The organism is Streptomyces sp. NPDC094147 (genome assembly GCF_044764265.1).
Classification (GTDB): Bacteria; Actinomycetota; Actinomycetes; order Streptomycetales; family Streptomycetaceae; genus Streptomyces.
The window spans coordinates 392273-448929 of the sequence record NZ_JBIWHT010000001.1; the positions used below are offsets into that span (position 1 = coordinate 392273).

General features: G+C 70.4%; 52 protein-coding genes and 1 riboswitch (2 of these 53 running past the window's edge). Of the genes, 24 read left to right on the forward strand and 28 right to left on the reverse strand.

Annotated features, from left to right (window positions below; all coding sequences use genetic code 11):
* On the reverse strand, positions 1-381 hold the beginning of the coding sequence (locus tag ACIQ8J_RS01810) for an NYN domain-containing protein (protein WP_403263782.1). The gene continues 981 nt to the left of window position 1, outside the view; only the first 381 of its 1362 coding nucleotides appear in the window; it begins with the start codon at positions 379-381; the stop codon falls past the left edge of the window.
* 45 nt (positions 382-426) lie between these two features.
* Positions 427-681, reverse strand: a complete 255-nt coding sequence (locus ACIQ8J_RS01815) for a hypothetical protein (RefSeq protein WP_403263784.1) — start codon at positions 679-681, stop codon at positions 427-429.
* Between the two features lie 154 nt (positions 682-835).
* Between ACIQ8J_RS01815 and ACIQ8J_RS01820 the strand changes: the two genes are divergently transcribed.
* Together ACIQ8J_RS01820 and ACIQ8J_RS01825 are read left to right on the forward strand one after the other, a co-directional pair.
* Positions 836-1585: a rhomboid family intramembrane serine protease gene (locus ACIQ8J_RS01820; protein WP_403263786.1), complete on the forward strand. Its 750-nt coding sequence runs from the start codon at positions 836-838 to the stop codon at positions 1583-1585.
* Positions 1582-1863 carry an Lrp/AsnC family transcriptional regulator gene (locus tag ACIQ8J_RS01825; RefSeq protein ID WP_399049890.1) on the forward strand — a complete coding sequence of 94 codons (282 nt, stop codon included), beginning with the start codon at positions 1582-1584 and terminating at the stop codon, positions 1861-1863. Before ACIQ8J_RS01820 ends, ACIQ8J_RS01825 begins: the two co-directional genes overlap by 4 nt.
* Positions 1864-1956: 93 nt before the next feature.
* On the opposite strand, the gene ACIQ8J_RS01830 is transcribed toward ACIQ8J_RS01825, so the two are convergent.
* From ACIQ8J_RS01830 to ACIQ8J_RS01855, 6 genes are all read right to left on the reverse strand, one after another.
* A complete protein-coding gene (locus tag ACIQ8J_RS01830; RefSeq protein WP_403263788.1) occupies positions 1957-3354 on the reverse strand; it encodes an aminotransferase class V-fold PLP-dependent enzyme in 1398 nt (465 codons plus the stop codon).
* 250 nt (positions 3355-3604) lie between these two features.
* Positions 3605-3722, reverse strand: a riboswitch (SAM riboswitch).
* Positions 3723-3807: 85 nt separating this feature from the next.
* A complete protein-coding gene (gene trpD, locus ACIQ8J_RS01835) occupies positions 3808-4872 on the reverse strand; it encodes an anthranilate phosphoribosyltransferase (protein ID WP_403263790.1) in 1065 nt (354 codons plus the stop codon).
* A 170-nt stretch (positions 4873-5042) separates the two neighbouring features.
* Positions 5043-6668, reverse strand: a complete 1626-nt coding sequence (locus ACIQ8J_RS01840; RefSeq protein WP_403263792.1) for a cytochrome bc complex cytochrome b subunit — start codon at positions 6666-6668, stop codon at positions 5043-5045.
* Positions 6665-7714 carry a Rieske 2Fe-2S domain-containing protein gene (locus tag ACIQ8J_RS01845; protein ID WP_403263794.1) on the reverse strand — a complete coding sequence of 350 codons (1050 nt, stop codon included), beginning with the start codon at positions 7712-7714 and terminating at the stop codon, positions 6665-6667. Before ACIQ8J_RS01845 ends, ACIQ8J_RS01840 begins: the two co-directional genes overlap by 4 nt.
* The gene (locus tag ACIQ8J_RS01850) at positions 7711-8520 is read right to left on the reverse strand and encodes a c-type cytochrome (RefSeq protein WP_403263796.1); all 810 of its coding nucleotides are present in this window, start codon (positions 8518-8520) and stop codon (positions 7711-7713) included. Before ACIQ8J_RS01850 ends, ACIQ8J_RS01845 begins: the two co-directional genes overlap by 4 nt.
* A gap of 67 nt (positions 8521-8587) precedes the next feature.
* Positions 8588-9208, reverse strand: a complete 621-nt coding sequence (locus tag ACIQ8J_RS01855; RefSeq protein ID WP_399049900.1) for a heme-copper oxidase subunit III — start codon at positions 9206-9208, stop codon at positions 8588-8590.
* Between the two features lie 187 nt (positions 9209-9395).
* On the opposite strand from ACIQ8J_RS01855, the gene ACIQ8J_RS01860 reads away from it, so the two are divergent.
* Entirely contained in the window at positions 9396-9797 is a 402-nt protein-coding gene (locus ACIQ8J_RS01860; RefSeq protein ID WP_403263798.1) for a hypothetical protein, read from the forward strand.
* A 2-nt stretch (positions 9798-9799) separates the two neighbouring features.
* On the opposite strand, the gene ACIQ8J_RS01865 is transcribed toward ACIQ8J_RS01860, so the two are convergent.
* The 4 genes from ACIQ8J_RS01865 to coxB form a co-directional block, all read right to left on the reverse strand.
* Positions 9800-11053, reverse strand: coding sequence for an Ig-like domain-containing protein (locus ACIQ8J_RS01865; protein ID WP_403263800.1), 1254 nt, complete (start codon positions 11051-11053; stop codon positions 9800-9802).
* A 117-nt stretch (positions 11054-11170) separates the two neighbouring features.
* Entirely contained in the window at positions 11171-11569 is a 399-nt protein-coding gene (locus ACIQ8J_RS01870) for a cytochrome c oxidase subunit 4 (RefSeq protein WP_403263802.1), read from the reverse strand.
* Positions 11566-13308: a cytochrome c oxidase subunit I gene (ctaD, locus tag ACIQ8J_RS01875; protein WP_403263804.1), complete on the reverse strand. Its 1743-nt coding sequence runs from the start codon at positions 13306-13308 to the stop codon at positions 11566-11568. Before ctaD ends, ACIQ8J_RS01870 begins: the two co-directional genes overlap by 4 nt.
* A complete protein-coding gene (coxB, locus tag ACIQ8J_RS01880; protein WP_403263806.1) occupies positions 13305-14270 on the reverse strand; it encodes a cytochrome c oxidase subunit II in 966 nt (321 codons plus the stop codon). Before coxB ends, ctaD begins: the two co-directional genes overlap by 4 nt.
* Before the next feature lie 273 nt (positions 14271-14543).
* Here coxB and ACIQ8J_RS01885 point away from each other — a divergent pair, with 273 nt between their 5' ends.
* Positions 14544-15923 (forward strand): cysteine desulfurase/sulfurtransferase TusA family protein, encoded by a 1380-nt coding sequence (locus tag ACIQ8J_RS01885; protein ID WP_403263807.1) that lies wholly within the window; start codon positions 14544-14546, stop codon positions 15921-15923.
* Positions 15924-15926: 3 nt separating this feature from the next.
* Here ACIQ8J_RS01885 and ACIQ8J_RS01890 read toward each other — a convergent pair whose 3' ends face one another.
* The gene (locus tag ACIQ8J_RS01890) at positions 15927-16901 is read right to left on the reverse strand and encodes a carbohydrate kinase family protein (RefSeq protein WP_403263808.1); all 975 of its coding nucleotides are present in this window, start codon (positions 16899-16901) and stop codon (positions 15927-15929) included.
* A 132-nt stretch (positions 16902-17033) separates the two neighbouring features.
* Between ACIQ8J_RS01890 and ACIQ8J_RS01895 the strand changes: the two genes are divergently transcribed.
* Positions 17034-17240: a hypothetical protein gene (locus ACIQ8J_RS01895; RefSeq protein ID WP_403263810.1), complete on the forward strand. Its 207-nt coding sequence runs from the start codon at positions 17034-17036 to the stop codon at positions 17238-17240.
* Between the two features lie 114 nt (positions 17241-17354).
* Positions 17355-18788: a hypothetical protein gene (locus tag ACIQ8J_RS01900; protein ID WP_403263812.1), complete on the forward strand. Its 1434-nt coding sequence runs from the start codon at positions 17355-17357 to the stop codon at positions 18786-18788.
* A gap of 89 nt (positions 18789-18877) precedes the next feature.
* On the opposite strand, the gene ACIQ8J_RS01905 is transcribed toward ACIQ8J_RS01900, so the two are convergent.
* The gene (locus ACIQ8J_RS01905; RefSeq protein WP_030933606.1) at positions 18878-19234 is read right to left on the reverse strand and encodes an iron-sulfur cluster assembly accessory protein; all 357 of its coding nucleotides are present in this window, start codon (positions 19232-19234) and stop codon (positions 18878-18880) included.
* Between the two features lie 290 nt (positions 19235-19524).
* On the opposite strand from ACIQ8J_RS01905, the gene nadA reads away from it, so the two are divergent.
* Complete coding sequence (nadA, locus tag ACIQ8J_RS01910) at positions 19525-20721, forward strand: quinolinate synthase NadA (RefSeq protein ID WP_403263814.1); 1197 nt, start codon at positions 19525-19527, stop codon at positions 20719-20721.
* Positions 20722-20782: 61 nt separating this feature from the next.
* Here nadA and ACIQ8J_RS01915 read toward each other — a convergent pair whose 3' ends face one another.
* From ACIQ8J_RS01915 to ACIQ8J_RS01935, 5 genes are all read right to left on the reverse strand, one after another.
* Positions 20783-23902: an efflux RND transporter permease subunit gene (locus tag ACIQ8J_RS01915; protein ID WP_403263816.1), complete on the reverse strand. Its 3120-nt coding sequence runs from the start codon at positions 23900-23902 to the stop codon at positions 20783-20785.
* A gap of 204 nt (positions 23903-24106) precedes the next feature.
* Positions 24107-24793: a response regulator gene (locus tag ACIQ8J_RS01920; protein WP_403263818.1), complete on the reverse strand. Its 687-nt coding sequence runs from the start codon at positions 24791-24793 to the stop codon at positions 24107-24109.
* Positions 24790-26007 carry a sensor histidine kinase gene (locus tag ACIQ8J_RS01925; RefSeq protein ID WP_403263820.1) on the reverse strand — a complete coding sequence of 406 codons (1218 nt, stop codon included), beginning with the start codon at positions 26005-26007 and terminating at the stop codon, positions 24790-24792. The genes ACIQ8J_RS01920 and ACIQ8J_RS01925 overlap by 4 nt, the downstream gene beginning before the upstream one ends.
* A gap of 96 nt (positions 26008-26103) precedes the next feature.
* On the reverse strand, positions 26104-26382 hold the full coding sequence (locus tag ACIQ8J_RS01930; protein WP_403263822.1) for a hypothetical protein: 279 nt from the start codon (positions 26380-26382) through the stop codon (positions 26104-26106).
* Between the two features lie 19 nt (positions 26383-26401).
* Positions 26402-27196: a PspA/IM30 family protein gene (locus ACIQ8J_RS01935; RefSeq protein ID WP_403263823.1), complete on the reverse strand. Its 795-nt coding sequence runs from the start codon at positions 27194-27196 to the stop codon at positions 26402-26404.
* Between the two features lie 273 nt (positions 27197-27469).
* Here ACIQ8J_RS01935 and ACIQ8J_RS01940 point away from each other — a divergent pair, with 273 nt between their 5' ends.
* From ACIQ8J_RS01940 to ACIQ8J_RS01950, 3 genes are all read left to right on the forward strand, one after another.
* Complete coding sequence (locus ACIQ8J_RS01940) at positions 27470-28066, forward strand: DUF3043 domain-containing protein (protein ID WP_403263825.1); 597 nt, start codon at positions 27470-27472, stop codon at positions 28064-28066.
* Positions 28067-28152: 86 nt separating this feature from the next.
* Complete coding sequence (locus tag ACIQ8J_RS01945; protein ID WP_403265158.1) at positions 28153-28860, forward strand: class I SAM-dependent methyltransferase; 708 nt, start codon at positions 28153-28155, stop codon at positions 28858-28860.
* 96 nt (positions 28861-28956) lie between these two features.
* Positions 28957-30045 carry a S1C family serine protease gene (locus ACIQ8J_RS01950; RefSeq protein ID WP_403263827.1) on the forward strand — a complete coding sequence of 363 codons (1089 nt, stop codon included), beginning with the start codon at positions 28957-28959 and terminating at the stop codon, positions 30043-30045.
* Positions 30046-30084: 39 nt separating this feature from the next.
* On the opposite strand, the gene ACIQ8J_RS01955 is transcribed toward ACIQ8J_RS01950, so the two are convergent.
* Positions 30085-30294 (reverse strand): hypothetical protein, encoded by a 210-nt coding sequence (locus tag ACIQ8J_RS01955; RefSeq protein ID WP_403263829.1) that lies wholly within the window; start codon positions 30292-30294, stop codon positions 30085-30087.
* A gap of 79 nt (positions 30295-30373) precedes the next feature.
* Here ACIQ8J_RS01955 and ACIQ8J_RS01960 point away from each other — a divergent pair, with 79 nt between their 5' ends.
* The 4 genes from ACIQ8J_RS01960 (at position 30374) to ACIQ8J_RS01975 (ending at position 35265) form a co-directional block, all read left to right on the forward strand.
* Complete coding sequence (locus ACIQ8J_RS01960; RefSeq protein ID WP_403263830.1) at positions 30374-31570, forward strand: bifunctional adenosylcobinamide kinase/adenosylcobinamide-phosphate guanylyltransferase; 1197 nt, start codon at positions 30374-30376, stop codon at positions 31568-31570.
* A 30-nt stretch (positions 31571-31600) separates the two neighbouring features.
* Positions 31601-32686 carry a nicotinate-nucleotide--dimethylbenzimidazole phosphoribosyltransferase gene (gene cobT, locus ACIQ8J_RS01965; protein ID WP_403263832.1) on the forward strand — a complete coding sequence of 362 codons (1086 nt, stop codon included), beginning with the start codon at positions 31601-31603 and terminating at the stop codon, positions 32684-32686.
* A gap of 81 nt (positions 32687-32767) precedes the next feature.
* On the forward strand, positions 32768-34537 hold the full coding sequence (locus tag ACIQ8J_RS01970) for a phosphatidylglycerol lysyltransferase domain-containing protein (protein WP_403263834.1): 1770 nt from the start codon (positions 32768-32770) through the stop codon (positions 34535-34537).
* Positions 34534-35265, forward strand: coding sequence for a hypothetical protein (locus tag ACIQ8J_RS01975; protein ID WP_403263836.1), 732 nt, complete (start codon positions 34534-34536; stop codon positions 35263-35265). Before ACIQ8J_RS01970 ends, ACIQ8J_RS01975 begins: the two co-directional genes overlap by 4 nt.
* On the opposite strand, the gene ACIQ8J_RS01980 is transcribed toward ACIQ8J_RS01975, so the two are convergent.
* Entirely contained in the window at positions 35214-35969 is a 756-nt protein-coding gene (locus ACIQ8J_RS01980) for a hypothetical protein (RefSeq protein WP_403263837.1), read from the reverse strand. The genes ACIQ8J_RS01975 and ACIQ8J_RS01980 overlap by 52 nt on opposite strands.
* A 69-nt stretch (positions 35970-36038) precedes the next feature.
* Between ACIQ8J_RS01980 and cobS the strand changes: the two genes are divergently transcribed.
* Complete coding sequence (gene cobS / locus ACIQ8J_RS01985; RefSeq protein ID WP_403265161.1) at positions 36039-36830, forward strand: adenosylcobinamide-GDP ribazoletransferase; 792 nt, start codon at positions 36039-36041, stop codon at positions 36828-36830.
* A gap of 3 nt (positions 36831-36833) precedes the next feature.
* Here cobS and ACIQ8J_RS01990 read toward each other — a convergent pair whose 3' ends face one another.
* From ACIQ8J_RS01990 to ACIQ8J_RS02010, 5 genes are read right to left on the reverse strand one after another with little or no spacing between them, the layout of a single operon-like run.
* On the reverse strand, positions 36834-37652 hold the full coding sequence (locus tag ACIQ8J_RS01990; protein ID WP_403263839.1) for an endo alpha-1,4 polygalactosaminidase: 819 nt from the start codon (positions 37650-37652) through the stop codon (positions 36834-36836).
* The gene (locus tag ACIQ8J_RS01995; RefSeq protein WP_403263841.1) at positions 37649-38266 is read right to left on the reverse strand and encodes a spherulation-specific family 4 protein; all 618 of its coding nucleotides are present in this window, start codon (positions 38264-38266) and stop codon (positions 37649-37651) included. The genes ACIQ8J_RS01990 and ACIQ8J_RS01995 overlap by 4 nt, the downstream gene beginning before the upstream one ends.
* 37 nt (positions 38267-38303) lie before the next feature.
* Positions 38304-39743, reverse strand: coding sequence for a hypothetical protein (locus tag ACIQ8J_RS02000; protein WP_403263843.1), 1440 nt, complete (start codon positions 39741-39743; stop codon positions 38304-38306).
* A complete protein-coding gene (gene pelF / locus ACIQ8J_RS02005; RefSeq protein ID WP_403263844.1) occupies positions 39740-41290 on the reverse strand; it encodes a GT4 family glycosyltransferase PelF in 1551 nt (516 codons plus the stop codon). The genes ACIQ8J_RS02000 and pelF overlap by 4 nt, the downstream gene beginning before the upstream one ends.
* A gap of 52 nt (positions 41291-41342) precedes the next feature.
* Complete coding sequence (locus ACIQ8J_RS02010) at positions 41343-43355, reverse strand: hypothetical protein (RefSeq protein ID WP_403265164.1); 2013 nt, start codon at positions 43353-43355, stop codon at positions 41343-41345.
* A 334-nt stretch (positions 43356-43689) separates the two neighbouring features.
* Here ACIQ8J_RS02010 and ACIQ8J_RS02015 point away from each other — a divergent pair, with 334 nt between their 5' ends.
* The 7 genes from ACIQ8J_RS02015 to ACIQ8J_RS02045 all read left to right on the forward strand — a co-directional run bounded on the left by ACIQ8J_RS02015 (position 43690) and on the right by ACIQ8J_RS02045 (position 54518).
* Positions 43690-45210, forward strand: coding sequence for a leucyl aminopeptidase (locus tag ACIQ8J_RS02015; protein WP_403263846.1), 1521 nt, complete (start codon positions 43690-43692; stop codon positions 45208-45210).
* A gap of 329 nt (positions 45211-45539) precedes the next feature.
* On the forward strand, positions 45540-46928 hold the full coding sequence (gene lpdA, locus ACIQ8J_RS02020; RefSeq protein ID WP_403263848.1) for a dihydrolipoyl dehydrogenase: 1389 nt from the start codon (positions 45540-45542) through the stop codon (positions 46926-46928).
* Positions 46929-47019: 91 nt separating this feature from the next.
* Positions 47020-48744 carry a 2-oxoglutarate dehydrogenase, E2 component, dihydrolipoamide succinyltransferase gene (sucB, locus tag ACIQ8J_RS02025; RefSeq protein ID WP_403263850.1) on the forward strand — a complete coding sequence of 575 codons (1725 nt, stop codon included), beginning with the start codon at positions 47020-47022 and terminating at the stop codon, positions 48742-48744.
* 149 nt (positions 48745-48893) lie between these two features.
* Complete coding sequence (locus ACIQ8J_RS02030; RefSeq protein ID WP_403263852.1) at positions 48894-49520, forward strand: GntR family transcriptional regulator; 627 nt, start codon at positions 48894-48896, stop codon at positions 49518-49520.
* Between the two features lie 227 nt (positions 49521-49747).
* Positions 49748-52483: a pyruvate dehydrogenase (acetyl-transferring), homodimeric type gene (gene aceE, locus ACIQ8J_RS02035; protein ID WP_403263853.1), complete on the forward strand. Its 2736-nt coding sequence runs from the start codon at positions 49748-49750 to the stop codon at positions 52481-52483.
* A gap of 99 nt (positions 52484-52582) precedes the next feature.
* Positions 52583-53350 (forward strand): VOC family protein, encoded by a 768-nt coding sequence (locus ACIQ8J_RS02040; RefSeq protein WP_403263855.1) that lies wholly within the window; start codon positions 52583-52585, stop codon positions 53348-53350.
* 256 nt (positions 53351-53606) lie between these two features.
* The gene (locus ACIQ8J_RS02045) at positions 53607-54518 is read left to right on the forward strand and encodes a winged helix-turn-helix domain-containing protein (RefSeq protein ID WP_403263857.1); all 912 of its coding nucleotides are present in this window, start codon (positions 53607-53609) and stop codon (positions 54516-54518) included.
* Between the two features lie 32 nt (positions 54519-54550).
* Here the strand turns inward: ACIQ8J_RS02045 and ACIQ8J_RS02050 are convergent, their stop codons facing one another.
* Complete coding sequence (locus ACIQ8J_RS02050) at positions 54551-54781, reverse strand: hypothetical protein (RefSeq protein ID WP_403263858.1); 231 nt, start codon at positions 54779-54781, stop codon at positions 54551-54553.
* Between the two features lie 260 nt (positions 54782-55041).
* Between ACIQ8J_RS02050 and ACIQ8J_RS02055 the strand changes: the two genes are divergently transcribed.
* Both ACIQ8J_RS02055 and ACIQ8J_RS02060 read left to right on the forward strand, forming a co-directional pair.
* Entirely contained in the window at positions 55042-55914 is an 873-nt protein-coding gene (locus ACIQ8J_RS02055; RefSeq protein WP_403263860.1) for a winged helix-turn-helix domain-containing protein, read from the forward strand.
* 98 nt (positions 55915-56012) lie between these two features.
* Entirely contained in the window at positions 56013-56534 is a 522-nt protein-coding gene (locus ACIQ8J_RS02060) for a DUF4240 domain-containing protein (protein WP_403265167.1), read from the forward strand.
* Between the two features lie 45 nt (positions 56535-56579).
* Here the strand turns inward: ACIQ8J_RS02060 and ACIQ8J_RS02065 are convergent, their stop codons facing one another.
* Positions 56580-56657: the 3' portion of an SDR family NAD(P)-dependent oxidoreductase gene (locus tag ACIQ8J_RS02065; protein ID WP_403263862.1), read on the reverse strand. The gene runs 726 nt beyond the window's last position; only the last 78 of its 804 coding nucleotides appear in the window; its start codon lies off the right edge, out of view; its stop codon occupies positions 56580-56582.

Sequence of the window (56657 nt, forward strand, 5' to 3'; positions counted from 1 at the left end):
CCAGCCGGTGGGGCGCAGCACATAGGCGGCGGCCGCCACGTCCACGGGGTCGGCGGCCGCGGGCGGCGAGCCCGCCTCGACGGCCCCCGCGAGCTCCGGCTGGGACTCCTTGAGCCGCTCGCCGATCCGCTGCCGGAACACCGGGTCGCTCTCCAGGGCGGCGGCCATCGCGTTGCCGGCGAACTTGGCGCGCCGGGTCGGGGTGAAACGGGCGTACTGCCGCAATTGTCCGGGCAGTTCGGCGACGGTCAGGCCGCCGAACGCCTCCGAGACGAAGGCGACGACCCGGCGCCGCACGCCCTCGGGCAGCGGGCGGTCGAGCACCTCGGCGGGGCCGTCACCGGCCGAAGCGGCCGGTTCAGCACCGCTTGCACGCTCCACAATCCGTCACCCCAACTGTCATCCGTACCGCTTCCGGAGCACTCCTCAGGAAGCGCTCGCCGAGTCGGTGCCCGGCCGGTCCACCAGCTCGATCCGGTCCACCGCGTTGCACCACCGGCAGCGAACCGACTCGATGGTCTCACTGACCACCTCGCGTTCCTCCACCTTGGGCTCTCCGGCAAGGTCCAGATGGACGTACTCGACCACTTTCGACGAGCGGGTGACATCGAAACGGGTGAGGTTTCCGCAGAGCGTGCAGCGCCACCGGGTGTCGGCGGTCGGCTGGGGAACGGTGGTCATGTGGTGCCGTCCTCTTTCCACTTCCATGGTCCAGGATCTCGCGGTGCGCCGTCGAACTGCGGGAGTATTGCCCGTAACCCTACGGCCTACCCGTCGACCGCCGACACGGCGAGGCGGTCTGTACCGATAGCCCCTTTTGGGCCATTCTCTCCCCATGGTCAAGTGGCGGGGAGCGGTGATCCTCAGGGGTGCGGTGCGGGGACCGACCGTGACGTACGGGCTGATCACCGCCTGCTGTCTGCTCTTCGCGGTCAGCCCGGCCTCCGGTCTGAACCCGGGCCACGGAACCGGCGACGCGATCCTCAGCGCCCAGAGCGACTACTTCGCCCGCTGGGGCGTCATCCCCGGCCAACTCCTCGCGGGCCGGCCGCGCACCCTGCTCACCCCGCTCACCGCCCTGTTCGTGCACGGCAGCTGGCTGCATCTGCTCGGCAACATGCTGTTCCTGTACGTCTTCGGCGCGATGACCGAGGAACGCATGGGCCCGGTGGAGTTCGCCCTGTTCTATCTGGGCAGCGGCTATCTCGCCCTGTTCGCGTACGCGGCGGCCCACTCGGGCTCGGAGCAGACCCTGGTGGGGGCGTCCGGGGCCATCTCGGCCGTGCTCGGCGCCTTCCTCTGCCTCTTCCCCCGGGCCCGGGTGACCAGCATCTTCCCGTTCCTGCTGTTCCTGCCGCTGCGTTTTCCCGCCTGGATGGTCCTCGTCTTCTGGTTCGCCCTGCAGTGGCTGGCGATCCGCAGCGCCTCGGCCGGGCCCGGGGTGGCCTACCTCGCGCACCTCGTCGGCTTCGGCCTCGGCTTCGTCTACGCGTGGGCCCGTTTCCGCCGGACGGATAGAGTGAAACGCCGAAGGCCCGTGAAGCCCGCGGGTGCGGCCGCCACCGAGGGAGAAAGCCAGCCGTGATCACCGCGATCGTGCTCATCAAGACCAGCGTGGACCGGATTCCCGAGATCGCGGAATCGATCGCGGCGCTCGAAAGCGTCAGCGAGGTGTACTCGGTGACGGGTACCTACGACCTGATCGCGCTGGTCAGGGTGGCCCGCCACGACGACCTGGCGGACATCATCCCCGGCAGCATCAGCAAGATCCCGGGCGTCGAGGCCACGGACACGCATGTGGCGTTCCGTACGTACTCGCAGCACGACCTGGAAGCCGCGTTCGCCATCGGCCTGGACTCGTAAGCCCCCCTGCCCGGGGGGGCAGCCGAGATCAAGCCCCTCCGGCGCTTGAGGAGCGGGGTCCGGTGCGGAGCCCCCAGTAGGCGTGGCCCGGCGCTACACCGCCGGGACGCAGCGGCCGCCCTCCGTGCGGTACTGCCACTTCGCGCCCTGGGTGACCAGTTCCCGTACCGCCCCCACGAACCGGTCCACGTGCTCGTCCGGCGTCCCCGCGCCGAAGCTCACCCGGATCGCGTTCAGGGAGAGCTCGCCCGGCTCGGCCTCCGGGGCGCCGCACTCGCCCGGGTCCTGCGGGTCGCTCCCGAGCAGCGTGCGCACCAGCGGGTGGGCGCAGAAGAGCCCGTCCCGCACGCCGATCCCGTACTCCGCCGAGAGCGCCGCCGCGAAGTGCGAGCTGTTCCAGCCCTCGACGACGAACGAGATGACGCCGACCCGGGGCGCGTCGTCGCCGAAGAGCGAGAGGATCTTGACCTCCGGCACCGCGGCGAGCCCCTCGCGCACCTTCGCGATCAGGTGCCGCTCGCGCTCGACCAGCGAGTCGAAGCCCGCCTCGGTGAGCGCCTTGCAGGCGGAGGCGATGGAGTACACCCCGATGACGTTGGGCGAACCGGCCTCGTGGCGCGCGGCCGTCGTGTGCCACTCCACGTCCACGCCGCCGTCGGTGCGCCGCGCGACCTTCTTCGACGCACCGCCGCCCGCGAGGTACGGCTCGGAGTCCTGGAGCCAGTCCGCGCGGCCCGCGAGCACGCCCGAGCCGAACGGCGCGTACAGCTTGTGCCCGGAGAAGGCGATCCAGTCGACGTCCAACTCCCGTACGGAGACGGGGTGGTGGGGCGCGAGCTGGGCGGCGTCGAGCACGATGCGGGCGCCGTGCGCGTGTGCCGCGGCAGCCAGTTCCCGCACCGGCCACAGCTCACCGGTGACGTTGGACGCGCCGGTGACGCAGACCAGCGCGGGGCCGTAGGGGTCGCGGTCGGCCAGCGCGCGCTCAAGGGTCTCGACCGCCTGGTGCGGGCTGCGCGGCGCGTTGAGGCAGGTGACCCGGGCGTCCCGCCAGGGCAGCAGCGAGGCGTGGTGCTCGGTCTCGAAGACGAAGACCTGGCAGTTCGCCGGGACGGCCTGGGCGAGCAGGTTCAGCGAGTCCGTGGTGGAGCGGGTGAAGACGACCTGGTCGCCGGGGCGGCAGTCGAGGAACTCCGCCACCGCCGCCCGGCTGTTCTCGAACAGGTCGGTGGAGAGCTGCGAGAGGTAGCCGGCCCCCCGGTGCACGCTGCCGTAGTACGGGGCGTACGCGGCGACGTCGTCCCAGACCCGCTGCAGCGCGGGCGCGCTCGCCGCGTAGTCGAGGGCGGCGTAGGTCACCTCGCCGCCGGTGACCAGCGGCACGGTGACATCGCGGCCGAGCACCGGCAGCGGCGCGGCACAGCAGGGGTCGGCGGACTCGTCGGTGACGGAAGCGGCGGCGGAGACGGCGGTGGCGGGGCGTGCGGACATGGCGGTATCTCCCGGCAGGAAAAGGCGAGTTGACTTCGGATCCCGGGTGCGACGGCGTGCCCCGGCCTCGATCGAGGGGGGTCGACTGCCTTTCCGCGTACGGGTGTTGACCTCGAACACGCAGCCCGGAGAAGGGCGGCGTGGAGGGTGGTGAAGAAAGGGGCGGTACGCCCTATCGCATTCGCTTGCTCACGAGACTGCTCCCTTGAGGACCAGGACCCCAGGGCTGTGACATCCGATGATGTCCAGGGGTCCGCGCTTGCCGTAGGCCTTGCTGCCTACGACCTGGTCTTCACCCGGGGCACCCCGCCACGGACGGAGGGTTGCCGGACAGCGAGCCGGGGCCTAAATCGCTGTCACTCATGACCTTGAAAAGCATCCTGCCACACGTCGCGACGTACGCAAGGCGCAGTCCGCGATCCGGACTGCGCCCTGCGTCACATCACGTACGGTTCAGGCGTTGCTGGCCGCGACCCAGCGCTCCAGGGCGGCGCGGGCGGCCCCGGAGTCGATGGCCTCGGCGGCCCTGGCCATCGCGGCGCCGATCTGCCCGGCGAGCGGCCCTTCGCCCGGTTCGAGGGCGACCAGCGCGGCCGCCGAGTTCAGCAGCACCGCGTCCCGCACCGGCCCGCTCTCGCCCGTGAGCAGCCGGCGGACGACCTCCGCGTTGTACGAGGGGTCCCCGCCGCGCAGTGCCTCGATGGGCACGAGCTCGATGCCGACGTCGCGCGGGTCGAAGCTCTGCTCGCGGACGGCGCCGTCGCGCACCACCCACACCCGCGAGGTGGCGGTGGTGGTGAGCTCGTCGAGGCCGTCGTCACCGCGGAAGACCAGCGCGGACGAGCCGCGCTCGGCGAGCACGCCCGCCACGATGGGCGCCATCCGCGCGTCGGCGACACCGGTCGCCTGGGCGCGTACCCTCGCCGGATTGGTGAGCGGGCCCAGCACGTTGAACGTGGTGCGGATGCCCAACTCCTTGCGGGCGGCGGCCACGTACCGCAGCGCGGGATGGAACTTCACCGCGAAGCACATGGTGATCCCGGCCTCCTCGGCCACCTCCACCACCCGCTTCGGCGACAGGTTCAGATTGACGCCGAGCTTCTCCAGGACGTCGGAGGCGCCGCTGGAGGAGGAGGCGGCGCGGTTGCCGTGCTTGACGACCTTGGCGCCGGTTCCGGCGACCACGATCGCCGACATGGTGGAGATGTTGACGGTCTTGGCGCCGTCGCCGCCGGTGCCGACGATGTCGACGCTCGGGCCCGGCACCTCGATCAGGTTGGCGTGCGCGTACATGGTGCGCACCAGGCCGGTGATCTCGGCGACCGTCTCGCCCTTGGCGCGCAGCGCGACCATGAAGCCCGCGATCTGGGCGTTCGTCGCCTCGCCGCGCATGATCCTGTCCATCGCCCAGGCGGTCGCGTCCGCGCTCTGGTCGGCGCCGCTCAGCAGCGAGTCCAGGACACCCGGCCAGGAGTAGGCCGCCACGGTGTCGCCTCCGGTGGGGGTAACAGCGCTCATGCTCGCTCCTGGTGGTCAAAAGGACGGGATACCGCCCGCCAGCCTATCGAGAGGCGCGGGGCGGTCCGCGTCCGTGCCCGAAGTGCGGACGCGGAAAAGACTCCGGCCCGGCCCCCGTGCAGGGGCCGGGCCGGAGCCTCGGTTGTGGCGACCGTCAGGTCAAGCAGGGATCAGTGGTGGCCGTGGCCGCTCGTGATCTCTTCGTACTCCTCGGCCGTCGGCTTGGGGATCTGGTTGCCCTCGCCGTAGTAGCCCTTGCTGAGCTTGGCGCGCAGCTTCTGCGTCCGCGACACCTTGCGGGCGACACCGTTCTCGTCGACCTTCGGGCCGATCTCGGCCGGCTTGTACTGCTCGTGCGCGGTGAGCTTGTAGAGCGCGGCGGCGTCCAGCGGCTCGTGGATCTCCACGAACTCACCGTGCGGCAGCCGCTTGATGATGCCGGACTCGCGTCCGTGCAGCACCTTCTCGGCGTCGCGCCGCTGCAGACCCAGGCAGATCCGCTTGGTGGCGACGAACGCGAGGACCGGTGCGACGAAGAACGCGATCCGGACGAACCAGGTGATGACGTTGATCGACAGGTGGAAGTGGGTCGCCCAGAGGTCGTTTCCACCACCCATGAGCAGCACCATGTACCAGGTGATCCACGCGACACCGAACGCGGTACGCGTCGGGGCGTTGCGCGGCCGGTCCGCGATGTGGTGCTCGCGCTTGTCGCCGGTGACCCAGGACTCGATGAACGGGTAGACCGCGATGGTCGCGAGGACCAGCGGGAAGATCATCAGCGGGATGAACACGCCCAGGACGAGCGTGTGACCCCAGAGGTTGATCTCCCAGCCCGGCATGACACGGATCAGGCCTTCGGAGAAGCCCATGTACCAGTCGGGCTGGGCACCGGTGGACACCTGGTCCGGACGGTAGGGGCCGATCGCCCAGATCGGGTTGATCGTGGCGATCGCCGCGATGGCCGCGATGACACCGAAGACCAGGAAGAAGAAGCCTCCGGCCTTGGCCATGTAGACCGGCAGCAGCGGCATGCCGACGACGTTCTTGTTCGTACGTCCCGGACCCGCGAACTGGGTGTGCTTGTGGTAGAAGACCAGGATCAGGTGAGCCACCATCAGGCCGAGCATGATGCCCGGCAGCAGCAGGATGTGGATCGAGTAGAACCGGGCCACGAAGTCCCCGCCGGGGAACTCGCCACCGAAGAGGAAGAACGAGATGTACGTGCCGACCACCGGCATGGAGAGGATCGCGCCCTCCATGAAGCGGACGCCGGTGCCGGAGAGCAGGTCGTCCGGGAGCGAGTAACCGGTGAAGCCGGTGAACATGCCCAGGACGAACAGCAGGAAGCCGAACAGCCAGTTGACCTCACGCGGCTTGCGGAACGCACCCGTGAAGAACACGCGCATCATGTGCACGAACATGCCGGCGAGGAAGATCAGCGCCGCCCAGTGGTGGATCTGCCGGATCAGCAGACCACCGCGCACATCGAAGCTGATGTGCATGGTCGAGTTGAACGCCTCGGACATGCTCATGCCCTGCAGCGGTACGTACGAGCCGTCGTAGACGACCTCGTTCATGCTCGGGTGGAAGAACAGCGTCAGATACACACCCGTGAGGATGATGATGATGAAGCTGTACATGCAGATCTCGCCGAGCATGAAGGACCAGTGGTCCGGGAAGATCTTGCGCATGTTGGCCTTGGCCAGGGAGTAGATCCCGAGCCGGCCGTCCGCCCAGTCCGCGATCCGCTCACCGGCGGGCGCTTCGCGCCGTGCGTCTGTCGTGGTGCTCATCCGCGCTCCCAGAAGGCAGGACCGACGGGCTCTTCGAAGTCGCCGAGCGCTTCGAGGTATCCCTCGTCATTCACACCGATCCGCAGCTGCGGAAGGGCGTGACCGGCCGGGCCGAAGATGACGCGGGCGCCGTCGGAGAGGTCGAAGGTGGACTGGTGGCACGGGCAGAGCACGTGGTGCGTCTGCTGCTCGTACAGAGAGATCGGGCAGCCGACGTGGGTGCAGATCTTCGAGTACGCGACGATGCCCTGGTGCGACCATTCGAGCTCGCGCTTGTCCTTGATGTCCTCCGGCTTGATCCGGACGAGCATCAGGGCGGCCTTGGCGATCTGCGTCTGGAAGTCGTGCGCGTCCTCCTCCAGGCCCTCGGGCTTGGCGAAGGTGAGCGAACCGACCGTCAGGTCCTCGGGACGCAGCGGCTCGTTGGTGTTCATGTTGATCAGGGCCTTGCCCTTGGACCACATGGTGTGCCGCAGCTTGTCCTCGGGCAGCGTGCCCAGGTCGCGCAGGAGCATCACACCGGAGAGCGGCACCATGGCGAGCGCGCCGAACATGGTGTTGCGGATCAGCTTGCGCCGTCCGAAGCCGGACTCGGCCGCGCCCTGCTTGAAGTCGGCCAGTACCTGCGCCTTGACCTCCGGCGGGGCCGCGATCTCGTGGCGCTCGGCCGGCATCTCGACATCCGACATCAGGGTGCGGGCCCAGTGGACCGCGCCCGCGCCGATGCAGAACAGCGCGACGCCCAGGGTCAGACCCAGGGAGAAGTTCAGCGCGCTGACATGCCCGAACGGGAAGATGTAGATGATCTTGTCGGACGGAAACGTCACGTACGAGGCGATGAAGGCGACCGTCGCGACCATCGACAGGAGGAACATGAACGCGACCGCGCGCTCGGAGCGCTTGGCCGCCCGCTCGTCGATGTCCTGGATGCGCGGCTTGTGGGCCGGCAGTCCCGGGTCGGCGAACGGGTCCTCCGCCGTCTCTACCGCGCCGTGCGCGGTGGCCTGCGCTTCGGGCAGGTTCTCGGAATTCTCTTGGCTACTCATGACTTCTTGGCCTTAGCGGTGTGGGCCGCGACCCAGATGGCTACTGCGATGAGGGCACCCAGACCGAAGATCCAGCCGAACAGACCCTCGCTGACCGGGCCGAGCCCGCCCAGCTTGAGCCCACCCGGGCTCGGGGTCTGGTCACTGTTGACCGCGTGCAGGTAGGAGATGATGTCCTGCTTCTGCTTCTGCGGCATCGTCGTGTCCGGGAAGGACGGCATGTTCTGCGGGCCGGTCTGCATGGCCTCGTAGATGTGCTTGGGGTCCACGTCCGCCAGGCTGGGGGCGAACTTGCCGTTGGTCAGGGCACCGCCCTCACCCGTGACGTTGTGGCACTGGGCGCAGTTGGTGCGGAACAGCTCGCCACCCTTGGCGATGTCCGCACCGTTCGGGTTGTACTGCTCCTTGGTCGGCGCGATGGGGCCGGCGCCGAGCGAAGCGACGTACGCCGCGAGCTGGTCGATCTCGCTCTGCGAGTAGATGACCTTCTTCTTCGGCACCTGCGCGCCGGGCTGCTGCGCCGGCATGCGGCCGGTGCCGACCTGGAAGTCCACGGCGGCCGAGCCGACGCCGACCAGGGACGGGCCGTCAGTGGTGCCCTGACCGCCGGTTCCGTGGCAGCTGGCGCAGCCGACGGAGTAGAGCTTCTTGCCCTCGTCGATGGCGAGGGACTGGGCGGTTTCGTCAGCCTGCGCCTTGCCCGCGGGCGCGAACGCGGTGTACAGCCCCCCGGTGGCCGCCAACGCGAGGAGTAGGACGACGACCGCCGCCAGCGGATGGCGTCGTCGTGCGGAGAGCTTTTTCACGGATTACCCCGGTGTCAGGATCTTCTGCGTCGATGCTGGATGTGTGGTGCGGACCTACGGGCCCGGATTACTGGATCAGGTAGATCGTGGCGAAGAGGCCGATCCACACGACATCGACGAAGTGCCAGTAGTAGGACACGACGATGGCGGCTGTCGCCTGCTCGTGGGTGAACCTCTTGGCCGCGTACGTCCTGCCGAGAACCAGCAGGAAGGCGATCAGACCGCCCGTCACATGCAGTCCGTGGAAGCCCGTGGTCAGGTAGAACACCGAGCCGTAGGGATCCGAGGACAGCGAGAGGCCGTCCTTCTTCACCAGCTCGGTGTACTCGAAGACCTGGCCGCCGATGAAGATCGCACCCATCACGAACGTGATGATGAACCAGGTGCGGAGCTTCTTCACATCGCCCCGCTCCGCGGCGAAGACGCCGAGCTGGCAGGTGAGGGAGGAGAGCACCAGGATCGTGGTGTTGGTCGCCGAGAACGGAAGGTTCAGGGCCGAGGCCTTCTCTGACCAATGCGCGGCACCCGTTACCGATCGCAGAGTGAAGTACATCGCGAAGAGGGCCGCGAAGAACATCAGCTCGGAACTCAACCAGATGATGGTTCCGACGCTGGTGAGGTTCGGCCGATTGACCGACGGGTGCGCGTGCCCGGTTTCTACTGTCGTTGCTGTCGCCACGACCGACATTATGTCGGTCGCTTATCCCGCCCTCACTCCGGGGGGTGCCGTTCGGTGTGTCAGCGGCGTGTGCAGGGCCCGAACGGCCCATCGAAGGGCTGTCCGAACCGGTGTTGACGGGCAGTCGGACGGAGTAGCATCCGCGCATCGGTTCATGAGCCAACGTCGGCGAAAACGCCGGACCTTCGGAGGATCCATGCAGTCGAGCGCCACCGTTCTGGTCTACAGCGACGACGCGAACACCCGGGCTCAGGTGCGGCTCGCGGCCGGGCGCAGGCCCGCCTCCGACGTGCCGCCGGTCGAGTACCTGGAGTGCGCGACGCTGCCGGCGGTCCTCAAGGAGCTGGACCGCGGCGGCATCGACGTCTGCGTCCTGGACGGCGAGGCGGTCCCCGCGGGCGGCATGGGCGTGTGCCGGCAGCTCAAGGACGAGATCTTCCAGTGCCCTCCGGTACTGCTCCTCATGGGCCGCCCGCAGGACGCCTGGCTGGCCACCTGGAGCCGCGCGGACGCCGCGGTGACCCTTCCGGTCGAACCGGTCGAATTCGCCGCGGCACTGGCCTCCCTGCTGCGCAAGCGGCTGTCCGTGGGTGCCTGAGCTCACACTCCCGGCCGCAGCCGGGCGGAGTTCACTCGGCTCTGCCCGGCCTTGAGGTCGGCCTGCAGGACGCTGCCCTCGCGCCACTCGTCCCACGACACGTTCCAGTCGCCGTACCCGTTGTCGAAGGGCGTCATGTCCTCGCCGACGCTGTTGACGACCCTGACGATGTCGCCCTCGTTGATGGTCTCGAAGAACCACGCGGCGTTGCCGGTGGACATGCCCGTACAGCCGTGGCTGACGTTCTCGTAGCCCTGCGAGCCGACCGACCAGGGCGCGGCGTGCACGTACTCACCGCTCCAGGTGACCCGGGTCGCGTAGTAGACCGGCAGGTCGTACCCGTCCGAGCTGCTCGACGAGATGCCGACGGTGTCCCCGCGCATGCGTACGAAGTACTGCTTGCCCAGGACGACCTTGACGCCGTTGCGGGTGGAGAATCCGGGCTTTCCGGTGGTGATCGGAATGGTGTTGATCACTTCTCCGTTCCGCTTGACCGTCATGTAGTGCCCGGCGGCGTCGGTGATGGCCTCGACGCGGTCGCCGGTGGTGATCTTCAACGGCTTGGCGGGGCCGCCGTACAGCTTGTCGGCGATCTTCACGCCCTCCAGGTTGGAGTGGACGTTGATGGTGGCGTGGGTGGGCCAGTACTCCTTGGGGCGGTAGTGCAGGATCTTGTCGCCCACCCAGTACCAGTTGCCCTCCACCTTGGGCGTGGACTCGACCCTCAGGGCGCGTTCGACGATCGCGCGGGCCGCCTTGTCCTTGACCGGCTTGCTGAGTTCCGCGGTGATGGGCTGGCCGACGCCGTACTTGCCCGCGTCCGGGCCGAATTCGATCTCCATGGCGTCCTTGACGGCCGCGGTGTCGAACGTCAGGGTGCGCAGCCCCGGGGAGCCGTCCTCGTTCTCCGTGGACACCTTGACGGTGTAGTGCGCGCCGGCCACCAGCGGGGCGGTGGAGTGCCAGCGGCTGCCGTCGGCGGCGAGTTCGCCCGCCAGATAGCGTCCGTTGCCGTCGACGGCCGTGACGTCGGTCAGCCGGCTGCCCTTGGTCTTGGCGGTGACCTCCAGGGGCTTGCCCGGGTCCGCCTTCTGACTGCCCGCCGGGCCGTTGTACCCGACCTGTCCCGCCGCGTCGTACGGCTTGGCCGACAGCGGGTTGGTGCCCGGCCCGCCGCACCCCGTAGCCCCCACACCGAGGGACAGGACCAGCAGGGTGCAGCTCAGTACGGTGCGGATACGCGGTGCGTGGCTCATGACCACACGGTATGAAGATTCGTCAGATCCAGCGCGCCGGGTGACTGCAAACGAGGGGCCCGCCATCTCATACGTGAGATGACGGGCCCCTCGTGGCGCAGTGCGGCGGGCGCGGAACTACTGGTTCTGGTTCTCGCCGCGGTAGTACTCGAACACCCAGCCGTAGAGGCCGACCAGGATCAGCGGCGCCGAGAAGTACAGCAGCCACCAGCCCATGGCGATCGCGAGGAAGGCCAGGGCGCCGCCGATGCCGAGCGAGAGCGGCTGCCAGGAGTGCGGCGCGAAGAAGCCGACCTCACCGGCGTCGTCCGCGACGTCGGCCTCCTTGTCGTCCTGGGCACCCACGTCGACCCGCCGGGCCGTGAAGGCCAGGTAGAAGCCGATCATGACGCTCAGGCCGAAGGCCATGACGAGCGCGGTGGTTCCGGCCGCTTCCTTCGACCACACGCCATACACGACGGCCATGATCAGGATGAAGACGGACAGCCACAGGAACATCTTGCCCTGGATCTTCACTTCCCGGCCTCCTTGCCACCGGCGAGCATCTTGTCACCGTGGACGTCGCCGTGGTTCTCAAGCTGGTCGAGAGCCGCGATCTCCGGGTGGTGCAGGTCGAACGCCGGCGATTCGGAGCGAATGCGCGGCATCGTGAGGAAGTTGTGCCGCGGCGGCGGGCAGGAGGTCGCCCACTCCAGCGAACGGCCGTAGCCCCACGGGTCGTCGACCTCGATCTTCTTGCCGTACTTGGCGGTCTTCCAGACGTTGTAGAAGAACGGCAGGATCGACAGGCCGAGCAGGAACGAGGAGATCGTCGAGATGGTGTTCAGGGCGGTGAAGCCGTCCGCCGCCAGGTAGTCGGCGTAACGACGCGGCATGCCCTCGACACCCAGCCAGTGCTGCACCAGGAACGTGCCGTGGAAGCCCACGAACAGCGTCCAGAAGGTGATCTTGCCCAGCCGCTCGTCCAGCATCTTTCCGGTGAACTTCGGCCACCAGAAGTGGAATCCGGAGAACATCGCGAAGACCACGGTGCCGAAGATGACGTAGTGGAAGTGCGCGACGACGAAGTACGAGTCGGAGACGTGGAAGTCCATCGGCGGCGAGGCCAGGATGACGCCGGTCAGACCACCGAAGGTGAAGGTGATCAGGAAGCCGACGGCCCACAGCATGGGCGTCTCGAAGGACAGTGAGCCCTTCCACATCGTGCCGATCCAGTTGAAGAACTTCACGCCTGTCGGTACGGCGATGAGGAACGTCATGAAGGAGAAGAACGGCAGGAGCACGCCACCGGTGACGTACATGTGGTGCGCCCACACGGTCACGGACAGACCCGCGATCGCGATGGTCGCGCCGATCAGGCCCGAGTAGCCGAACATCGGCTTTCTTGAGAACACCGGGATCACTTCGGAAATGATTCCGAAGAATGGCAGGGCGATGATGTACACCTCTGGATGGCCGAAGAACCAGAAGAGGTGTTGCCACAGGATCGCGCCGCCATTACTGGCGTCGAAGACATGGGCACCGAACTTGCGGTCCGCCTCCAGGGCGAACAGCGCGGCCGCGAGGACCGGGAAGGCCAGCAGGACCAGCACACCGGTCAGCAGGACGTTCCACACGAAGATCGGCATCCGGAACATCGTCATGCCAGGGGCACGCATGCAGATGATCGTGGTGATGAAGTTGACCGAGCCGAGGATCGTGCCGAAGCCGGAGAAGGCCAGACCCATGATCCACATGTCGGCGCCGACGCCCGGCGAGCGGACCGCGTCCGACAGCGGGGAGTAGGCGAACCAGCCGAAGTCGGCCGCGCCCTGCGGGGTGAGGAAGCCACCGACCGCGATCGTCGAGCCGAACAGGTAGAGCCAGTAGGCGAACATGTTCAGCCGCGGGAACGCCACGTCGGGCGCGCCGATCTGCAGCGGCATGATCCAGTTCGCGAATCCGGCGAACAGCGGCGTCGCGAACATCAGCAGCATGATCGTGCCGTGCATCGTGAACGCCTGGTTGAACTGCTCGTTCGACATGATCTGCGTGCCGGGACGGGCGAGTTCGGCGCGCATGAAGAGCGCCATGATGCCGCCGATGCAGAAGAACGCGAACGACGTGACCAGGTACATCGTGCCGATCGTCTTGTGATCAGTGGTGGTCAACCACTTGATGACGACGTTTCCCGGCTGCTTGCGCCGGACCGGCAGCTCGTTCTCGTACGAGTCGTCTGCTGCCGCGGCACCCTGAGATTCGTTGAGGATGCTCACAGTTTGTTCGTCTCCGCGTTCTTGGCGGGGTCGGTCTGAGCGATGCCCGCCGGCACGTAGCCGGTCTGGCCCTTCGCCGCCAGCTCCTTGAGGTGCTGCTGGTAGCGCTCCGGGGAGACGACCTTCACGTTGAAGAGCATGCGCGAGTGGTCGACGCCGCAGAGTTCGGCGCACTTGCCCAGGAAGGTGCCTTCCTGGTTGGGCGTGACCTCGAAGGAGTTGGTGTGACCCGGGATGACGTCCTGCTTCATGAGGAACGGCACCACCCAGAAGGAGTGGATGACGTCGCGCGAGGTCAGCACGAAGCGGACCTTCTCGCCCTTCGGCAGCCACAGGGTCGGGCCCGGGTTTCCGGTCTGCGGGTTACGGGTGCCGGGGATACCGACGTCGTAGACACCGCCCGCGTTCTCCGGGAACGCGGTCTTGAACCGGTCCGGGATCGCGGCCAGGTTCTTGTCCGTCTTGGCGTCGCCCTTCACACCGGGCACGTCCTCGACGTAGTTGAAGCCCCAGCTCCACTGATAGCCGACCACGTTGACGGTGTGGGCAGGCTTCGGGGACAGCTCAAGGAGCTTCGACTCGTCGCGTGCGGTGAAGTAGAAGAGCACCGAGACGATGATGAGCGGGACCACGGTGTACAGCGCCTCGATGGGCATGTTGTACCGGGTCTGCGGGGGTACCTCGACCTTGGTGCGGCTGCGCCGGTGGAAGATGACGCTCCACAGGATCAGGCCCCAGACCAGCACGCCCGTGGCGAGCGCAGCCGCCCACGAGCCCTGCCAGAGGGACAGGATCCTGGGAGCCTCGTCCGTCACCGGAGTGGGCATACCAAGTCGAGGGAAGTCTTTCCAGTTGTACGAGCAACCGGATGCTGTCGCCAGGACCAGGCCCGCAGTCAGCACCTGCGGCAGCTTCCGCCGCATCGGGCGCCGCGACGAGCGGTCGGAGCCGTTGGGACTCACGTAGCGCCTTCCCGAGAGTCTCGCCCGCGCCGGTCGGCTACGGCCGTCTCGCTGGTCGGTCGCCGCCCTGGCACGCGGGCAGGGGTTTGGATGTTTATGCGGACCAAACCCTACTGGACGCTATTTGGGGTCGCGCGGGGAGGGTGCCCAACGCGCCGCCCGAGTCCCCGAAGGGGTGGAGCCCCGGCGGAATCCCGGCCTCCGGGCGCCATCTGACGGCCCCTCGCATCGGCCGCCGGGCGGTGGGCGGCGGGCCGGGGTTAGCGTGGCCGGGTGCCCTACTTCGACGCGGCCTCCTCGGCCCCCCTGCACCCCGTCGCCCGCCAGGCCCTGCAGGCCTCCCTCGACGAGGGCTGGGCCGATCCGGCCCGGCTCTACCGGGAGGGAAGGCGGGCCAGGCTGCTGCTCGACGCGGCGCGCGAGGCCGCCGCGGAGGCCGTCGGCTGCCGCCCGGACGAGCTCACCTTCACCAGTTCGGGGACGTACGCGGTGCACGCCGGAATTTACGGATCCTTGTCCGGGCGTCGGCGTGTCGGCCGGCATCTGGTGGTGTCCGCGGTCGAGCACTCCTCGGTCCTCCATTCGGCCGCCTCCCACGAGTCCGGCGACGGCTCGGTGACCGAGGTGCCGGTGGACCGTACGGGACGGGTCTCCTCCGAGGCGTACGCCGCGGCGCTCCGCCCGGACACCGCGCTCGCCTGCCTCCAGTCCGCCAACCACGAGGTGGGCACCCTCCAGCCGGTCGCCGAGGTGGCCGAGGCGTGCCGGGCGGCCGGGGTGCCGCTGCTGGTGGACGCGGCGCAGTCGCTGGCCTGGGGGCCGGTCGAGGGCGCCTGGTCGATCCTCGCGGCGAGTGCCCACAAATGGGGCGGACCCGCAGGGGTCGGGCTCCTCGCGGTGCGCAAGGGCGTCCGGTTCGCCCCTCAAGGACCCGCGGACGAGCGGGAGTCGGGGCGGGCGGCCGGCTTCGAGAACATCCCGGCGATCGTCGCGGCGGCGGCCTCGCTGCGTGCCGTACGGGCGGAGGCGGCGGCCGAATCGGAGCGCCTGCGCGGCCTGGTGGACCGGATCCGCACCCGGGTCGTGGAGCTGGTGCCGGATGTGGAGGTGGTCGGCGATCCGGTGCGGCGGCTGCCGCATCTGGTCACCTTCTCCTGTCTCTATGTCGACGGAGAGACCTTGCTGCACGAGCTCGACCGGGCGGAATTCTCCGTTTCATCCGGTTCGTCCTGCACCAGCAGCACCCTGACGCCCAGCCATGTGCTGCGTGCGATGGGGGTGCTGAGCGAGGGCAACGTCCGGGTGTCGCTCCCCCTGGGGACCTCGGCGCAGGACGTCGACCGGTTCCTGGAGGTGCTGCCGGGGGTGGTCGCGTCCGTACGGACCAAGCTCGGGGCGCCGGTCGCGGCGGCCGGGCCCGGCGACGCGGCGGAGTTCGTGGTGGACTCGCTCGGCAAGCTCTGCCCGATCCCGGTGATCGAGCTCGCGAAGGCGATCGGGAAGGTGCCGGTGGGCGGCGTCGTGACCGTGCTGGCCGACGACGAGGCGGCCCGGCTCGACATCCCGGCGTGGTGCGAGATGCGGGGGCAGGAGTACGTGGGCGAACACCCGGCAGAGGGCGGAACCGCCTACCGGGTGCGCCGTACGAACTGAGACCTACTTCAGGTGGGCCCGCACCTCGGCGGCGGCCTCGTCGCCGTACGCCTTGGTGAAGCGGTCCATGAAGTGCGCCCGCCGCAGCGTGTACTCCTGGGTGCCCAGCGTCTCGATGACCAGCGTGGCCAGCATGCAGCCGAGCTGGGCGGCCCGCTCGTGCCCGACGCCCCAGGACAGGCCCGTCAGGAAGCCCGCGCGGAACGCGTCGCCCACGCCCGTCGGGTCGACCTTGGCTTCCTCCTCCGGGACGCCGACGACGATCGACTCGGAGCCGACCTGCTCGATGCGCACACCGCGGGAGCCGAGGGTGGTGACCCGGAAGTCGACCTTGGCGAGGATCTCCGCGTCGCTCCAGCCGGTCTTGGACTCGATGAGCCCCTTCTCGTACTCGTTGGAGAAGAGGTACGTCGCGCCTTCGAGCAGGGTGCGGATGTCGTCGCCGGACATGCGGGCGATCTGCTGCGAGAAGTCGGCCGCGAAGGGGATGGAGCGCGCCTTGCACTCCTCGGTGTGGCGGAGCATCGCCTCGGGGTCGTCCGCGCCGATCAGGACGAGGTCGAGGCCGCCCACGCGGTCGGCGACCGCCTTCAGCTCGATCTGGCGGGCCTCGCTCATCGCGCCCGTGTAGAAGGAGCCGATCTGGTTGTGGTCGGCATCGGTGGTGCACACGAAGCGGGCGGTGTGCAGGACCTCGGAGATCCGCACCGAGCCGGTGTCGACGCCGTGCCGGTCGAGCCAGGCGCGGTACTCGTCGAAGTCGGAGCCGGCCGCGCCGACCAGGATCGGGTTGCCGCCGAGCTGGCCCATGCCGAAGCAGATGTTGGGACCGACACCGCCACGGCGTACGTCGAGGTTGTCGACCAGGAAGGAGAGGGAGACCGTGTGCAGCTGGTCGGCGACCAACTGGTCGGCGAATCGGCCGGGGAAGGTCATGAGGTGGTCGGTGGCGATGGAGCCGGTGACTGCGATACGCACGACGGGGGCGCTCCTGGAAAGGGACGGCGTTGACAGTTCACGCTACCGGGTCGCGGGTGCCGGGCCGACCGGCAGAAACTACCCAATAGTAGGTCTTTCTGCGCATGCCTCCTGGTGCGTACGGTGCGAAGCATGGAAACCAAGATGAGCAGCGGAGCTGTCGGGACGGTCGATCCGGGCCTGGAGGAGCTGCGCGGCGACTGCGCGCGGATGGCTCCGCACTGGGTCGTTCCGGCGAAGGCCGCTCCGGCGCCCGTACCGCCGTCCCTGATCCACGGTGTGACGGTTCCTTCCTCGTCGGTACGGCTGATCGCCGACATGTCCGAATACGGGGACTGAAACGGCCTGATCGCACGGGTGCGGCGCACGGAGGGAACCGCGCGCTCCCCCACTCCGTCCAAGTGGCGTCCCTCGTAAAGGGGATGCGGGATACGACTGGACAGGAGCGATCTGGTGAGCAGCGAGCACACGCAGGACGAACCCCGGCAGCGGCGTTCGCGGCGTTCTCCCTTGATCCTCGCCGCGGTCGCCGTGGCCGTACTGGCCGCGGGAGGCGGCGGGGCGTACTGGGCGTCGACGGCGTCCTCGGGCGGTGGCAGTACGTCACCCGGCGCGGACGGCGCCCCGCCGCCGCTCGCCCTGGACAGCACGGCCGGCGGCGGCCCGAGCGGGATCGCGCCGGGTGAGCCCAACCCCTACGGCGTGGTCTACCGGGCATCGGGCCCGCTGCCCGCGGGCCCCGGCAAGGCGTCCGTGTACCAGCCGCGCGGCACGGTCGGCGAGGCCGAGGTGACCCGGCTCGCGCGGGCGCTGGGGATCGACGGGGCGGTGCGGCTCGAAGGCACCGCCTGGAAGGCCGGGGTGACACAGGACGGTTCCGGCCCTGTTCTGACGGTCAATCAGAAGGCGCCGGGCTCCTGGACGTTCGCGCGGCACGGGAGCGGCGGCTCGGACAACTGCCCCAAGGGCACGATGTGTCCGCTGCACACGACGGGCGCGGACCCCGGCACCGGCACTCCGGTGAGCGAGCAGGCGGCGAAGGCGGCCGCGGCTCCCGTCCTCAAGGCGCTGGGCCAGGACGACGCCAAGCTGGACGCCGGGCAGCTCCTGGTCTCGACCCGGGTGGTGAACGCCGATCCGGTGATCGACGGCCTTCCCACATACGGCTGGACGACCGGCATCCAGGTCGGTCCGGATGGTCAAGTGGTAGGCGGCAGCGGGCAGTTGAAGGCGCCGGAGAAGGGCGCCGTCTATCCGGTGATCAGTGCGGACGAGACGCTGAAGCAGCTCAACAGCCGTGGCGGTGACCAGAAGAGCAAGGTCTGCCACGGTCCGGCGCCGCTGACGGCGGAGCAGAAGGCCGGGGACCCGTGCAGGCCGACCACGCCCTCGACGGCGACGGTCGACCGGGCCGCCTTCGGGCTCGCTTCGCAGTTCGTGGACGGCACCCAGACGCTCGTACCGTCGTGGCTGTTCCAGGTGAAGCCGGCGGACGGCGGGCAGCTGTACACGGTCACCGCTCCGGCGGTGGCCCCCCAGTACCTGATCAAGCCCCCGGCACCGCCGACCGGCGCCCCCGTGCCGGCGCCCTCGGGCTCGACCGGCAAACCGGTTGGCCAGATCCCGGCTCTGGAGTCGTACGCCGTCGCGCAGGACGGCCGCACGCTGACCGTGACGTTCTGGGGCGGGGTGTGCAGCACGTACAGGGCGACCGCCGACGAGAGCGACGGCGGCGTACGGGTCACGGTCACCGGGCACGTCCGGGACCCGAAGAAGATGTGCATCGCGCTGGCCAAGGAGCAGACGGTCACGGTCGAGCTGCACCAGCCGCTCGGGGCGCGTCAGGTGGTCGACGCGGACACCGGCAGGGAACTGCCGAAGAAGTAGCCCGCAGGACAGGGAATTCGACGTCGGACACGACGAAAGGCGGATGCCCCCGAGAACCGGGGGCATCCGCCTTTCGGCTGCCGCGAGGCTTAGCTGAAGGAGTCGCCGCAGGCGCAGGAGCCCGTCGCGTTCGGGTTGTCGATCGTGAAGCCCTGCTTCTCGATGGTGTCCACGAAGTCGATCGAGGCGCCGCCCAGGTAGGGAGCGCTCATGCGGTCGGTCACGACCTTGACGCCGTCGAAGTCCTTGACGACATCGCCGTCGAGCGAACGCTCGTCGAAGAACAGCTGGTAGCGCAGGCCGGAGCAGCCGCCGGGCTGAACGGCGACGCGCAGCGCCAGGTCGTCCCGGCCTTCCTGCTCAAGGAGGCCCTTGACCTTGGCCGCGGCGGCGTCGGACAGGAGGATGCCGTCGCTCACGGTGGTGGTCTCGTCCGATACGGACATCTGCTTCTCTCCCGGGTTGTACGGAGACTGCTTGCCGACGGTTGCAACCGCAGGGGCCCCGGATTCATTCCGGGGCGGCGCTTGTCTTTCCGTTCTGTCTTCGTGCGTTCCCTTTCATGCTCGCACACCGCAACGCACGTGGGGAAAGGGCTGTGGACAAGCTCTTGGCGGATGCGTCACATCGACACTATGGCCATCGTCAAAGTGACGTGAAGCAGTTATGATAGATAGCGTCATTTAGACGAAAAGGCCTGTCCCAGGCTCGCCGCAGAAAAGAAAGGGTGCGTGACGTGACCACCGCCCAGCCCCGTGACCTCGACGTCCAGCCGACGCCGCTCGCTCTGCTGCTGCTCGGCCGCGAGGCCGACCCCAGGAGCGAGCGCGGCGTGGAGTGTCCCGGCGACCTTCCTTCGCCCTCCGACCCGGACCTCGTGGCGCGCGCCCGCGCCGCCAAGGCGAAGCTCGGGGACAAGGTCTTCATCCTCGGGCACCACTACCAGCGCGACGAGGTCATCGAGTTCGCCGATGTGACGGGCGACTCGTTCAAGCTGGCCAAGGACGCGGCCGCCAGGCCCGAGGCCGAGTACATCGTGTTCTGCGGCGTGCACTTCATGGCCGAGTCCGCGGACATCCTGACCGGTGACGACCAGAAGGTCGTCCTTCCCGACCTCGCGGCGGGCTGCTCGATGGCCGACATGGCCACCGCCGAGCAGGTCGCCGAGTGCTGGGACGTGCTGACCGAGGCCGGCATCGCCGAGCAGGTCGTACCCGTCTCGTACATGAACTCCTCCGCCGACATCAAGGCCTTCACCGGCAAGCACGGCGGCACGATCTGCACCTCCTCCAACGCCGAGCGCGCCCTGAACTGGGCGTTCGAGCAGGGAGAGCCCTCGACGACGAAGGTCCTGTTCCTGCCGGACCAGCACCTGGGCCGCAACACCGCCGTACGCGATCTCGGCCTGTCCCTCGACGACTGCGTGCTCTACAACCCGCACAAGCCGAACGGCGGGCTCACCGTCGAGGAGCTGCGCGCCGCCAAGATGATCCTGTGGCGCGGGCACTGCTCGGTGCACGGCCGGTTCTCGCTGGACTCGGTGAACGACGTACGCGAGCGGATCCCGGGTGTGAACGTCCTCGTCCACCCCGAGTGCAAGCACGAGGTGGTGACCGCGGCGGACTACGTGGGCTCGACCGAGTACATCATCAAGGCCCTGGAGGCCGCTCCGCGCGGCTCGAAGTGGGCGATCGGCACCGAGCTGAACCTGGTGCGGCGCCTGGCCAACCGGTTCGCCGCCGAGGACAAGGAGATCGTCTTCCTCGACAAGACGGTCTGCTTCTGCTCGACCATGAACCGCATCGACCTCCCTCACCTGGTGTGGACGCTGGAATCGCTCGCCGAGGGCAAGCTGATCAACCAGATCCAGGTCGACCGGGAGACCGAGAGCTTCGCGAAGCTGGCCCTCGAAAGGATGCTGGCCCTGCCGTAGCCCCCTGACACGACGAAGGCCGCCCCCTTGCCGGGGGCGGCCTTCGTCGTGCGGGCGCCGGTCAGGCGTTGGCCGGCTCCAGCTGGTCGGAGTCGTCCGACGGGGCCGGGAGCCCCGCCTTCCTGGCGCGCCTGGCCGCCTTCTTCTTGGCCTTGCGCTCCTTGCGGAGCTCGACCATCGCGTAGAGGGTCGGGACCAGGAGCAGGGTGAGCAGCGTCGACGTCACCAGACCGCCGATCACCACGACCGCCAGCGGCTGGGCGATGAAGCCGCCCTCGCCCGTGATGCCCAGCGCCATCGGGAGCAGCGCGAAGATGGTCGCCAGGGCGGTCATCAGGATCGGGCGAAGGCGGTGGCGACCGCCCTCGACGACCGCCTCGACGACGCCGAGACCCTGCCTGCGGTACTGGTTGATCAGGTCGATCAGGACGATCGCGTTGGTCACCACGATGCCGATCAGCATCAGCATGCCGATCATCGCCGGGACGCCCATCGGGGTGCCGGTGGCGATCAGCAGACCGATCGCGCCGGTCGCCGCGAACGGGATGGAGACCAGCAGGATCAGCGGCTGGATCAGGGACTTGAACGTGGCGACGAGCAGCATGAAGACGATCGCGATCGCCGCCAGCATCGCCAGGCCCAGGTTCTTGAACGCGTCCGACTGGTCCGAGGAGACACCGCCGATGGAGGCGGTGGCGCCGGACGGCAGCTTCAGGTCCTTGATCTTGGCCTGGAGGTCGGTGCTGACCTTGCCGGTGTTGTCGCCGACCGGCTTGGCCGTGATGGTCGCGGAGCGGGCCCCGTCGATCCGGGTCATGGAGACCGGACCGGGAACCAGCTTCACCTCGGCGATGTCACCGAGCTTGACCGGGCCGAGGACGAGATTCTTGAGCTGGTCCACCGTCGTGGCCGGGTTGGCCGACGTGATGTACACATCGCGCTCGGAGTCGCCCATGACCGCCTTGGCGACCTGGGTGCCGCGCACCTGCTGGGCGACGGCCGCGCCGAGCGTGGCCTGGTTGAAGCCCGCGTCGGCCGCCTTGTCGTTGGGCTGGACCGAGACCCGGGGCACGCTCTGCGCCAGGTCGCTCTGGACGTCGCTGACGTCCTTGAGACCCGCGACCGCCTGACGGACCTGCTCGGAGGCCTGCTTCAGGACGTCCGCGTCGGCCGCCTTGACGACCACGCTCAGGTTCTGGCTGCCGAAGCCGCCACCGGCCGAGACGGCCGGGTGGCCCGGCTGGTCCTTGAGGGCCGCCTGAAGGCGGTCGTGCGCCTTGTTGTAGTCGCCCGCGCTCTTCAGCGTCACCGTGTACGAGGCCTGGTTGGCGCCGGTGCCGCCGCCGAAGGCCGCCATGAAGCCGGAGGAGCCGACGGTGACCTGGTAACTCTTGACGGCCGGGTCGGCGGCGAGGATCTGCTCGACCTTCTTCGACGCGGCGTCCGCGGCGTCCAGGCTGGTGCCCGGCGGCAGCTCCTGCTTGATCGAGAGGGTGTCCTGCTCGCCCTGGTCGAAGAAGTTGGTCTTCAGCAGGCCGGCCATCCCGAACGTACCGACCAGGATGACGACCGCGAGCACCACGCTGGTGATGCGGCGGCGGGTCGCGAAGCGGAGCACCGGGACGTACATCCGCTGGAGCCGGGACCTGGTCTCCTTCTCCTCGGCCCTGCGGCGCGCCTCGTCCGGGTCGATGCCCGCGATCGCCTTCGGCGCGCGCAGGAACCAGTACGACAGGACCGGGACCACCGTCAGGGAGACGAGCAGCGAGGCGAGCAGGGCGGCGGTGACCGTCACGCTGAAGGAGCCGAAGAGCTCGCCGACCATGCCGCCGACCAGACCGATCGGCAGGAACACCGCGACCGTGGTCAGCGTGGAGGAGGTGACCGCGCCGGCGACCTCCTTGACCGCGGAGAGGATCGCCGACTGGCGCTCCTCTCCGTAGCCGAGGTGCCGCTTGATGTTCTCCAGGACCACGATCGAGTCGTCGACGACCCGCCCGATCGCGATCGTCAGCGCGCCGAGGGTGAGCATGTTGAGCGAGTAGTCCCCGGTCCACAGCACGATCAGGGCGAGGACGACGGACAGCGGGATGGAGACCGCGGTCACCAGGGTGGAGCGGACCGAGGCCAGGAAGAGCAGGATCACGATCACCGCGAAGAGCAGGCCGAGCGCGCCCTCGGTGGTCAGACCCGAGATGGCCTTGGAGACCTGCGGGCCCTGGTCAGAGACCACGGTGAGCTCCGCGCCGGAACCGAGGTCCTTCTTCAGGCCGGGCAGCTTGTCCTTGACGGCCTGGGAGATCGCGACGGCGCTGCCGTCGTGGTCCATCGTGGCCATCACGGCGAGGCTGGGCCTGCCGTTGGTCCGGGTGATGGAGACCCGCTTCGAGGGCTCCTGCTTGACGGTGGCGATGTCGCCGAGGCGGACCGGGGCGCCCTCCTTAGGCTTGATCCGCAGGTCCTCGATCTGCTTGACGGAGGTGTAGGGGCCGCCGACCTGGACCGTACGGCTCTTGCCGTCCTCGGAGAACGAGCCGCCGGGGACGGTCGCGCCGCCCGCCTTCAGGGCGTCGCCGAGCGCCATGGTGTCGAGCCCGGCCGCGGCGAGCTTCCTGGCGTCGGGCGTGACATCGACCTGGAGGGCCTGGACGCCGTCGACGCTGACCCGGCCCACGCCCTTGATGTCCTGGAGGACCGGGACGACGGTGCGGTCGAGCTGGTCGGCGAGGGCCTGCTGGTCCTTGTCGGAGGTGACGGCGAGCACCACGGTCGGCATGTCGTCGGTGGAGCCGGCCACGACCTGCGGGTCGACGTCCGAAGGCAGCTGGTTACGGGACCGGTTGACGGCCTGCTGGATGTCGGCGACGAGCTGCTTCGTACCGGTGCCGTACTCGAAGGTCGCCATGATCACGGCATTGCCCTCGGACGCCGTGGACGTGATGCCCTTGACCCCGCTGACGGCCTTGATGTTCTTCTCAAGCGGCTCGACGACCTGCTTCTCGACCACGTCGGGGGACGCGCCCTGGTAGGGGGCGAGCACCGACACCATCGGCAGTTCGATGGTGGGCAGCAACTGCTGCTTGAGCTGCGGTATGGCGATCGCCCCGAAGACGATCGCGACGATCGACATCAGGCCTATCAGGGCCCGTTGTGCGAGGCTGAATCTGGACAGCCAGGACATGGGTGGGGTCTCTCTTCTGTGGCGTGCGAGCGGCGATACCCAGCAGGAGGGGCAGGCGGCCGACCCGTGCCATGCGGCGCATCACCCGGGAAGACCCGGCCCCCACCCACAACCCTCGGCCATGGGGCGGGTCCGATTCCTCGCTCGCAGGTGCCCTTCCTTATCCCGCGCATACCGCAGCCGCAGTACGCCGCGCTCCACCCTTCAGTCCACCCGTGGGCGGACGAGTCCCGATTCGTACGCGATGACCACCAATTGGGCGCGATCGCGGGCGCCCAATTTGGCCATCGCACGGTTCACATGGGTCTTGACGGTGAGCGGGCTGACGGCGAGGCGCTCGGCGATCTCGTCGTTGGAGTGGCCGCCCGCGACCTGGACCAGGACCTCGCGTTCGCGGACCGTGAGCGCGGCGAGCCGCTCGCCGTGCCGCCGCGGGTCCTCGCCGCCGTCCCAACTGCCGCCCTGCGCAAGGAAGGTGGTGATCAGCCCCTTGGTCGCGGCCGGGGACAGCAGTGCCTCACCGGCCGCCGCGACCCGGATCGCGCCGAGCAGTTCCTCGGGCTCCGCGCCCTTGCCGAGGAAGCCCGAAGCGCCGGCCCGCAGCGACTGCACGACGTACTCGTCGACCTCGAAGGTCGTCAGCATCACCACGTGGACGGCGGCCAGCGCGGGATCCGCGGTGATGGCGCGGGTGGCGGCGAGGCCGTCGGTGCCGGGCATCCGGATGTCCATCAGGACGACGTCCGGGAGTGTCGCGTGGACCACGTCCACGACCTCGGCGCCGTCGGCCGCCTCCCCCACGACCTGCATGTCCGGCTCGGAGTCGACCAGGACGCGGAAGGCCGAGCGCAGCAGCGCCTGGTCGTCGGCGAGTACCACCTTGATCGTCATGTGCTGCCTTCCCCCTGGGCCCCGCTCCCCGTGGCCTTGACCGGAAGTATCGCCTGCACGCGGAAGCCGCCGCCGTAGCGGGGCCCCGCGGTGCAGCGGCCGCCGAGGGCGCTGACGCGCTCGCGCATGCCGAGCAGGCCGTGGCCGCCGCCCTCGCTCCCGCCGGTGCCGGTGCCGTTGTCGATGACGGTGATCTCGGTGTTCGGGCCGACCCGCACGATGCTCACCTCGGCCTTGGCGCCGGGCCCCGCGTGCTTCTGGACGTTGGTGAGCGCCTCCTGGATCACCCGGTACGCGGCGAGGTCCACGGAGGCGGGCAGCGGGGAGTGGTCGGCGCGGGCCAGTTCCACGGGCAGCCCGGCCCGCCGGAAGCCGCCGAGCAGATCGTCGAGGACGGCGAGGCCCGGGGCCGGTTCGGTGGGCGCCGCCGGGTCGCCGGACTGGCGCAACAGGCCGACGGTGGCGCGCAGTTCACCGAGCGCGGACCGGCTCGCCTCGCGGACGTGCGCGAGGGCCTCCTTGGCCTGGTCGGGCCGTTTGTCCATGACGTGGGCGGCGACGCCGGCCTGGACGTTGACGAGGGCGATGTGGTGGGCCACCACGTCGTGGAGGTCACGGGCGATCCGCAGCCGTTCCTCGGCGACCCGGCGCCGGGCCTCCTCCTCGCGGCCGTGTTCGGCCCGCTCGGCGCGCTCCCGGATGGCGTCGACGAAGGCGCGCCGGCTGCGCACCGCGTCGCCGGCGGCCGCGGCCATGCCGGTCCAGGCGAAGATCCCGAGGTGTTCCTGGGAGTACCAGGGCGGGGTGCCGAAGAGCATCGCCGTACCGGTGAGGACGGCGATGGTGAGCACACCGACCCGGTAGGTGGTGGGGCGGTCGGTGTGGGCGGCGACCGTGTACAGCGCGACGACGGCGCTCATCGCGACGGGCGCGGGCGGCGCGCCCAGACCCAGCTCGACCGTGGCGAGGGCACTGGTACAGGACAGCACCGCCATGGGCCGGCGCCGCCGCAGTACGAGGGCGGCCGCGGCCAGTGTCATCAGGACGAGTGAGCGGAGCCCCGGCGTGCGGGTGCCGAAGGTCGGGCCGTTGGGTCCGTGCGGGTCGGCGAAGGAGCTGACGACCATGCAGAGCAGTACGCCGAAGGCGAGAGCGGCGTCGAGGGCCAGCGGATGCGCCTTGAGCCAGGGGCGGGCACGGTCTGCGAGGGTCACGGTCACCTACCGTAGAACGGGCCCGCGCCCCCGGCCCCGTCGGAGCCCGTGCCGAAACCCCGCCGCGGACCCGGGCGGGGTGTGGACACCGGCTCCTCAGCCCGGGATGAGGCCGTCGTCGCTGAGCATCTCCCGCACCTCGTCCAGGGTCGCGTCCGGTCCCGGGAGGATCAGCTCGGACGGCTCCAGGGCCTCGTCCGGGAGGGGCTCGCCCAGGCGGCGGACCGCGTCGAGGAGCGCACCGAGGGTGCGGCGGAAGCCCTCCTCGTCCCCGGCCTCCATCTCGGCGAGCAGCTCGTCGTCAAGCTTGTTGAGCTCGGTGAAGTGGCTGTCCGCCAGCTTCACCTGCCCCTCCCCCATGATCCGGACGATCATGAACGTCTCCTGCCGCTCGTCACTGCTTGTCGAAGCGCGGGCTCTGCTGCGGGGCCTTGTCCTGAGGAGCGGCGGCGCCGCCCTCGATGGCCTGCTTTCCGGCGGCTCCGCCACCCATCAGCTCGGCCTTCATCCGCTGCAGTTCCAGCTCTACATCCGTACCACCGGACAGCCGGTCCAGCTCGGTCTGGATGTCGTCCTTGGCGAGCCCCGACTGGTCGTCGAGGGCGCCGGAGGCAAGCAGTTCGTCGATCGCGCCGGCCCGCGCCTGGAGCTGCGCGGTCTTGTCCTCGGCCCGCTGGATGGCGAGGCCGACGTCACTCATCTCCTCGGAGATGCCGGAGAAGGACTCGGCGATCCGGGTCTGCGCCTGGGCCGCCGTGTAGGTGGCCTTGATCGTTTCCTTCTTCGTACGGAAGGCGTCGACCTTGGCCTGGAGGCGCTGGGCCGCAAGGGTGAGCTTCTCCTCCTCGCCCTGGAGGGTCTGGTGCTGCGTCTCCAGGTCGGTGACCTGCTGCTGCAGCGAGGCACGGCGGGACAGGGCCTCGCGGGCCAGGTCCTCGCGGCCGAGCGACAGGGCCTTGCGCCCCTGGTCCTCCAGCTTGGAGGACTGGCTCTGGAGCTGGTTGAGCTGCAGCTCCAGACGCTTGCGGGAGGTCGCCACGTCGGCGACGCCCCGGCGCACCTTCTGGAGCAGCTCAAGCTGCTTCTGGTACGAGTAATCGAGGGTCTCGCGAGGGTCCTCGGCCCGGTCAAGGGCCTTGTTCGCCTTCGCGCGGAAGATCATCCCCATACGCTTCATGACACCGCTCATGGGCTTCGCGCGCCCCCTTCTGACGGACTCCAGCTCCAGCTTGCAACAGAACCCACAGTACGGGCCCTGCATCCATTACCGCACTGTTCGGGCAACGATGCGCTCATCCCCAAGGACGACTACGCTCCGCGCCGATCAGGCGCAAGGAGTAGGCGACCCCCGGGAAACCATGCATGTCGCACGCTCGCTCCCGACGGTACAGACGCAAGGCGTTGTGGGATCGTTCCCCACCGGCCTGGGGTCCATGCGCCGCACCCCGTACCCTTGGGGATTGTGTTCCGTAGCCGTTCCAACGAAGAGAAGGCCCCCACCGACAAGGTGACGGCGGACCTCTCCAAGCAGCCCCGCGACCCCGAGGCCCCCAAGGGGCGCCCCACTCCCAAGCGGAGTGAGGCCCAGACTCAGCGCCGCCGTGCCTCGACCGTGCCGACCGACCGCAAGGAGGCCGCCAAGCGCCAGCGCGAGGCGCGCCGGATCGACATGGCCAAACAGCGCGAGGCGCTCGCCAACGGCGACCAGCGCTATCTCCCGGCCCGCGACAAGGGTCCGGTGCGCAAGTTCGTCCGCGACTACGTCGACTCCCGGTTCTCGATCGCCGAGATGTTCCTGCCGCTCGCGGTGATCATCCTGGTCCTTTCGATGATCCGCGTCGGCAGCCTGCAGAACCTTTCGCTGCTGCTGTGGCTCGCGGTGATCGTGCTGATCGTCCTCGACTCGATCGGGCTCGCCTTCCGGCTGAAGAGGGCGCTGGCCGCCCGCTTCCCGGACGAGCCGAAGAAGGGCGCCGTCGCCTACGGCCTGATGCGCACGCTCCAGATGCGCCGACTGCGACTGCCGAAGCCGCAGGTCAAGCGCGGAGAGCGGCCCTGAACCCGGATGTGTCCGGGTTCGGCGGCGCCTCCGATGCCTGGCTGAAGGGTCTCGGCGGGCTGCGCAACACCGTCCGCCAGGAGCTCGTGGCCCGTCAGCTGGACGAGCAGATAGCGGGCCGCTTCCCGGTGGGCCAGCGCCTGCGGATCCTGGACGTCGGCATGGGCCAGGGCACGCAGGCCCTGCGGCTGGCCCGTGCCGGGCACTCCGTGACGGGCCTGGAGTCCGACGCGGAGATGCTCAAGGTGGCGCGCGAGGCGCTCGCCACCGAACCCGAGGGCATCCGCGAGCGGGTCCGGCTGATCGAGGGCGACGGCCGCGAGACCGGCGTGCACTTCCTGCCGGGCTCCTTCGACGTGGTGCTCTGCCACGGCGTCCTGATGTACGTCCAGGAACGGGACGCGATGCTCGCGGGCCTGGCCCGGATGCTCGCCCCGGGCGGGCTGCTCTCGCTGCTCGTGCGGAACGCGGACGCGCTGGCCATGCGGTCCGGGCTCGCCGGGGACTGGCCGGGCGCCCTGTCGGCCTTCGACACGGACTCGTACACCAACCGCCTGGGCCTCGTGGTGCGGGCCGACCACCTCGCCGCGCTGACCCGCACGCTCGCCGGGATCGCGGCGCCGCTGCACGTCTGGTACGGGGTGCGGGTGTTCACCGACAACGCGCCGAACGACGCGCAGCTGCCCGCCGCCGACGAGCTGGAGCAGCTCCTCGCAGCCGAGGACCGGGCCGGCCGCACCGACCCCTACCGCCAGGTCGCGGCCCTGCTGCACCTGTTCGGCGTACGGGGCTGAGGCAGGGCAACCGCCGAGCGGGCCCCGCCCGGCGTCCCGGTACCTGATCGGTCCCGTCAACAGGACGCCAAATCGGACCAAAGGGATAATCCTGCCATGGATGCATCCCTTCGCCGCAGCCGGGTGCGCCGCGCGGCGCCGGTCCTGAGCGCCGCCGTCGCGATCGCCGCGCTCCTCGGCGGCTGTTCGCGGTCCGGCTCCGCGGTGCCGAAGGGATCGCCGAGCCCGTCGGCGTCGAGCGTCCAGAACAGCGGACCCGTCACCGACTCGCTGCAGAGCGACTACCAGCGGGTCATCAAGAACGTGCTGCCGTCCGTCGTGCAGATCGACGCGACCGCCGGCCTCGGGTCGGGGATCGTCTACGACACCCAGGGGCACATCGTCACCAACGCCCATGTCGTGGGCAACGAGCGGACCTTCAAGGTCTCGGCCTCCGGCAGCAGTTCGGCCGTCCTCGCGCGGCTGGTCGCGGCCTACCCCGAGCAGGATCTCGCCGTGATCAAGCTCGACTCGGTGCCGGGCGGGCTGAAGGCGGCCAGGTTCGGCGACTCCTCGAAGGTCGAGATGGGGCAGATCGTCCTTGCCATGGGCTCGCCGCTCGGCCTGTCCTCCAGCGTCACCCAGGGCATCGTCTCGGCGACCGGCCGCACCGTCTCGGAGGGCCGGGGCGGCGGCGGTACCGGCGCGACCATCGCCAACATGGTGCAGACCTCGGCCGCGATCAACCCCGGCAACAGCGGCGGCGCCCTGGTCAACCTCGACAGCGAGGTGATCGGCATCCCGACGCTCGCCGCGACCGACCCGGACATGGGCGGCAGCGCGGCCCCCGGCATCGGCTTCGCGATCCCGGTGTCGATGGTGAAGACGGTCGCCGACCAGATCATCAAGAGCGGCAAGGTCACCGACTCCGGGCGGGCCGCGCTCGGCATCACCGGACGCACCGTCGTCGACAGCGGCTACCAGCCGGCGGGCGTCGCGATCGTGGACGCCAACGCGAAGGGCGCCGCGGCCAAGGCGGGCCTGAAGGCGGGCGACATCATCATCAGGGCCGGCGGCACCGACATCACCACGATCACCTCGCTGACGGAGGCGCTGGCCGCGGACAAACCCGGGCAGAAGATCCAGGTGACGTACATCCGCGACAGGGTGAAGAAGACCGCCGAGGTCACGCTCGGCGAGGTCTGAGCCGGGCCGGGGGCGCCGTCCGCGCCCCCGGCCGGATCGTCAGACCTGTTCGGCGTGCAGGCTCATCGGGCCGTAGATCTGGGTGCTGTCCTCGAAGAGGAAGACCTGGTCGGCGCCGCCTTCGAGCAGGTCCTTCCACACCTCGCCGATCCAGGACTCCGCGTCGCCCTGGGTCGTGAACTCCTCCGGCGCCACCGCCGGCTCGACCTCCGTACCGTCCGACTTCTCGAAACGCCACGTCCACGCCATGTCCGCCTCCTGGGTCACGTTGCTGCCCGCAGCGTAACCGGGCGCGCAAGAGGGCCGGTGACGCGGGAGGATCGACCCTGTGGAACTGACTCTCCTCGGCACCGGGGCCCCCACCGGGCTGCCGCGCCCCGACTGTCCCTGCGCCGCGTGCGCCGTCGCCCGCGGCAGCGGGGTGCGTGCCGCGACCGCCCTGCTCGTGGACGGCGCCCTGCTGCTCGACCTCACCCCGGGCGCGGCGCTGGCCGCCGCCCGTGCCGGGCACTCGCTGGCGGGTGTGCGGCAGGTGCTGCTCACCCATCCGCACACCGGGCCCGCCATGGAGCTGCCCGCCGGGCTGCCCGCGGCCGGACGGGTGCCGGACGGCCGCAGGCTGACGCTGATCAGCGGCCACCGGGTGCTGGCCGTGCCGCTGGACTCGCCGGGGACGGGGTACGAGGTGACCTCGCCGGAGGGCGAACGGCTGCTGTACCTGCCGCCGGGCGGCGCGCCCGCGGGCCCCGCCGAGGTGCGCCCGTACGACATGGTGGTGGCCGATGTCGCGGGGCGCCCCGACGCGCTGGCGCGGCTGCGGGCGGCGGGCGGCATCGGGCCGGCCACCGATGTGATCGCCGTGCACCTCGACCACGACGTGCCGCCCGGCCGGGAGTTGGCGCGGCGGCTCGCGGCGCTGGGCGCCCGCGCGGTGCCGGACGGCACGACGCTGGTGGTCGGCGAGTACCACGCGGTGCCCGATGTGCCGCGCCGCACGCTGGTCCTGGGCGGCGCGCGGTCGGGGAAGTCGGTGGAGGCCGAGCGGCGTCTGGAGGGCTTCCCGCAGGTCGTGTACGTCGCGACGGGCGGCTCCCGGAGCGGGGACGCGGAGTGGGCCGCGCGGGTCGGCCTGCACCGCGAGCGCCGCCCCTCCTCGTGGCGCACCGAGGAGACCTGCGAGCTGGCGCAGCTCCTCGACGAGCAGGGGCCGCCGCTCCTGATCGACTGTCTGGCGCTGTGGCTGACCGACGCGATGGACCGGGTCGGCGCGTGGGACGACGAGAAGTGGGCGGCGGGCGGCGAGCGGGCGCTGAAGGAGCGTACGGCCGAACTGGTCGCGGCGGTGCGCGGCACCTCGCGGACGCTGGTCGCGGTGAGCAACGAGGTGGGGTCGGGCGTGGTGCCGGCCACCTCGTCGGGGCGGCGGTTCCGGGACGAACTGGGGCGTCTGAACGCGGCGTTCGCGGCCGAGTGCGAACAGGTGCTGCTCGTCGTCGCGGGGCAGGCACTCGCACTGCGCGGCTGACGGCGGCGCGCTGCCGGTACTGTTCGGCAGATGAGCAGGCTGAACCTGGACGACTTCTCCGATCTGATCGAACGCCCCGACAACGGTGTGCGGCGGGACGCCGAGGAACGCCGGGAGCGGCTGACCGTGCCGCCCGGCGCGCTCGGCCGCCTGGACGAGCTGGCCACCTGGCTGTCGGCGGCGCAGGGCGCCAGCCCGGTCCGGTCCGTCGAACGGCCCCGCGTGATCCTCTTCGCGGGCGACCACGGCGTGGCCGAACTGGGCGTCTCGGCCCGCCCGGCGGGCTCCGCGCACACCCTCGTACGCTCCGTCCTGGACGGCGCGAGCCCGGTCGCGGTGCTCGCCCGCCGCCAGGGCGCCTCCGTGCGGATCGTCGACGCGGGTCTGGACTGCGACCCCGGGCTGCTGCCCGAGGACGTCGTACGCCACCGGGTGCGGCGCGGCAGCGGCCGCATCGACGTCGAGGACGCGCTCACCGTGGAGGAGGCTGAGGCGGCCGTACGGCTCGGCATGAAGATCGCCGACGAGGAGGCCGACTCCGGCACCGACCTGGTGGTGCTCGGCGACCTCAGCGTGGGCGGCACCACCCCCGCGGCCGTGCTGATCGCGGCGCTTTGCGGCACCGACGCCTCGGTGGTCACCGGCCGCGGCGGCGCCGGGATCGACGACCTGGCGTGGATGCGCAAGTGCGCCGCGATCCGGGACGCGCTGCGCAGGGCCCGGCCGGTTCTCGGCGACCAGCTGGAACTTCTGGCCGCGGTGGGCGGCGCGGACCTTGCCGCCACCACCGGTTTCCTGCTGCAGTGTGCGGTGCGCAGACTGCCGGTGATCCTGGACGGGGTCGTCGCGTCGGCCTGTGCGCTGGTGGCCCAGCGGGCGGCCTTCCGGGCTCCGGAGTGGTGGCTGGCGGGCCAGTTGAGCGGCGAGCCGGGCCAGGCGAAGGCGCTGGACCGGATGGCACTCAACCCTCTGCTCGATCATGGCGTCACAGTGGGCGAAGGAACCGGGGCACTGCTCGCGCTTCCCCTCGTACAAGCCGCGGCCGCACTGGCCGCGGAGCTGCCCGAGCGCACCGACCGGCGCGCGGAGAGCGCGGAGGAGAGCGGCGACGCGTGAGCCGCGGTAGGGCCGGGGGGCTCCCCCCCGGCTCCACCCGCGTCCACTGTGAAACGCTTTGCCCCCATATCATCGCGTTTCATGGGAGAAGTCCGCTTGAGCACCACCGAAGGAACGATCCGGAGCACCCCCCGGTCGCGGCGCAGCATGGCGTTCGCCGTCTGGTACCTGCGCGTCGTGACGTTCATCAATTTCCTGAGCGCCGTATGGGTCACCCTCGGCCAGGGACTTCGGCGGCACAACACGGACGACTATTTCACGCCGTATCTGCTCGAAGCCGGATTCACCTCCGGCATCGTCACACTGTTCCTCGCGGTCACCATGCGGCGGCGCAAGCGCGCCGCCTGGATCCTCAACATCATTCTCGGCGGGCTCTTCTTCCTGCTCTTCGCGTTCGCCATGGCGTTCCCGGAGATCCACCGCTACGCGCAGAACTGGGTCTCCCTCGCACTGACCGCGGCCTTCGTGCTCGCGCTGCTGCTGGGCCGCCGGGAGTTCTACGCCAAGGGCGACCGCTCCAACCCGCTGGCCGCGGTCGCGACCGCCGTCGGCGGCCTGCTGGTCACCTCGCTGTGCGCGGCGGTCCTGGTCAGCGCCACCAACACCTATGACGGCACCGACCACTCCACCTTCCTGCAGCGCTGGCGCTACGGCGTGATGCGGCTGGTGTTCCTGGTCCCCGACGACCGGCACACCCAGGGCATCACCACCCCGGGCTGGGTCAACGTCACCATCAACGTCCTCGCCACCCTGCTCCTGATCGCGGTCATCTACGCGGCCTTCCGCAACCGCAGGGCCGTCGACCCGCTCACCGTCGAGGACGAGGAGAAGCTGCGCGCGCTCCTCGACAAGCAGGGCGAGCGCGACTCCCTCGGCTACTTCGCGCTGCGCCGCGAGAAGGCCGTCATCTGGTCCCCGACCGGCAAGGCCGCCGTCACCTACCGGGTGATCAACAGCGTCTCGCTGGCCTCCGGCGACCCGATCGGCGACCCCGAGGCCTGGCCGGGCGCGATCGAGCCGTGGCTCGCCGAGGCCCGTGCGCACGGCTGGATCCCGGCGGTGACCGGCGCCAGCGAGGAGGCCGGGCAGATCTATGCCCGGCACGGCCTGGACGCCCTGGAGATGGGCGACGAAGCGATCGTGGAGACCGCCGAGTTCACCCTGGAGGGCCGCGCGATGCGGACCGTGCGCCAGGCGTACAACCGGGTGAAGCGGGCCGGGTACGAGGTGCGGATCCGGCGGCACGCGGACATCCCCGCCGAGGAGATGGCCGAACTCCTGCGCAAGGCCGACGACTGGCGCGACGGCGCCACCGAGCGCGGCTTCTCGATGGCGCTCGGCCGGCTCGGCGACCCCGCCGACGGCCAGTGCATGATGCTCGAATGCTTCGACGGCGACGGCGAGTTGAGGGCGCTGCTCAGCTTCGTGCCATGGGGACCGAACGGAGTCTCGCTCGATCTGATGCGCCGTGACCGGGACTCCGAGAACGGTCTGATCGAGTTCATGGTGATCGAACTCCTGCAGCGCGCCCGGGAGATCAAGATCACTCAGGTCTCACTGAACTTCGCGATGTTCCGCTCCGTCTTCGAGCGCGGCTCGAAGCTCGGGGCAGGACCCGTGCTGAGGCTGTGGCGCTCGCTCCTCAGCTTCTTCTCCCGCTGGTGGCAGATCGAGTCGCTGTACCGGTCCAATGCCAAGTACCGGCCGATCTGGGAGCCGCGGTTCACCTTGTTCGAGAAGAGTGCAGACCTGCCACGGATTGCCATCGCATCCGCGCGCGCCGAAGGATTCCTGGAAGCCCCGGGCCTGCCCAAGTGGCTGCACCGCAGGCACCTGGAGTCGCAGAGATGAGCAAGGGGGCCAAGGGGGCGCTGCGCCGGTTCGCCGAGCGCGAGTGGGGCCCGCTGTACAAAACCGTGAAGTACGCGCTGCACACGCAGCGTTGGCGGGCTATCCCGCTGGCCCTCTCGGCGGTCCTGCTGACCGCGGTCTTCCAGATCGTCCAGAACCAGTCCTGGGGCTTTCGGCCGGTGCAGATCATCGGCTCGGTGAAGGCCGAGTACCCGCTGTGGCTCTCGCTGCTGCGCACCCCGCTGTCGCTCTTCGTGCCGGCCCTCGACCTGCCGGTGTGGGGCGCGCTCGGCCAGCTCCTCGTGGTGTTCGGCATCGCGGAGATCTGCATCGGCCGGGCCCGGATGCTGCTCATCGCGTACGCGGCGACGCTGGCCGGGACCATGTACGCGCGGGTCGGCATCGCGATCGGCCCGGACAGCGTCTTCGGGCTGCCCGCCGCCTCCGCCCGGATGGTCGACACCGGCCCCTCGGCGGCGGTGGTGGCCCTCGCGGTGTACGTGTGCTGGCGCTACCGGGCGTACTGGACGGCCGGCGCCGTGGTGCTCGCGATGATCATCGAGGTGGTCCTGAAGAACAACCTCGCGGGCAAGGAGCACATCGCGGCCCTCGTCGCGGTGGCGGTGCTCTGCTGGATCACCTGGGTACGGCAGAAGCGGCGGCGCCGCCGGCATGATCAGGGGCGGCGCACCGAGCGCCTGTCGGGTGCGCCGCCGATCCAGTCCTGAAACCGGCGGCGCGGCAGGGACCAGCGCCGGTCGTGGCGGTAGGCCCTGAGCCCGGCCTTGGCCCTGGCGCGCGGCCGGTTCCGGTAGAAGCGCTGCGCCCAGGGGGACTCCGGCCGGGCCAGCCGGATCGCGCCGACCAGCGCCACGAACGGCACGAACGTGCCGATCATCGCGAGCCGCACCTTGCCCTTGAACAGCGCGATCAGCACGAAGCAGAAGTTGATCGCGAGCGTGGTGATGAAGGACCCCCGGTTGTGCCGCTCGGCGGGGGTCACGTCGTTGACGCCGAGCGGTGAGAACCCGGCGAGCACCAGCGTCATGAGGGCCGCGGCCATCACCACGATCTCGACGCTCTTGCGCCCGTTCTCGCTCCAGTACACGTCGTCCAGATGCAGGATCAGCGCGAACTCGTCCAGGACCAGGCCCGCGCCCGTCCCGAACAGCACGGCGAACACGGCCGCCGCGATCCCGTGCCGGCCGCTGCCGACCGCCCCGAACCCGCCGATCATGGTGAGGACGACCCCGGGCACCACATGGTGGATGTGCAGTCCGCCGGGCCTGATGTTGCGGAACGGGCCCCGTCCGGCCCGGATCAGCCGCGTGATGGAGCGGGTGACCAGGAACGTCAGGACGAAGGCGGTCAGTGCGAGCAGCATGGGGAGCTTGCCCGGCTCGGTGATGTTCCGGTAGAACCAGTGACCCATCCCACCCGCTCCTGTTTGCGCTGGTATGCGCAATTTACCGCCGTCGGGGGGCGGTCCGCTCGGGATACCCTGCGCCGGGTGAACCCCAGCAAGGCCCTGCACGGCGTACGTTTCGCCTTCGGCACCCTCACCGTCTTCCCCGCCCGCATCACGCGCTGGGACCGCACCACCGCCCGCGCCGGGATGACGCTCGCCCCGCTGGCCGGGCTCGCCGTCGGCCTGTGCGCGGCGGCCGCGGGCGCGGGGTTCTGGCTGCTGGGTTCGGGTCCACTGCTCGCGGCGGTGGTGACCGTGGCGGCGCCCGCCCTGCTCACCCGGGGTCTGCATCTGGACGGCCTGGCGGACGTGGCCGACGGCCTGGGCAGCGCCAAGCCCGCCGAGGACGCGCTGCGCATCATGAAGCGCTCCGACATCGGCCCCTTCGGCGTCGTCAGTCTCCTCTTCTTCCTGCTCGCCCAGACCGCCGCGCTGTCCCGGCTGTACGAGGACGGCTGGGCCCGGGGTGCCGCGGCCGCCGTCGTCTGCGCCGTGGCCGCCCGCACCGCGCTCACCCTGGCCTCCCGGCGCGGGGTCCCGGCGGCCCGCCCGGACGGGCTCGGCGCGGTGGTGGCGGACACGGTGCCGCGGCGGCGCGCGGTCACGGTGGCCGCCCTGGTGACGGCGGCCGCGGCGGCGGCGGGCCTGCTCTTCGCGCCCTGGTCCGCGCTGCACTTCGCCCTCGCCGTACCGGCCGGGCTCGCGGTCTCGCAGGTACTGCTGCGACGCTGCGTGCACAGGTTCGGCGGGGTGACGGGCGATGTGTTCGGGGCGGTCGCGGAGACCGCGACCACGGTGACGCTGGTCGCGCTCGCCCTCGGCTGACGCTCAGCAGGCCTGACGCCACTCCTTCAAGTCGAGCTTCTTCGCCATCGAACTGAGGCCCAGCTGCTTGGACTCGGCGCAGAACCGGGCCGGCGGGAGCTGGTACTCGACGTGGAAGACGGCCTTGCCGGCCCGGACGAACGGCGTGAGCCTGTCGCACTCGCCGTACTGGGCGCACTGTTCGTTGACCGCGAAGTCGAAGTGGGCGAGCAGCTGCGGGATCTGGTCGAGGTCGTTCTTCAGGCCGACGGCGAGCCCCCGGTCGTGGGCCAGCCTGGCGACGAGCTCGTTGTACTTGAGCTGGTCGGCCGCCTTGAGCGGGAAGCCGGTGTCATTGGCGTAGCCGTCCATGTTGTCCGGCTCGACCGCGTCGAAGCCCTTGGCCCTGCACAGGTCGAGGCGCTTGGCGATCAGCGGGCCGAGCACGTCGGTGCGGCGGATGTCGAGCCAGCGCTCGCCGTCCCAGCCGTTGCCCTTGCCGAGCACCGACTTGGGGAACTCCTTGGCGTCGGGCCGCCAGTCCTCCCAGGCGCCCGTCGAGGTGTAGCAGATGACCTTGCGGCCCCTGCGGTGCAGATCGGCGACGGCCGCCGCGGACTGGTCGAAGGCGTCGATGTCGTACACCTGGACGTCGACGGCCGGGTCGAGCTTGCCCTTGAGCTGCCACTGCCAGGTCGTCCCCGGCTTGGGCTGCCAGTGCGGGCCCGAGGGCGCGGGCGGCGGCCCGGTGTCCGCGCCGTCCCCCTCGTCGGGTCCGGACGGTGAGCTGGTGCAGGCCGCCAGCAGGAGCAGCGGGACCAGCAGCCAGGGTGCGCGTTTCACGGGGCGGGCTCCAAGCGGTGCGGCAACGTGCCCCAGGGGTGCGGCAGTTGACCGGGGACGAGGCAGTGGACCGGGGCCTGGGCGACCGCGTCGGGCGGGGCGCCGTAGACCAGGTGGCAGGTGTCGGGCGCGGCGGGGCCGGTGGGCCGGTAGGCGGACCAGGGCCCCTCGAAGGTGACCAGGAGATCGCCGATCCGGGCATAGCCGGGGTGCGGCTGGGCGCCGTGGTTGAGGACGAGCGTGACGTAGGTGTCGTACGTGGCGGCGAGCGCGGCCCGCAGGTCCGCGTAGTACGGCAACTGCTCGGCGGAGGTGGCCGTCTGGTCGAGGAAGACGCCGTGCACCCCGTACCAGGCGCGGTGGCGGGCCGCCTCGCGCACCACGTCCTGCGGCGGGCGCCGGCCGTACGCCGTGTCCACGTAGCCGAGCACCCGCACGCCCGCCGAGCACAATCGCGCGGCCACCGCAGCGAACGCCGTGTCGGGTGAACTCCCCGCGCCGCTGGCCGGGTTGAGGACGACCCCGTACAGCGAGGGCGCGGCGGCTATCAGCGCCTCCCAGGCGTCGGGGCGCTCGGCCGGATGCTCGTAGTAGGGCACCAGCAGCTTGCTCATGTACGTCCTCGCAACGTGCTCACTCCGCTCGACGGGCTCATGGGCGGTGGGCGGTCGCCCTTCCCAGTACGACACAGACCAGCGCGGCCAGCAGCGCGGCCGCCGCCCCCGACACCACCAGGCCGGTCTGCGGTGGTGCGCCCAGGGCCAGCGCCAGGGTCTGGGCGGCGGCCGCCGCGCAGCACACCAGGGCCGCGCCCGGCGCCGCCCCGAACGACTGGAGCAGCAGCCCGGTCCACAGCACCGCGCCGATGAGCAGCAGCGTCGCCAGGCGGAGTCCGCCCAGCGGCGGGGCGGCCGGCCAGAGCCCGGTGCCAAGGGCCGCGAGGGCGGCCAGGACCACCAGGTAGGCACCGAGGCACACGGTCACGGTGACGGCGACCGAACGGCGGAACCCCCGCGCGCTGGAGGCGGTCCGCAGCCCGGCCAGGCTCCGGGCGCGGAAGCGGTACAGGAGCCATTCGGCGGGCCCCATGCTGAGGGTCAGCGCTATCGCCGACGGCCCGGCCACCGAGCCCACCGAGCCGTGCCGGAAGACGTCGCCGAGCGCCGCGTACAGCACGAGCACGCCCGCGCCGAGTCCGAACAGGCCGTACGGGAGCGAGGCGGTCGGCCGGGGTGACACGGCGCCGCGCGCACGGGGTCCGGCGGCCGGCCCGCGCAGCGCGCGCACGGCCAGGGTCACCGCCGCCGCCAGCGAGACGAGCAGCAGGGCCGGACCGGCGGCGGACGGCAGTCCGGGCACGGCGCCGAGCGTCATGGGCAACAGGGCCAGGAACAGGGCGCGTTCGCGGCCGAGGACGAGCAGGACGGTGGCGGCGGCCAGATAGCCGGACTGGCCGGCGGCGAACGCGGCGGCGCTCAGCTCGTCGGTCCCGGAGACCGCGACCGCGGCGAGGGCGCCGAGAGCGGCGCCGAGCGGGGCGCCCCGGCGCAGGGCGCGGACGGCGGCGGGGCGGTCGGCGAGGCTGAGCCAGGAGTGGGCGCGGTGCGAGAGCGACTGGTTCCACACCCAGCCGGTGACCGCACCGGCGAGCAGCGGGATCGTTCCGGCGGGCAGCCCGAGGGTGCTGCGGTGGTCGCCGGCGAGCAGCGGCGCGCCCAGGACGTAGGCGAGTCCGGGCAGGGCGAAGACGAGACCGCGCAGGAGGCAGCCGGCGAGGTGGGCGTGCCAGGGTTCGGCGGGCGGGGCGGGGGCCGCGGGATGGCGGCGCTCGACCCGGCCGTAGAGCTCCTCGGCGAGCGAGAAGGAGTCGGGGTGCCCGTAGACGGCTCTTATCCGGTCGTCGGTCATGCCGTCGGACTCGATGATCGCCGCTATCTCGTCCGGGTGGACGGCCGCGGCTATCAAGTCCTCAAGACGGGTGGCGAGTTCGGCGAGGGGATCGCCCTCGGGCACGCGGGACAGTCGCTGGCGCGGGATGAAGGGCAGGGTGTCCTGCCCTTCGTCCCGGCCGATCCAGAGGGAGCCGCTCACCGGGGCGACCCGCCGAGCGGGCTGCGGCGGGCTTCGTCGGACAGCTCGCGGTACCAGGGGCCGGTGAGTTGCAGGGTCCACTCGTCCTCGGGTGTGAACCCGGCCTGGAACGGCTCGGGTTCGGGGTGTCCGGCGAGTTCGAGGTAGATGCGGCGGAAGCCGTCCACCGAGCGGTGCAGGGTGAACTCGTCGATCACCCTCTGGCGGCCGGCGGCACCGAGTTCGGCCCGCCTCTCGTGGTCACGGAGCAGCCCGATGGCGGCCTCGGCCATGACGGCGGGCTCTCTGGGCGGCACCACGAGCCCCGCGTCGCCAGCCGCCTCCCGTACGCCTCCGACGTCCGTGGACACGGTGGCCCGGCCGCAGGACATCGCCTCGATCAGCGAGAACGGGAAGCCCTCGCTGATGCTGGAGAGCATCACCACGCTGCCCGAGGCGTAGGCGCTCGCCACGTCGCTGACCCGGCCTTCGTAGGAGATGCCGTCGGTGACGCCGAGTTCGGCGGCCAGCTTCTCCAGGCGGGTCTTGTAGTCCTCGCCGCCGGCCGGCACACCCCCGTACAACCGCAGCCGGGTGTCGGGGAGTTCGGCGCGCACGATGGCGTACGCGCGGATCAGGGTCTCCAGGTCCTTGATGGGGTCGATGCGTCCGCACCAGCTCAGGGTGGGGACGGCCGGGTCGGGCCCGGCGTGCGGGAAGAGGTCGGGGTCGACGCCGTTGTAGACGGTGCGGATCCGCTCGGACGGGGCGCCGCCGCGCTCCTCCCAGCGGCGGTTGTACTGGTTGCACGGGGTGATGAGGTCGGCCTTGCGGTAGCCCAGGGAGTTGAGCTCCCGGTAGAAGCTCAGGACCACCGACTTCACCGGCCAGCTCTGCTCGCCGGTGCGGTAGCCGAGGTAGCGCTCGCGCAGGTAGATGCCGTGCTCGGTGAGGAGGAACGGCACCCCGTCGAAGTGCTGCGCGGCGAGCGCGGGCAGCGTGGCGAGGCCGCTGCTGACCGCGTGCGCCACGCTGTCCGCCGGAATGCGGGCGGACAGCGGGCGCAGTGCGTGTTCCAGGAGGTCGGTCGCCGTCAGGGCGTCGTGCACGGTCGGCTTCGCCCTGGACAGTGCCAGGTGCGGCATGGTCCAGATCCACATCAGCGACTTCAGCGCCGCTTCGGAGCGGAGCGCCGCCGAGAGCCGCCCGGCCCGCGCCAGTTCCGCCAGGCCGAACAGGGCCGAGGCGAAGTCGCAGCCGGACTCCGGGTCGAGCATGGCGAGCAGGAAGCGCTCGTAGGTGTCGGTGAACCGGCGCCTTTCCTTGCCGAGGAGCGGCCTGCGCCTGCCGGGCTGCGGTCCCCACAGGGGGAAGGCAGTGTGCCGGTAGACGTTGGCCGGGAGCTCCCAGGTGACCGGCTCGCGGCCGCTGCCGGTGAGGGCGACGACATTGAAGTCGACCTCCGGCATGCCGCGTACGAGCTGGTCGCACCAGGTGCTCACGCCCCCGTGGATATGCGGATATGTGCCTTCCGTGAGCATGGTGACATGACGGCCACTGCTCGGCATGAATGTCCCCCCAGGACAAGCGGTCGTGCGCGACGAGCGATCAGACGGCTGGTCAGGCCGGCAGCTTCAGTGTGATCGCCGACTGGAACAGCTCGGGCGAGGACCAGTCGGAGCGTGCACCGGCGTACGCGGTGCCGAACACGGTGGTGCCGACGAACAGTTGCTTACGGGTGCCCTCCGGTGCCGTGATGGGTGCGGCCACGCCCCTGGGGCCCTGCACGGTGACAGTGTTCCCGATGCGGTAGGCCGTCACCGAACCGGCGGCCAGTGCCTTGTCCCAGGACGCACGGCGGCTGAACTCGGTTCCCGCGTCCTTCTCGCGCAGGTTGACGATCGGCGCGCTGGCGGCGTACAGGGCCTTGTAGTCGCCGAGCACCTTGTCCAGGACCGGGTAGAGGATGCGCTCCTCGGCGAGGTTCGACTGGTGCGCGTAGTGCGGCCGCGGGTCGTTCCACAGCACGTGCGACAGCGCGGTCTTCGCCTCCCTCGGCACGATGTACGACTGGTAGCCGGTCGCGGTGTTCAGCGGCGCGGGCATGCAGGTGGAGCTCGGGTTGTTCTCGCAGACGCCGCTGCCGCCGTTGGCCTTCGAGGTGTAGAGCCAGTTGTACTCGTCGGTCATCTCGGCGGCCTTGCCGACGTTGTAGTACACGTTCATCGGGTGCCTGGGCACGGTCATGGCGGCGCCGACCGCGCGCTGGTCCGGTTCGCGCGAGGAGTCGCTGCCGGTCCACTTGACCCCGTTGTCGGCGAGCGCGCCCGCCAGGTTCGGGTTGTCGACGGGCTGCTGCGGCAGGACCTTCAGGCCGGAGTGCTCACCGGTGACGAGCTCGCTCCGGTCGATCGGAAGGCCCTTCTGGACGGCCCACTTGTAGTTGTTGGAGATCTCGCCCGAGATGGCTGCGCGGGTCGTCCACTGGGTGGACCCGTCGGCGTTCTTCTTGCAGCTCCACGGGACGGTGGTGGTGTCCTGGATGCAGCCGAGGAAGAGGTGGGTGTACGTGTGGTTCACCCAGCGGAACTTGGCCTTGTCGGCGAGCAGTTGGGCGGCCATCGCGTCGGTGCCGCCGTGCTCGGACTTCCACTCCTCCCCCGCCCCCGCGTTGAAGACCATGTCCAGGGTGAAGCCGCTGTTCTGCTCCCACTGGGCGGCGTACTGGGCATCGGCCGCCGTCATCCGGATGTCCGTGTTCGCGGTGCCCCCCGTGGGGCAGTCGAAGTCGCCCGGGGTGCAGTGGTGGGCGGGGTCCCAGCGGGAGTCGGGCGCGAACATGTCGTCCACGTGCACCGAGAAGTAGTTGCGGCTCTGGCCGAGGTGCACGCCCTGGGTCAGCCATTCCACCATGCCCTTGGCCAGCACCTGGAACTGCTCCTGGTACTGGTTGTAGGCGAAGGTGACGACGAGCTCGTCGCGGCCGTCGTGGGCGTACTCGCCGAGCAGGCTGCCGCCGGTCGGCGCGTTGAGGTAGCTGGTGAAGCCGGCCCTGGGGTGGGCCGCGTAGCCGTAACTCTCGGGAATCGAGGGGTCGTTGTCCTCGAAGGTGACCGTCCCGTTGAGGTACCCGAAGGGCCCCGCCTTGCCGGCCGGGGTGACCTGCGTCTTCGCGCCGTCCAGAACGCCGGACCAGCCGCCGTTCTGGTCGGTGTAGTCGAGCCCGACCTCGGGGTGGGCCCAGGTGTACGCGTCGATCTGGCGGATCCCGAAGGTCTTCTCGTACGCGGCGAGCGCGGCCTGCTCTGGGGCGGCGGCGGAGCCGAACGGGATCTCGTTGGGCGTGACCACGCCCTGGAACTTGGCGCGCGGACGGCCGCCCACGGTGTCGCTGAGGAAGGCCGCGTTGACGGTCGGGCGGCCTGCGGCGCCCAACGCGACCGTCTGGTACGGCACTCCGGTGTTCTTGAGTTCGGCGACGATCGCCCCGACGGCGCTTCCGCCGTCGTCGAGGACCAGCACCTTCAGGTCGATCCGCGGCGGCACCGGGGCCGCCGCGTTCGCGGCCGGGATGGCCGTGGTGAGCAGTCCGGCGGCCATCAGCGCCGTGAGCGCAAGCCGGGTTCTGCCCATTTTCAAGGCCTTCGCCTTCATATGTCCCCCCTCATGAGAGCCCTCCACACGCCGAACGCGCATGGAGGACCTGTGGTGATGATGCAAAGCGGCACCGTGCCCCCTGTGCCCGAACGAGGCGAGTGTGACGGAGCTCTCACAGAGTGTGCGGGCCAAACGTGAAAGAGACACCACGGATGAGTGAATTGCGGCCACCGCTCTCGAACGTCATCACCGAGCGTAGGCTCGTGGTCGGTGCACGCCCCGCCCGAAATACGATGCACCGGGGCCCGGCCGACCCACCCGACGGTCGAACACTCCGCAAGGATTCTCAAGGAAGAGAGATCTCACCACCGTGACTGCTCTGACTCTCAGCACTGCCGGTGCGGCGACGCTGCGCGCCGACGCCCTCGTCGTCGGCGTCGCCAAGGCCGCCGGCCCCAAGGGCGGACTGGTCGTCGCACCCGGCGCCGAGGCCGTGGACAAGGCGTTCGGCGGGAAGCTCGCCGCTGTCCTGGAGACCCTCGGTGCCAGTGGTGCCGAGGGTGAGGTGACCAAGGCGGTGTCCCCCTCCGGCCTGAAGGCCCCGTTCGTCCTCGCGGTCGGCCTCGGCACCGCCCCCGCCGCCGACGGGGCGTACGCCTCCGAGGTGCTGCGCACCGCCGCGGGCAACGCCGCCCGCGCCCTGCACGGCATCAAGAAGGCCGCGTTCGCGCTGCCGATCGAGGCCGCCGAGGACATCGAGGCGATCGGCGAGGGCGCCCTCCTTGGCGCGTACGCCTTCACCGCCTACCAGGACCGCGGCCCCGACGCGAAGGGCCCGCTCGCCGAGGTGGCGCTGCTCGGCGCCAAGCCGCGCGACAAGGCCCACAAGGCCGCCGCGGAGCGCTCCCTCGCGCTGACCGAGGAGATCAACCGCGCCCGCGACCTGATCAACACCCCGCCGAACGACCTCACCCCCGAGGCCTTCGCCGCGGTGGTCTCGGCGGCCGGCAAGGAGCACGGCCTCAAGGTCCAGGTGTTCGACGAGAAGGCGCTGGAGAAGGGCGGCTTCGGCGGCATCCTCGGCGTCGGCATCGGCTCGGCCAACCTGCCCCGCCTGGTGAAGCTGTCGTACACGCACGCCAAGAACGCCAAGCACCTCGCGTTCGTCGGCAAGGGCATCACCTACGACTCGGGCGGCATCTCGCTCAAGCCGGCCGGCCACAACGAGACGATGAAGTGCGACATGAGCGGTGCCGCCGCCGTGTTCGCCGCCGTCGTCGCGGCCGCCCGTCTGGGCGTCGAGGTGAACGTCACCGGCTGGCTGGCGCTCGCCGAGAACATGCCGTCGGGCTCCGCCACCCGGCCGGGCGACGTGCTGCGCATGTACAGCGGCAAGACCGTCGAGGTCCTGAACACCGACGCCGAGGGCCGCCTGGTGCTGGCCGACGCGATCGCCAAGGCCTCCGAGGAGAAGCCGGACGCGATCGTGGACGTCGCGACGCTGACCGGCGCGATGGTGCTGGCCCTCGGCGACCACACCTTCGGGATCATGGCCAACGACGACGCCTTCCGCACCGCGATCCACGAGATCGCGGAGGAGGTCGGCGAGCAGTCCTGGCCGATGCCGCTCCCGGCCGACCTGCGCAAGACCATGGACTCGCCGACCGCGGACCTCGCCAACATGGGCGTGCGGATGGGCGGCGGCCTCATCGCCGGCCTGTTCCTGAAGGAGTTCGTGGGCGAGGGCATCACCTGGGCCCACCTCGACATCGCGGGCCCGGCCTTCAACGAGGGCGCCCCGCACGGCTACACCCCCAAGGGCGGCACCGGCTCCTCGGTGCGCACCCTGCTCAAGCTCGCGGAGCGCACCGCCGCGGGCGACCTCGGCTGACACCCGCACAGCCCACGCACAGGGCGGCCCCGGGCATACGTCCGGGGCCGCCCGTGTTCACGCTCCGTACCGTCCGGGCCCGACCGGATTTCGCTGTCGATGAAATCCGGACGTCGCGCGCGGCGGCAGCCCCACCCCCTGAGACCCGCCGAGCCGGACGGTCGGCCGTCTCAGACCCCGGCCCCGCGTCCCGCCTTCCGTCAACAAGTGCGAAGATGGGTTCTCGGCAGGACAGGGCCCCCACCACAGGGCCGAAGATAAGCGGCCGAATACCAGCCGCCGCCGGTCATCGACGACCGCGCCCGGCGCACATGCATGGAGGACGTGACGTGGCGAACGACGCCAGCACCGTTTTCGACCTAGTGATCCTCGGCGGTGGCAGCGGCGGCTACGCCGCGGCCCTGCGCGGAGCGCAGCTGGGCCTGGACGTCGCACTGATCGAGAAGAACAAGCTCGGCGGCACCTGCCTGCACAACGGCTGCATCCCCACGAAGGCCCTGCTGCACGCCGGCGAGATCGCCGACCAGGCGCGCGAGGCCGGCCAGTTCGGTGTCAAGGCCACCTTCGAGGGCATCGACATCAACGCCGTGCACGCGTACAAGGACGAGGTCATCTCGGGCCTGTACAAGGGCCTCCAGGGCCTGGTCGCCTCCCGCAAGGTGACCTACATCGAGGGCGAGGGACGGCTGTCCTCCGCGACCTCCGTGGACGTCAACGGCCAGCGCGTCCAGGGCCGCCACGTCCTCCTCGCGACCGGCTCCGTGCCGAAGTCGCTGCCGGGTCTGGAGATCGACGGCAACCGCATCATCTCCTCCGACCACGCGCTGACCCTGGACCGCGTCCCGCAGTCCGCGATCATCCTGGGCGGCGGCGTGATCGGCGTCGAGTTCGCCTCGGCGTGGAAGTCCTTCGGCAGCGACGTCACCGTCATCGAGGGCCTCAAGCACCTCGTCCCGGTCGAGGACGAGAACAGCTCCAAGATCCTTGAGCGCGCGTTCCGCAAGCGCGGCATCAAGTTCAACCTGGGCACCTTCTTCCAGAAGGCCGAGTACACCGCCAACGGTGTGAAGGTCACGCTGGCCGACGGCAAGGAGTTCGAGGCCGAGGTCCTGCTCGTCGCCATCGGCCGCGGCCCGGTCTCCCAGGGCCTCGGCTACGAGGAGCAGGGCGTCGCGATGGACCGCGGCTACGTCCTGGTCGACGAGTACATGCGCACCAACGTGCCCACCATCTCCGCCGTCGGCGACCTCGCCCCGACGCTCCAGCTCGCGCACGTCGGCTTCGCCGAGGGCATCCTGGTGGCGGAGCGTCTGGCCGGTCTCAAGACCGTCCCGATCGACTACGACGGCGTGCCCCGGGTGACGTACTGCCACCCCGAGGTCGCCTCCGTCGGCATCACCGAGGCCAAGGCCAAGGAGATCTACGGTGCGGACAAGGTCGTCGCTCTGAAGTACAACCTCGCGGGCAACGGCAAGAGCAAGATCCTGAAGACCGCGGGCGAGATCAAGCTCGTCCAGGTCAAGGACGGCGCCGTGGTCGGCGTCCACATGGTCGGTGACCGCATGGGCGAGCAGGTCGGCGAGGCCCAGCTGATCTACAACTGGGAGGCGCTGCCGGCCGAGGTCGCGCAGCTCATCCACGCGCACCCGACGCAGAACGAGGCGCTCGGCGAGGCCCACCTGGCGCTGGCCGGCAAGCCGCTGCACTCCCACGACTAGTAGCCCTCGGGCGCGACGACCACTTCCTTCCCCAAGCTCTCGAATTCGCTTGAGCAGGGGAGACCCCATTCCGTAAGGAGCAACCGAAACCATGTCGGTTTCCGTAACCCTTCCGGCGCTCGGCGAGAGCGTCACCGAGGGCACTGTCACCCGCTGGCTGAAGGCCGAGGGCGAGCGCGTCGAGGCCGACGAGCCGCTGCTCGAGGTGTCGACCGACAAGGTCGACACCGAGATCCCGGCCCCCGCCTCCGGCATCCTGGCCTCCATCAAGGTGGCCGAGGACGAGACCGTCGAGGTCGGCGCCGAGCTCGCCATCATCGACGACGGCACGGGCGCGCCCGTCGCCGCCCCGGCTCCGGCTGCCGCCGCCGAGCCCGTTGCCGCCCCGGCCCCCGTGGCCGAGGCCCCCGCCGCCGCTCCGGCCCCCGTGGCCGCCGCTCCGGCTGCCCCCGCCGCCGCTGCCTCGGGCACCGACGTCGTCCTCCCCGCGCTCGGCGAGAGCGTGACCGAGGGCACCGTCACCCGCTGGCTCAAGGAGGTCGGCGAGGAGGTGGCCGAGGACGAGCCGCTGCTGGAGGTCTCCACCGACAAGGTCGACACCGAGATCCCGGCGCCCGTCGCCGGTGTCCTGCTGCAGATCGTGGTCGGCGAGGACGAGACCGCCGAGGTCGGCGCCAAGCTGGCCGTCATCGGCGCCCCGGGCGCGGCTCCGGCCGCCGCCCCGGCTCCGGTCCCGGCCGCCGCTCCGGCCCCGGCCCCCGTCGCTGCTCCGGCCCCGGCCCCGGCCCCGGTCGCCGCCCCGGCTGCTCCGGTCGCCCCGGCGCCGGTCGCCGCTCCGGCACCCGTGGCCGCCCCGGCCCCGGTGACCCCGGCTCCGGCCCCGGTCGCCACCGCCGGTGACGACGGTGCGTACGTCACTCCGCTGGTCCGCAAGCTCGCCTCCGAGTCCGGTGTGGACCTGGGCGCGGTCAAGGGCACCGGCGTCGGCGGCCGCATCCGCAAGCAGGACGTCATCGCCGCCGCGGAGGCCGTCAAGGCTCCCGCGCCGGCCGCCGTCCCCGCCGCGAAGGCCGCCCCGTCCGCCGCGGCGTCCCCGCTGCGCGGCCAGACGGTCAAGATGACCCGCATGCGCAAGGTCATCGGCGACAACATGATGAAGGCCCTGCACTCGCAGGCCCAGCTGACCACGGTCGTCGAGGTCGACATCACCAAGCTGATGAAGCTGCGCGGCCAGGCGAAGGACTCCTTCGCCGCCCGTGAGGGCGTCAAGCTGTCCCCGATGCCGTTCTTCGTGAAGGCGGCGGCCCAGGCGCTGAAGGCCCACCCGGTCGTCAACGCCCGGATCAACGAGGACGAGGGCACCATCACGTACTTCGACTCGGAGAACATCGGCATCGCCGTGGACTCCGAGAAGGGTCTGATGACCCCGGTCATCAAGGGTGCGGGCGACCTGAACATCGCCGGCATCTCGAAGGCGACCGCGGAGCTGGCCGGCAAGGTCCGCGCCAACAAGATCACCCCGGACGAGCTGTCCGGCGCGACCTTCACGATCAGCAACACCGGTTCGCGCGGCGCGCTGTTCGACACGGTCATCGTGCCCCCGAACCAGGTCGCCATCCTGGGCATCGGCGCCACGGTCAAGCGTCCGGCGGTCATCGAGACCGCCGAGGGCACCGTCATCGGCGTCCGTGACATGACGTACCTGGCGCTCTCCTACGACCACCGTCTGGTGGACGGCGCCGACGCGGCCCGCTACCTGACGGCCGTCAAGGCGATCCTGGAGGCCGGCGAGTTCGAGGTCGAGCTCGGCCTGTGAAGTCCTGACGGGTCCTGACAGGTCCTGAGAGGCACGCGGAGACGGCTGTAAGACTCGTCTCACCAGCGGCCGCGCCCCCGCCCGGAGCTCTTCCGGGCGGGGGCGCGGCCGTATTGTTTGGAGGTCACCGCTCGCCTTGAGGAGCCCTCATGACCGTGCCCGTCGTCCACTCGCTGCGCGAACAGATCCGCGAGCACATCGTGGAGGGGATCGTCAGCGGGCGCTGGAAGCCCGGTGAGCGGATCGTGGAGCGGCGCATCGCGGTGGAGCTCCAGGTCAGCCAGACGCCCGTACGGGAAGCCCTGCGGGAGCTGGAGAGCCTGCGCCTCATCGAGTCGGCGCCCAACAAGGGCGTACGGGTGCGGAATCTCACCGCGGCCGACCTGGAGGAGAGCTACCCGGTGCGGGCCGGACTGGAGCAGATCGCGGCCGAGCTGGCGGCCGACCGGCTCGCCGAGGACTGCTCGGCCCTGGAGCCGCACGTGGCGGCGCTGTACGAGGCGGACCGGGTGGCCGACGGCACCGCGCAGGTGCGGCACACCGTGGGTTTTCACCGGGAGCTGGTGCGCGCGGCCGACAACAGTGTGCTGTTGCACACATGGGAAGGCCTCGGCATCGAGGTGTTCACCGCGCTGTCGATCCGGTGGCTCGGCACCGTGCAGAAGTCGTACGCCGAGGAGCACGAGGATCTGGTCGCGGCGTTCCGGCGGCGGGATCCGGCCATCGGTGCGCTGGTGAAGGCCCATGTGCTCGGATGTGCACCGCGTAGCGCCTGACCTGCGCTCCAGGGTGCCCGGCACCTTTCAAAGCAAGGCACCGCGTGCCCATTTTTGCGGCACCCTGTGCCGACTTTGTCGATCTGGAGAAGTTTTTCGCCCAACGCTTTGATCGATCATCGATCGTCGGCTTACAGTCGACGGCGGACTCACCAGTCCAACGGCCCCGTCCTGCCAGACAAAGGCCCCTATTTTCTCCACCCCCCTCCCATCCGGAAGGCGGCGTCATGACCGACCCCGTAGCCAAGTTTCCGAGCGAGCTGGACCAGCTCCCGGACCGTGACACCGAGGAGACCGCCGAATGGGCGGCCTCCCTCGATGCCGTCACCAAGGCCGCCGGCCCGCACCGCGCCGCCTACCTGATGCGCCGCACCCTCCAGCACGCCGAAGGCGCGGGCCTCGCCCTGCCGAAGCTCCTGGAGACGGACTACGTCAACACGATCCCCAGCTCCGCCGAACCCGTCATCGACGGCGACGAGGAGATGGAGCGGAAGATCACCGCGTGGAACCGCTGGAACGCGGCCGCCATGGTGACCCGGGGCTCGAAGTACGGCGTCGGCGGCCACATAGCGACCTTCGCGTCCGCGGCCTGGCTGTACGAGACCGGCTTCAACCACTTCTTCCGCGGCAAGGAGGGCGACGGCTCCGGTGACCAGCTCTACATCCAGGGTCACGCCTCGCCCGGCATCTACGCCCGCGCCTTCCTCGACGGCCGCCTGACCGAGGCGCACCTCGACAAGTTCCGCCAGGAGTCCGGCGGCGACGGACTGCCGTCCTACCCGCACCCGCGCCGCCTGCCCTGGCTGTGGGAGTTCCCGACCGTCTCCATGGGGCTCGGCCCGCTCTCCGCCATCTACCAGGCGCGCTTCAACCGGTACCTCACCAACCGGAACATCAAGGACGTCTCGAACTCCCACGTATGGGCGTTCCTCGGTGACGGCGAGATGGACGAGCCCGAGTCGACGGCGGCCCTCGCGCTCGCCGCCCGCGAGGGTCTCGACAACCTGACCTTCGTCATCAACTGCAACCTGCAGCGCCTCGACGGCCCGGTCCGCGCCAACTTCAAGATCGTCCAGGAGCTGGAGGCCCAGTTCCGCGGCGCCGGCTGGAACGTCGTGAAGTCGCTGTGGGGCGGCGCCTGGGACGAGCTCTTCCAGCTCGACACCACCGGCGCGCTCGTCCGCCGCCTGCGCGAGGTCCCGGACGCACAGGTGCAGACGTACCAGACGCGTGACGCGGCCTACATCCGCGAGGACTTCTTCGGCAAGGACCCGGCGCTCGCCGCGATGGCGAAGCTGCTGAGCGACGACAAGATCCTGGAGTGCTTCCACCTGTCGCGCGGTGGCCACGAGCCGCGCAAGGTGTACGCCGCCTACCGGGCCGCCCTGTCCCACAAGGGTGCGCCGACCGTGATCCTGGCGCAGACCGTCAAGGGCTTCACCCTCGGTGAGGGCTTCGCGTCCAAGAACGCGAACCACCAGATGAAGAAGCTGTCGACGGACGAGTTCAAGAACATGCGCGACCTTCTTGAACTCCCCATCTCCGACGCCCAGTTCATCGACGGTGTGGTCCCCTACGGCCACCCGGGCGCCGACTCCCCCGAGGTCCGCTACCTCCAGGAGCGCCGCGCGGCCCTCGGCGGCCCGGCCCCGGCCCGCCGCAGCCACGCGATCGCCCCGCTGCCGGCCCCGGCCGACAAGTCGTTCGCGGCCTTCGACAAGGGCTCCGGCAGCCAGTCCATGGCCACCACCATGGCGTTCGTCCGGCTGATGAAGGACCTGATCCGCGACAAGGTGACCGGCAAGCGCTGGGTCCCGATCGTCCCGGACGAGGCCCGCACCTTCGGCATGGAGTCGCTGTTCCCCTCGCTCGGCATCTACTCGCCCAAGGGCCAGACGTACGAGCCGGTCGACCGCGACCAGCTGATGTACTACCGCGAGGCCAAGGACGGCCAGATCCTCAACGAGGGCATCACCGAGGCCGGCTCGATGGCCGACTTCATCGCCGCCTCCAGCGCGTACGCCACGCACGGCGAGGCGATGATCCCCTTCTACATCTTCTACTCGATGTTCGGCTGGCAGCGCACGGCCGACCAGATGTGGCAGCTCGGCGACCAGCTCGGCCGCGGCTTCCTGGTGGGCGCCACCGCCGGTCGTACGACGCTGACCGGTGAGGGCCTCCAGCACGCGGACGGCCACTCGCCGATGATCGCGGCGACCAACCCGGCGGCCATGTCCTACGACCCGGCCTTCGCCTACGAGGTCGCGGCCATCGTCAAGGACGGTCTGCGCCGGATGTACGGCGAGGCGGCCCCGGGCGAGGACCAGAACGTCTTCTACTACCTGACGGTCTACAACGAGCCGATGCCGCAGCCGGCGAAGCCCGCGGGCATCGACGAGGGCATCGTCAAGGGCCTGTACCGCTTCAACACGGCGGAGACGGCGGGCCTCACGGTCCCCTCCCCCAAGCTCTCGGCTTCGCTCGAGCAGGGAGGTGCCCCCATCGCCCCGCGCATCCAGCTCCTGGGCTCCGGCACCGCGATCCACTGGACGCTCGAAGCGCAGAAGCTGCTCGCCGAGGAGTGGGGCGTGGCCGCCGACGTGTGGTCCGCGACCTCCTGGACCGAGCTGCGCCGCGACGCCCTCGAAGCCGATGCGGCCCTGCTGCGCGGCGAAGAGCGGACTCCCTTCATCCGCACGGCACTTGAGGGCGTGGACTCCCCCGTCCTCGCGGTCTCCGACTACATGCGCCAGGTCCCGGACCAGATCGCGCAGTGGGTCGAGCAGGACTACTCCTCGCTCGGCGCGGACGGCTTCGGCCTCTCCGACACCCGCGAGGCGGCCCGCCGCCACTTCGGCGTCGACGCCCGGTCGATCGTCGTCGCGGCGCTGGCCCAGCTCGCCAAGCGCGGCGAGGTCCCGGTCACGGCCGTGAAGGAGGCGCGCGAGCGCTACGGCCTGTAGGCCCTTCCGGTTCACGCACGCGTGCCCCGTCCCGATTGCCGGGGCGGGGCACGCGTGCGTGAATGTCGACCGGGGGCGCCACGACTCCGGGAGCACCGCATGAAGATCTACAACCGTCCGTCCGCGCCCGCCTGGGCCGACCTCTCGACCACCGACGTACCCGCCGCCAAGGCCTTCTACGGGGGCCTCTTCGGCTGGCAGGGCGCGGACGTGCCCATGAAGGAGGCCGGCGGCTACGGCATGTTCCTGCTCGGCGACCAGTACGTCGGCGGGTACGGGCCGTGCATGGCGCCGGAGCAGCCGGTGGCGTGGCTGGGGTACATCCAGGTGGAGTCCGCCGATGCGACGGCCGCGGCGGTGACGGGCAACGGCGGTTCGATCGTCGCCGGTCCCATGGACGTCTTCGAGTCCGGCCGGCTCGCCGTGCTCGCCGACCCCGAGGGCGCGGTCTTCGGCATCTGGCAGCCGAAGGAGCACCAGGGTTTCGGCGTCGTCGACCAGCCGAACAGCATGTGCTGGTTCGAGCTGCTGGTGCGCAACTCGGACCAGGCGAAGACGTTCTACCAGACGGTCTTCGGCTGGGACACGAACACCGAGCCGTACGGCAGCTCCGAGTACACCGAGTGGAAGCTCGAAGGGGAGAGCTTCGGCGGCATGATGCGGATGAACGACGACTTCCCGCCGGAGGTGCCGGCGCACTGGATGGTGTACGTCCAGGTCGAGAACTGCGACATCACGGCGGAGAAGGCGAAGGAGTTGGGCGGCGGTGTCCACGTACCCCCCACCACCATCCCCCCGGGCCGCTTCGCCATGCTGAGCGACCCGCAGGGCGGAATGTTCTCGGTGATCGCCCTGACGAACATGTAGCGGGCCCGTCCCTGAAACCCTCGGAAAAATCAGCCCCTCATGGGGGTCCCCCCTGGCCCTTAAGGCCTTGGGGGAGTTTGAGGAGCGGGGGTCCGGGGGCGGAGCCCCCGGCAACGGTCCGCAGCCGAACCTCGACGGAGCACCGGTAGCCCCCACCCCGGCCGGCGGCATACGCCAACTCCCCCGCCGCGCACGCGCATTGGCAGGTTCTGGCAGACAACTCGCCCTCATTGGCAGCCCGTTGTAGAGTTGAGGCGTGCCTGGAAACAGCGCTTCGACCGATGGACAGCGTCGTCCGCGGGATGTGGTCGCGGACGGCCTGCGTGCTCTCATCTCCGGTGGGGACCTGCGCGTGGGGGAGCGGATCCCGACCCAGGCGGAGCTCAGTCGACGGTTCGCGGTGCCGCGCGGCGCGGTCCGCGGCGCCGTCGAACTCCTGGAGCGGGAAGGCCTGATCAGACGGGCCCAGCAGGGCACCCCGCCGACGGTCGCCCACCCCGCCACCATGCCGACGCCCGCCACCCGGCGCTCCGTGCCCGAGCCGCGCCGCAACTCACCGCGGCCGGCCGGGCTCTTCCTCGGCGAGCGGGTGGCGCAGTGCTTCCGTCAGGACGAGGTGACCATCGACGCGTACTGCCTCAATGGCGAGACGCTGGCCTCCGCGCTCGCGGGGCCGCTGGTCGCCATACAGGCCGAGGGCTCGGGCCCGCGCCGGGTGGCCGTGCGCATCCTGCTGCCCGCCGCGGAGGACCCGCTGGCCCTCCCCCAGGTGATCGGCGACCCGGAGAACGCCCGGCCGCGCGAACGGCTGCGGATCACCAGCAACCACATCTACGGCTCGCTGCGCCACTCGCTGCGCATGCTCAAGGTGCGCGACCTGGTCCCGGACGTGACCGTCGAGGCCCGCAAGGTGTCGATCACCCCGACCCAGAAGGTCTACATCCTCAACGGCCGCGAAGTCCTGGCCGGCCACTACCAGGTGACGGAGCGGACGGTGGACCTCGACCGGAGTCCGATCGAGATCTACGACATGCTCGGCGTGGAGGGCATGCTCTTCCGGCACGCCGCGGTGGACGGCGACCAGGTGACCCGCACCTATGTCGAGCAGACCCAGCAGTGGTTCGACTCGCTGTGGAACACCATCGCCCGCCCCATGGACCCCAACTGAGCGGGCCCATGGACCCGGGCGGGTTCGGACGTTCAGGCGGCGATCAGCAGGAGCACCAGGAGCACGGCCGCCACGCACACCAGGTTCGTGCCCGGACCGGCCGGCACCGGCCGGGCCGGCTCCCGGCCCGCACCACCGCGGCTCTTCGCGAGGAGCACACCCAGCACCACCACCAGCAGCCCTGACGGGCCGAGCAGGGGCACCAGTACACCCGCGTTCGACAGCAGTTCGAGGACGATCTGCACTCGGGTCTCCAGTCCCATGGAACACCTCCTCCGGTTGTCGCCGCCGCGGACCGCACGTACTGACGATCGGCACCCTCATTGGCCGGCGATTCTGTTCCCCCTCCCCTACCCGCACTGAATGGCAGCCATCTATGGTCAACCGGCTGCATATCCAGCAACACATCTATGCCAATGGGCAGTTGAACGACCATCAGGGCCAACCAAAAGGGCAACCAGGTCAGTTGACCGGTTCTTGCAGCCATCTGTCGTGTCCTGACCGCGAGTTGTAGCCTCACCGGGTGACGACCCACACCTCAGGGGCCGACCGGGACGACGCCGGGGAGACCCCCCGCTACCGGTCGGTCGCCGACGCGCTGCGCCGGGACATCCAGAACGGGGTGCCGGCGCCCGGCGAGGCGCTGCCCAAGCAGGAGCAGCTCATGCGCCGGTTCCGCTGCGGACGCGGCACCGTGCAGAAGGCGCTCCAGCTGCTGCGCGAGGAGGGGCTCCTGGAGGCCGGGGTACCGGGCCGGGGCGCCCGGGTGGCCCGGCAGGCTGCCATCGGGCGGCCATTGGTCCACTACGTGTCCCGCGCGTTCGAGGCGCCCCATGTCTCGCTGGACGTCTGGTCGCTGCACACCGAGGAACTCTCCCGGGCCGTCCAGCAGCAGGCCGAGCTCATCCGGCTCGGCGACCGGGCCGCGCCGCGGTCGATCCGGGTACGGGTCCTGCTACCGGATCTGGACACCCACCACCCCTACCCGCGCCACGTCGAGGACCCGTCCGATCTGCGCCCGCTGCGGCGGCTGCGCCGGGTCATCCGGATGTACGCGGAGGCGCTGCACCACTCGCTCACCCAGCTGGCCGAGGAGGGCTCGGTCGGCTCGGTCTCCGTGGAGATCCGGGGCCTGCCGACGGTGCCCGGCGAGAAGCGCTACCTCATCAACGGCGCACAGATGCTGACCGGCTACTACTTCCTGCGCACCACCCGCATCCTGGTCGACGACGCCTCCATAGAGGTGCTCGAACTGCACAGCGACACGCTGTTCCCGGCGACCCTGGAGGGGAACGCGGCCCGGTCCCTTGAGCGGGCGGAGTTCCAGCAGGTCCAGGCCTGGTTCAACTCGCGCTGGGAGATGGTGGCGCAGCCGCTGCGGCTCCTCGACGAGTGACGGGCGGCAGCCCGCCGGAGTGGACGGGGAGCGGCAACCGGACGAAATACGCCGCTCCGCGTGCGCCGCCACCCCCTACCCACGATGCTGGTTCCGTGATGGACGAGACGGAGTTCTGGGAGATCGTGGACCGTACCCGCGAGGCCGCCGACGGCGACCCCGAGGAACAGGCCGATCTGCTCGTGGAGCGGCTGCTCCAGCTCGACCCCGACTCCGTGCTCGACTTCGCCCGCCACTTCGAGGCGCGCTACAACCGCGCCTACCACTGGGACCTGTGGGGCGCCGCGGCCGTGCTGCTCGACGGGGCGAGCGACGACGCCTTCGACTACTTCCGCTGCTGGCTCATCGGCCAGGGCCGCGAGGTCTTCGAGGGCGCGGTGCACGACCCCGACGCACTGGCCGATCTCCTGGGCGAGTTCGACGAGGAGATCGACGGCGACGGGGAGGAGCTCGGCTACGCGGCGGACGAGGCGTACGAGCAGCTCACCGGCGTCGTGGCGCCGGACCTCGGCATCCCGCCGCAGGCCGCGGAGCCGGAGGGCACCCCGCTGGACTTCGAGGACGAGTCCGCGCTGGCGGCCCGCTTCCCCCGCCTGTGGGAGCGCTTCGGGGCCGGGTGAGCGGCGGGTTGAGCGGCCGGGCCGGCGGCGGGCGCGCGCCGGGGCTCAGAAGTGCGTTCCGCCGTCGACGCGGATCTCGGTGCCGGTGATGAAGCGGCCGTCGTCGCTGGCCAGCATCGCGAC

Coding starts and splice junctions, on each gene's coding strand:
- ACIQ8J_RS01905 (WP_030933606.1), bottom strand. CDS start 19,234: ATGTCCGTATCGGACGAGACCACCACCGTGAGCGACGGCATCCTCCTG.
- ACIQ8J_RS01970 (WP_403263834.1), top strand. CDS start 32,768: ATGGGAGAAGTCCGCTTGAGCACCACCGAAGGAACGATCCGGAGCACC.
- ACIQ8J_RS01920 (WP_403263818.1), bottom strand. CDS start 24,793: ATGACGATCAAGGTGGTACTCGCCGACGACCAGGCGCTGCTGCGCTCG.
- ACIQ8J_RS02010 (WP_403265164.1), bottom strand. CDS start 43,355: ATGGGCAGAACCCGGCTTGCGCTCACGGCGCTGATGGCCGCCGGACTG.
- ACIQ8J_RS01815 (WP_403263784.1), bottom strand. CDS start 681: ATGACCACCGTTCCCCAGCCGACCGCCGACACCCGGTGGCGCTGCACG.
- ACIQ8J_RS01840 (WP_403263792.1), bottom strand. CDS start 6,668: ATGAGCACCACGACAGACGCACGGCGCGAAGCGCCCGCCGGTGAGCGG.
- ACIQ8J_RS01980 (WP_403263837.1), bottom strand. CDS start 35,969: ATGGGTCACTGGTTCTACCGGAACATCACCGAGCCGGGCAAGCTCCCC.
- ACIQ8J_RS01820 (WP_403263786.1), top strand. CDS start 836: ATGGTCAAGTGGCGGGGAGCGGTGATCCTCAGGGGTGCGGTGCGGGGA.
- ACIQ8J_RS02030 (WP_403263852.1), top strand. CDS start 48,894: ATGACCGTGCCCGTCGTCCACTCGCTGCGCGAACAGATCCGCGAGCAC.
- ACIQ8J_RS01930 (WP_403263822.1), bottom strand. CDS start 26,382: ATGATCGTCCGGATCATGGGGGAGGGGCAGGTGAAGCTGGCGGACAGC.
- pelF (WP_403263844.1), bottom strand. CDS start 41,290: ATGCCGAGCAGTGGCCGTCATGTCACCATGCTCACGGAAGGCACATAT.
- ACIQ8J_RS01830 (WP_403263788.1), bottom strand. CDS start 3,354: ATGTCCGCACGCCCCGCCACCGCCGTCTCCGCCGCCGCTTCCGTCACC.
- ACIQ8J_RS02060 (WP_403265167.1), top strand. CDS start 56,013: ATGGACGAGACGGAGTTCTGGGAGATCGTGGACCGTACCCGCGAGGCC.
- sucB (WP_403263850.1), top strand. CDS start 47,020: ATGTCGGTTTCCGTAACCCTTCCGGCGCTCGGCGAGAGCGTCACCGAG.
- ACIQ8J_RS02050 (WP_403263858.1), bottom strand. CDS start 54,781: ATGGGACTGGAGACCCGAGTGCAGATCGTCCTCGAACTGCTGTCGAAC.
- ACIQ8J_RS02040 (WP_403263855.1), top strand. CDS start 52,583: ATGAAGATCTACAACCGTCCGTCCGCGCCCGCCTGGGCCGACCTCTCG.
- ACIQ8J_RS01995 (WP_403263841.1), bottom strand. CDS start 38,266: ATGAGCAAGCTGCTGGTGCCCTACTACGAGCATCCGGCCGAGCGCCCC.
- trpD (WP_403263790.1), bottom strand. CDS start 4,872: ATGAGCGCTGTTACCCCCACCGGAGGCGACACCGTGGCGGCCTACTCC.
- ACIQ8J_RS01865 (WP_403263800.1), bottom strand. CDS start 11,053: ATGAGCCACGCACCGCGTATCCGCACCGTACTGAGCTGCACCCTGCTG.
- cobT (WP_403263832.1), top strand. CDS start 31,601: ATGAGCAGGCTGAACCTGGACGACTTCTCCGATCTGATCGAACGCCCC.
- ACIQ8J_RS01935 (WP_403263823.1), bottom strand. CDS start 27,196: ATGAGCGGTGTCATGAAGCGTATGGGGATGATCTTCCGCGCGAAGGCG.
- ACIQ8J_RS01860 (WP_403263798.1), top strand. CDS start 9,396: ATGCAGTCGAGCGCCACCGTTCTGGTCTACAGCGACGACGCGAACACC.
- ACIQ8J_RS01950 (WP_403263827.1), top strand. CDS start 28,957: ATGGATGCATCCCTTCGCCGCAGCCGGGTGCGCCGCGCGGCGCCGGTC.
- ACIQ8J_RS01895 (WP_403263810.1), top strand. CDS start 17,034: ATGGAAACCAAGATGAGCAGCGGAGCTGTCGGGACGGTCGATCCGGGC.
- ACIQ8J_RS01915 (WP_403263816.1), bottom strand. CDS start 23,902: ATGTCCTGGCTGTCCAGATTCAGCCTCGCACAACGGGCCCTGATAGGC.
- ACIQ8J_RS01955 (WP_403263829.1), bottom strand. CDS start 30,294: ATGGCGTGGACGTGGCGTTTCGAGAAGTCGGACGGTACGGAGGTCGAG.
- ACIQ8J_RS01845 (WP_403263794.1), bottom strand. CDS start 7,714: ATGAGTAGCCAAGAGAATTCCGAGAACCTGCCCGAAGCGCAGGCCACC.
- aceE (WP_403263853.1), top strand. CDS start 49,748: ATGACCGACCCCGTAGCCAAGTTTCCGAGCGAGCTGGACCAGCTCCCG.
- ACIQ8J_RS01975 (WP_403263836.1), top strand. CDS start 34,534: ATGAGCAAGGGGGCCAAGGGGGCGCTGCGCCGGTTCGCCGAGCGCGAG.
- ACIQ8J_RS01855 (WP_399049900.1), bottom strand. CDS start 9,208: ATGTCGGTCGTGGCGACAGCAACGACAGTAGAAACCGGGCACGCGCAC.